The sequence below is a fragment of the Neorhizobium tomejilense genome (assembly GCF_964254135.1).
Lineage (GTDB): Bacteria > Pseudomonadota > Alphaproteobacteria > Rhizobiales > Rhizobiaceae > Neorhizobium > Neorhizobium tomejilense.
The window spans coordinates 2,553,986-2,608,090 of record NZ_CAXUSO020000001.1 but is presented as its reverse complement, the minus strand read 5'-3'; the positions used below and the strand labels follow the sequence as shown (position 1 = coordinate 2,608,090).

60 protein-coding genes (2 of these 60 only partly in view) are annotated in these 54,105 nt (G+C 62.3%); 28 read left to right on the top strand and 32 right to left on the bottom strand.

The annotated features are described in order from the left end of the window. The 13 genes in view from ACSQ3G_RS13320 to ureG are tightly spaced (at most 47 nt apart) and all read left to right on the top strand, a layout consistent with a single transcriptional unit that may run on beyond the window. Positions 1-736: the 3' portion of a CE1 family esterase gene (locus ACSQ3G_RS13320; protein ID WP_436110371.1), read on the top strand. 422 nt of this gene lie to the left of the window's left edge; only the last 736 of its 1,158 coding nucleotides appear in the window; its start codon lies beyond the left edge, outside the window; its stop codon occupies positions 734-736. Further along, positions 673-1,518: an urease accessory protein UreD gene (locus tag ACSQ3G_RS13315; protein WP_038544569.1), complete on the top strand. Its 846-nt coding sequence runs from the start codon at positions 673-675 to the stop codon at positions 1,516-1,518. Before ACSQ3G_RS13320 ends, ACSQ3G_RS13315 begins: the two co-directional genes overlap by 64 nt. 18 nt (positions 1,519-1,536) lie before the next feature. Then, entirely contained in the window at positions 1,537-1,839 is a 303-nt protein-coding gene (locus ACSQ3G_RS13310; protein ID WP_046635146.1) for an urease subunit gamma, read from the top strand. 12 nt (positions 1,840-1,851) lie between these two features. Further along, positions 1,852-2,103: a DUF1272 domain-containing protein gene (locus ACSQ3G_RS13305; RefSeq protein ID WP_436110370.1), complete on the top strand. Its 252-nt coding sequence runs from the start codon at positions 1,852-1,854 to the stop codon at positions 2,101-2,103. 11 nt (positions 2,104-2,114) lie between these two features. Further along, on the top strand, positions 2,115-2,420 hold the full coding sequence (locus ACSQ3G_RS13300; protein WP_436110369.1) for an urease subunit beta: 306 nt from the start codon (positions 2,115-2,117) through the stop codon (positions 2,418-2,420). 29 nt (positions 2,421-2,449) lie between these two features. Next, entirely contained in the window at positions 2,450-2,830 is a 381-nt protein-coding gene (locus tag ACSQ3G_RS13295; RefSeq protein ID WP_436111714.1) for a lysozyme inhibitor LprI family protein, read from the top strand. A 47-nt stretch (positions 2,831-2,877) separates the two neighbouring features. Beyond that, positions 2,878-3,138 carry an AbrB/MazE/SpoVT family DNA-binding domain-containing protein gene (locus ACSQ3G_RS13290; protein WP_007773816.1) on the top strand — a complete coding sequence of 87 codons (261 nt, stop codon included), beginning with the start codon at positions 2,878-2,880 and terminating at the stop codon, positions 3,136-3,138. Continuing rightward, complete coding sequence (locus ACSQ3G_RS13285) at positions 3,135-3,545, top strand: type II toxin-antitoxin system VapC family toxin (RefSeq protein WP_038544561.1); 411 nt, start codon at positions 3,135-3,137, stop codon at positions 3,543-3,545. The genes ACSQ3G_RS13290 and ACSQ3G_RS13285 overlap by 4 nt, the downstream gene beginning before the upstream one ends. A 7-nt stretch (positions 3,546-3,552) precedes the next feature. Further along, on the top strand, positions 3,553-5,262 hold the full coding sequence (ureC, locus tag ACSQ3G_RS13280; protein ID WP_436110368.1) for an urease subunit alpha: 1,710 nt from the start codon (positions 3,553-3,555) through the stop codon (positions 5,260-5,262). Between the two features lie 25 nt (positions 5,263-5,287). Further along, on the top strand, positions 5,288-5,959 hold the full coding sequence (locus ACSQ3G_RS13275) for a TIGR02117 family protein (protein ID WP_436110367.1): 672 nt from the start codon (positions 5,288-5,290) through the stop codon (positions 5,957-5,959). Positions 5,960-5,973: 14 nt separating this feature from the next. Then, the gene (gene ureE / locus ACSQ3G_RS13270; protein ID WP_105427042.1) at positions 5,974-6,438 is read left to right on the top strand and encodes an urease accessory protein UreE; all 465 of its coding nucleotides are present in this window, start codon (positions 5,974-5,976) and stop codon (positions 6,436-6,438) included. Between the two features lie 42 nt (positions 6,439-6,480). After that, on the top strand, positions 6,481-7,113 hold the full coding sequence (locus ACSQ3G_RS13265) for an urease accessory protein UreF (RefSeq protein ID WP_436111713.1): 633 nt from the start codon (positions 6,481-6,483) through the stop codon (positions 7,111-7,113). 43 nt (positions 7,114-7,156) lie between these two features. Beyond that, positions 7,157-7,768, top strand: coding sequence for an urease accessory protein UreG (ureG, locus tag ACSQ3G_RS13260; protein WP_436110366.1), 612 nt, complete (start codon positions 7,157-7,159; stop codon positions 7,766-7,768). A 126-nt stretch (positions 7,769-7,894) separates the two neighbouring features. Here ureG and ACSQ3G_RS13255 read toward each other — a convergent pair whose 3' ends face one another. From ACSQ3G_RS13255 to ACSQ3G_RS13220, 8 genes are all read right to left on the bottom strand, one after another. After that, positions 7,895-8,578, bottom strand: a complete 684-nt coding sequence (locus ACSQ3G_RS13255; protein ID WP_172723868.1) for a Crp/Fnr family transcriptional regulator — start codon at positions 8,576-8,578, stop codon at positions 7,895-7,897. A gap of 197 nt (positions 8,579-8,775) precedes the next feature. Beyond that, positions 8,776-12,111: an efflux RND transporter permease subunit gene (locus tag ACSQ3G_RS13250; RefSeq protein ID WP_436110365.1), complete on the bottom strand. Its 3,336-nt coding sequence runs from the start codon at positions 12,109-12,111 to the stop codon at positions 8,776-8,778. Positions 12,112-12,122: 11 nt separating this feature from the next. Next, positions 12,123-13,358, bottom strand: coding sequence for an efflux RND transporter periplasmic adaptor subunit (locus tag ACSQ3G_RS13245; protein ID WP_436110364.1), 1,236 nt, complete (start codon positions 13,356-13,358; stop codon positions 12,123-12,125). 292 nt (positions 13,359-13,650) lie between these two features. Then, positions 13,651-14,625 (bottom strand): ABC transporter substrate-binding protein, encoded by a 975-nt coding sequence (locus ACSQ3G_RS13240; protein WP_250810915.1) that lies wholly within the window; start codon positions 14,623-14,625, stop codon positions 13,651-13,653. Between the two features lie 61 nt (positions 14,626-14,686). Beyond that, on the bottom strand, positions 14,687-15,814 hold the full coding sequence (locus ACSQ3G_RS13235; protein ID WP_436110363.1) for an ABC transporter permease: 1,128 nt from the start codon (positions 15,812-15,814) through the stop codon (positions 14,687-14,689). Then, positions 15,811-16,695: an ABC transporter permease gene (locus ACSQ3G_RS13230; RefSeq protein ID WP_436110362.1), complete on the bottom strand. Its 885-nt coding sequence runs from the start codon at positions 16,693-16,695 to the stop codon at positions 15,811-15,813. Before ACSQ3G_RS13230 ends, ACSQ3G_RS13235 begins: the two co-directional genes overlap by 4 nt. A 231-nt stretch (positions 16,696-16,926) precedes the next feature. Continuing rightward, the gene (locus tag ACSQ3G_RS13225) at positions 16,927-17,718 is read right to left on the bottom strand and encodes an ABC transporter ATP-binding protein (protein ID WP_046635176.1); all 792 of its coding nucleotides are present in this window, start codon (positions 17,716-17,718) and stop codon (positions 16,927-16,929) included. Next, a complete protein-coding gene (locus tag ACSQ3G_RS13220) occupies positions 17,715-18,095 on the bottom strand; it encodes a hypothetical protein (RefSeq protein ID WP_436110361.1) in 381 nt (126 codons plus the stop codon). The genes ACSQ3G_RS13225 and ACSQ3G_RS13220 overlap by 4 nt, the downstream gene beginning before the upstream one ends. A 178-nt stretch (positions 18,096-18,273) precedes the next feature. Between ACSQ3G_RS13220 and ACSQ3G_RS13215 the strand changes: the two genes are divergently transcribed. Further along, a complete protein-coding gene (locus ACSQ3G_RS13215; protein ID WP_436110360.1) occupies positions 18,274-18,687 on the top strand; it encodes a cupin domain-containing protein in 414 nt (137 codons plus the stop codon). A gap of 28 nt (positions 18,688-18,715) precedes the next feature. On the opposite strand, the gene hydA is transcribed toward ACSQ3G_RS13215, so the two are convergent. Genes hydA through ACSQ3G_RS13190 form a run of 5 tightly spaced genes read right to left on the bottom strand, consistent with a single transcriptional unit; the run spans position 18,716 to position 22,297 of the window. Then, complete coding sequence (gene hydA, locus ACSQ3G_RS13210) at positions 18,716-20,170, bottom strand: dihydropyrimidinase (RefSeq protein ID WP_436110359.1); 1,455 nt, start codon at positions 20,168-20,170, stop codon at positions 18,716-18,718. After that, positions 20,167-20,523 (bottom strand): type II toxin-antitoxin system PemK/MazF family toxin, encoded by a 357-nt coding sequence (locus tag ACSQ3G_RS13205; RefSeq protein ID WP_250810910.1) that lies wholly within the window; start codon positions 20,521-20,523, stop codon positions 20,167-20,169. The genes hydA and ACSQ3G_RS13205 overlap by 4 nt, the downstream gene beginning before the upstream one ends. Positions 20,524-20,543: 20 nt before the next feature. Further along, complete coding sequence (locus tag ACSQ3G_RS13200) at positions 20,544-20,756, bottom strand: antitoxin MazE-like protein (protein ID WP_436110358.1); 213 nt, start codon at positions 20,754-20,756, stop codon at positions 20,544-20,546. Positions 20,757-20,791: 35 nt separating this feature from the next. Then, positions 20,792-22,045 (bottom strand): Zn-dependent hydrolase, encoded by a 1,254-nt coding sequence (locus ACSQ3G_RS13195; RefSeq protein WP_436110357.1) that lies wholly within the window; start codon positions 22,043-22,045, stop codon positions 20,792-20,794. A gap of 3 nt (positions 22,046-22,048) precedes the next feature. Further along, entirely contained in the window at positions 22,049-22,297 is a 249-nt protein-coding gene (locus ACSQ3G_RS13190) for a hypothetical protein (RefSeq protein WP_436110356.1), read from the bottom strand. Here ACSQ3G_RS13190 and ACSQ3G_RS13185 point away from each other — a divergent pair. After that, positions 22,296-22,940: a TetR family transcriptional regulator C-terminal domain-containing protein gene (locus tag ACSQ3G_RS13185; RefSeq protein WP_436110355.1), complete on the top strand. Its 645-nt coding sequence runs from the start codon at positions 22,296-22,298 to the stop codon at positions 22,938-22,940. The two genes, ACSQ3G_RS13190 and ACSQ3G_RS13185, sit on opposite strands and share 2 nt — an antisense overlap. Before the next feature lie 424 nt (positions 22,941-23,364). Here the strand turns inward: ACSQ3G_RS13185 and ACSQ3G_RS13180 are convergent, their stop codons facing one another. Beyond that, positions 23,365-24,402, bottom strand: coding sequence for a glutamine synthetase beta-grasp domain-containing protein (locus ACSQ3G_RS13180; RefSeq protein ID WP_046603692.1), 1,038 nt, complete (start codon positions 24,400-24,402; stop codon positions 23,365-23,367). A gap of 447 nt (positions 24,403-24,849) precedes the next feature. Between ACSQ3G_RS13180 and ACSQ3G_RS13175 the strand changes: the two genes are divergently transcribed. Next, positions 24,850-25,047: a DUF2735 domain-containing protein gene (locus ACSQ3G_RS13175; protein WP_436110354.1), complete on the top strand. Its 198-nt coding sequence runs from the start codon at positions 24,850-24,852 to the stop codon at positions 25,045-25,047. A gap of 66 nt (positions 25,048-25,113) precedes the next feature. Here the strand turns inward: ACSQ3G_RS13175 and ACSQ3G_RS13170 are convergent, their stop codons facing one another. Then, positions 25,114-26,154, bottom strand: coding sequence for a YeiH family protein (locus ACSQ3G_RS13170; RefSeq protein WP_436110353.1), 1,041 nt, complete (start codon positions 26,152-26,154; stop codon positions 25,114-25,116). Between the two features lie 113 nt (positions 26,155-26,267). On the opposite strand from ACSQ3G_RS13170, the gene ACSQ3G_RS13165 reads away from it, so the two are divergent. The 4 genes from ACSQ3G_RS13165 to ACSQ3G_RS13150 all read left to right on the top strand — a co-directional run bounded on the left by ACSQ3G_RS13165 (position 26,268) and on the right by ACSQ3G_RS13150 (position 28,549). Beyond that, a complete protein-coding gene (locus tag ACSQ3G_RS13165) occupies positions 26,268-27,167 on the top strand; it encodes a LysR substrate-binding domain-containing protein (protein ID WP_105400910.1) in 900 nt (299 codons plus the stop codon). Between the two features lie 228 nt (positions 27,168-27,395). Continuing rightward, complete coding sequence (locus ACSQ3G_RS13160) at positions 27,396-27,617, top strand: hypothetical protein (protein ID WP_436110352.1); 222 nt, start codon at positions 27,396-27,398, stop codon at positions 27,615-27,617. A gap of 86 nt (positions 27,618-27,703) precedes the next feature. Then, on the top strand, positions 27,704-27,928 hold the full coding sequence (locus tag ACSQ3G_RS13155; RefSeq protein ID WP_436110351.1) for a hypothetical protein: 225 nt from the start codon (positions 27,704-27,706) through the stop codon (positions 27,926-27,928). 138 nt (positions 27,929-28,066) lie between these two features. Continuing rightward, complete coding sequence (locus tag ACSQ3G_RS13150) at positions 28,067-28,549, top strand: hypothetical protein (RefSeq protein WP_436110350.1); 483 nt, start codon at positions 28,067-28,069, stop codon at positions 28,547-28,549. Between the two features lie 19 nt (positions 28,550-28,568). Here ACSQ3G_RS13150 and preA read toward each other — a convergent pair whose 3' ends face one another. Continuing rightward, positions 28,569-29,882, bottom strand: coding sequence for an NAD-dependent dihydropyrimidine dehydrogenase subunit PreA (preA, locus tag ACSQ3G_RS13145; RefSeq protein ID WP_038588821.1), 1,314 nt, complete (start codon positions 29,880-29,882; stop codon positions 28,569-28,571). Positions 29,883-29,894: 12 nt separating this feature from the next. Further along, complete coding sequence (locus ACSQ3G_RS13140; protein WP_436110349.1) at positions 29,895-31,280, bottom strand: NAD(P)-dependent oxidoreductase; 1,386 nt, start codon at positions 31,278-31,280, stop codon at positions 29,895-29,897. A gap of 224 nt (positions 31,281-31,504) precedes the next feature. Here ACSQ3G_RS13140 and ACSQ3G_RS13135 point away from each other — a divergent pair, with 224 nt between their 5' ends. Next, entirely contained in the window at positions 31,505-31,909 is a 405-nt protein-coding gene (locus ACSQ3G_RS13135; RefSeq protein ID WP_105438117.1) for a DUF2325 domain-containing protein, read from the top strand. Next, positions 31,890-32,111, top strand: coding sequence for a hypothetical protein (locus tag ACSQ3G_RS13130; protein ID WP_436110348.1), 222 nt, complete (start codon positions 31,890-31,892; stop codon positions 32,109-32,111). The genes ACSQ3G_RS13135 and ACSQ3G_RS13130 overlap by 20 nt, the downstream gene beginning before the upstream one ends. 209 nt (positions 32,112-32,320) lie before the next feature. Here ACSQ3G_RS13130 and ACSQ3G_RS13125 read toward each other — a convergent pair whose 3' ends face one another. The 6 genes from ACSQ3G_RS13125 to xylF all read right to left on the bottom strand — a co-directional run bounded on the left by ACSQ3G_RS13125 (position 32,321) and on the right by xylF (position 36,971). Next, complete coding sequence (locus tag ACSQ3G_RS13125) at positions 32,321-32,641, bottom strand: DUF423 domain-containing protein (RefSeq protein ID WP_436111712.1); 321 nt, start codon at positions 32,639-32,641, stop codon at positions 32,321-32,323. Between the two features lie 55 nt (positions 32,642-32,696). Further along, on the bottom strand, positions 32,697-33,086 hold the full coding sequence (locus tag ACSQ3G_RS13120; RefSeq protein ID WP_436110347.1) for a group II truncated hemoglobin: 390 nt from the start codon (positions 33,084-33,086) through the stop codon (positions 32,697-32,699). Between the two features lie 108 nt (positions 33,087-33,194). After that, a complete protein-coding gene (locus tag ACSQ3G_RS13115; protein WP_436110346.1) occupies positions 33,195-33,374 on the bottom strand; it encodes a hypothetical protein in 180 nt (59 codons plus the stop codon). A 235-nt stretch (positions 33,375-33,609) separates the two neighbouring features. After that, entirely contained in the window at positions 33,610-34,395 is a 786-nt protein-coding gene (locus tag ACSQ3G_RS13110; protein ID WP_046635213.1) for an ATP-binding cassette domain-containing protein, read from the bottom strand. Positions 34,396-34,409: 14 nt separating this feature from the next. Continuing rightward, positions 34,410-35,735, bottom strand: a complete 1,326-nt coding sequence (locus tag ACSQ3G_RS13105; RefSeq protein ID WP_436110345.1) for a sugar ABC transporter permease — start codon at positions 35,733-35,735, stop codon at positions 34,410-34,412. A gap of 195 nt (positions 35,736-35,930) precedes the next feature. Further along, a complete protein-coding gene (xylF, locus tag ACSQ3G_RS13100) occupies positions 35,931-36,971 on the bottom strand; it encodes a D-xylose ABC transporter substrate-binding protein (RefSeq protein WP_105437858.1) in 1,041 nt (346 codons plus the stop codon). 201 nt (positions 36,972-37,172) lie between these two features. Between xylF and ACSQ3G_RS13095 the strand changes: the two genes are divergently transcribed. Together ACSQ3G_RS13095 and ACSQ3G_RS13090 are read left to right on the top strand one after the other, a co-directional pair. After that, the gene (locus tag ACSQ3G_RS13095; protein ID WP_436110344.1) at positions 37,173-38,399 is read left to right on the top strand and encodes an ROK family transcriptional regulator; all 1,227 of its coding nucleotides are present in this window, start codon (positions 37,173-37,175) and stop codon (positions 38,397-38,399) included. A 47-nt stretch (positions 38,400-38,446) separates the two neighbouring features. Continuing rightward, positions 38,447-38,671 (top strand): hypothetical protein, encoded by a 225-nt coding sequence (locus ACSQ3G_RS13090; RefSeq protein ID WP_105437857.1) that lies wholly within the window; start codon positions 38,447-38,449, stop codon positions 38,669-38,671. Here the strand turns inward: ACSQ3G_RS13090 and ACSQ3G_RS13085 are convergent. The 5 genes from ACSQ3G_RS13085 to ACSQ3G_RS13065 all read right to left on the bottom strand — a co-directional run bounded on the left by ACSQ3G_RS13085 (position 38,668) and on the right by ACSQ3G_RS13065 (position 43,713). Beyond that, a complete protein-coding gene (locus ACSQ3G_RS13085) occupies positions 38,668-39,150 on the bottom strand; it encodes a hypothetical protein (RefSeq protein WP_436110343.1) in 483 nt (160 codons plus the stop codon). The genes ACSQ3G_RS13090 and ACSQ3G_RS13085 overlap by 4 nt on opposite strands. Positions 39,151-39,271: 121 nt before the next feature. After that, on the bottom strand, positions 39,272-40,237 hold the full coding sequence (locus ACSQ3G_RS13080; RefSeq protein WP_436110342.1) for a hypothetical protein: 966 nt from the start codon (positions 40,235-40,237) through the stop codon (positions 39,272-39,274). Between the two features lie 254 nt (positions 40,238-40,491). After that, positions 40,492-41,322 carry a transglutaminase family protein gene (locus tag ACSQ3G_RS13075; RefSeq protein ID WP_436110341.1) on the bottom strand — a complete coding sequence of 277 codons (831 nt, stop codon included), beginning with the start codon at positions 41,320-41,322 and terminating at the stop codon, positions 40,492-40,494. Positions 41,323-41,349: 27 nt separating this feature from the next. Next, positions 41,350-42,291: an alpha-E domain-containing protein gene (locus ACSQ3G_RS13070; protein WP_105414876.1), complete on the bottom strand. Its 942-nt coding sequence runs from the start codon at positions 42,289-42,291 to the stop codon at positions 41,350-41,352. A 12-nt stretch (positions 42,292-42,303) separates the two neighbouring features. After that, positions 42,304-43,713, bottom strand: a complete 1,410-nt coding sequence (locus ACSQ3G_RS13065; RefSeq protein ID WP_436110340.1) for a circularly permuted type 2 ATP-grasp protein — start codon at positions 43,711-43,713, stop codon at positions 42,304-42,306. Between the two features lie 345 nt (positions 43,714-44,058). Between ACSQ3G_RS13065 and ACSQ3G_RS13060 the strand changes: the two genes are divergently transcribed. Both ACSQ3G_RS13060 and ACSQ3G_RS13055 read left to right on the top strand, forming a co-directional pair. Beyond that, a complete protein-coding gene (locus tag ACSQ3G_RS13060; protein WP_046666650.1) occupies positions 44,059-44,934 on the top strand; it encodes a DMT family transporter in 876 nt (291 codons plus the stop codon). Between the two features lie 85 nt (positions 44,935-45,019). Beyond that, on the top strand, positions 45,020-45,763 hold the full coding sequence (locus ACSQ3G_RS13055; RefSeq protein WP_105414880.1) for an SDR family oxidoreductase: 744 nt from the start codon (positions 45,020-45,022) through the stop codon (positions 45,761-45,763). A gap of 58 nt (positions 45,764-45,821) precedes the next feature. Here ACSQ3G_RS13055 and ACSQ3G_RS13050 read toward each other — a convergent pair whose 3' ends face one another. Then, positions 45,822-47,531: a DEAD/DEAH box helicase gene (locus ACSQ3G_RS13050; protein ID WP_436110339.1), complete on the bottom strand. Its 1,710-nt coding sequence runs from the start codon at positions 47,529-47,531 to the stop codon at positions 45,822-45,824. 408 nt (positions 47,532-47,939) lie between these two features. Then, positions 47,940-48,293: a hypothetical protein gene (locus ACSQ3G_RS13045; RefSeq protein ID WP_105427396.1), complete on the bottom strand. Its 354-nt coding sequence runs from the start codon at positions 48,291-48,293 to the stop codon at positions 47,940-47,942. Positions 48,294-48,753: 460 nt separating this feature from the next. Between ACSQ3G_RS13045 and ACSQ3G_RS13040 the strand changes: the two genes are divergently transcribed. Further along, the gene (locus ACSQ3G_RS13040; RefSeq protein WP_436110338.1) at positions 48,754-52,473 is read left to right on the top strand and encodes a response regulator; all 3,720 of its coding nucleotides are present in this window, start codon (positions 48,754-48,756) and stop codon (positions 52,471-52,473) included. A 24-nt stretch (positions 52,474-52,497) separates the two neighbouring features. On the opposite strand, the gene ACSQ3G_RS13035 is transcribed toward ACSQ3G_RS13040, so the two are convergent. Next, the gene (locus ACSQ3G_RS13035; protein ID WP_105414884.1) at positions 52,498-53,010 is read right to left on the bottom strand and encodes a chemotaxis protein CheD; all 513 of its coding nucleotides are present in this window, start codon (positions 53,008-53,010) and stop codon (positions 52,498-52,500) included. A gap of 396 nt (positions 53,011-53,406) precedes the next feature. On the opposite strand from ACSQ3G_RS13035, the gene ACSQ3G_RS13030 reads away from it, so the two are divergent. After that, positions 53,407-53,769 (top strand): hypothetical protein, encoded by a 363-nt coding sequence (locus tag ACSQ3G_RS13030; RefSeq protein ID WP_436110337.1) that lies wholly within the window; start codon positions 53,407-53,409, stop codon positions 53,767-53,769. Between the two features lie 66 nt (positions 53,770-53,835). On the opposite strand, the gene mnmC2 is transcribed toward ACSQ3G_RS13030, so the two are convergent. Then, positions 53,836-54,105: the 3' end of a tRNA (5-methylaminomethyl-2-thiouridine)(34)-methyltransferase MnmC2 gene (mnmC2, locus tag ACSQ3G_RS13025; RefSeq protein WP_436110336.1), read on the bottom strand. Its footprint extends 471 nt past the window's final position; only the last 270 of its 741 coding nucleotides appear in the window; its start codon lies beyond the right edge, outside the window; it ends in the stop codon at positions 53,836-53,838.

Sequence of the window (54,105 nt, the reverse complement as noted above, 5' to 3'; positions counted from 1 at the left end):
CTACGCCTCGGGTTATTCGGGTGGCGGCCGCATGTTGTCGGCCTACCTCTGCTCCGGTCACGACGATTTCGCCGCCGCCGGCTTCGTGCATTCGCTGCGCGCCGGCCGTCCGGTCGAGACCGACGGCAAATGGGCTCCGGATGCGCAAGGCTGCAATCCGGCACGGCCAATCTCGATCATGGCTTTTGCCGGCGTCAAGGATGCAGCCAACCCTTACGCCGGCGGCGGCAATACCTATTGGCAGTACGGCTTCAAGACAGCAATCCAGCGCTGGACCGAACTCGACGGCTGCAAGGGTAATGGCGACGTGAAGACGGTTGACGGCGTAACCTTCAGTCTCTACGGCACCTGCAAGAACGGCGCACGCGTCGCATCCTACGTCTTCGCCAACGGTACGCATGACTGGCCGAAGCCGGTTGCCGCCACGGAAGCCGTGATCGCTGCCGCCAAGGACGGTGCCGCGAGCGTCACCAAGGTGGCCGCGGTCACCGTTGCCAAACCTGCGTTCGACGCCAATGTTGATCCGGCTTCACGGATGTGGGAGTTCTTCGGCAAGGCCGACAGCACCGACGTGATCGCCACCGCAGCACCCGCCAAGATCGGTTCGGCAGCCAAGTCTGGCACGGGCGTTGCATCGGGCTGCGGAACCGAAGCCGATCTTCAGGGGACGACGTGCAACAGCAACCAGCCGATCGATATGCGCCGCAGCGGGCAAGGGGTGCAGGACGCCTTGTAACCAAGGCTTTCGGCGGGCGGACACGGCTCGCCGAATTCTACCAGGAGGGCTGCGCAAAAATTCGCCTTCCGGAAACATTTTCGCCTGAAATGGAGGCGATCTTAATCAATACGTCGGGGGGACTGACGGGCGGCGACGTGATCGAATGGTCCGTCGCCGCTGCCGCTTCCACAAGACTGTCGGTCACCACCCAGGCGAACGAGAAGATCTACAAAGCCTCGTCCGGCACGGCCTCCGTCTCCACCCATGTCACCGTCGGCGAAGACGCATCGGTCCACTGGCTTCCCCAGGAAACCATCCTTTTCGACCAATCCTCGCTGACCCGCCGGCTCGACGTCGACCTTTCCGAGAGGTCCGAATTCCTGGCCGTCGAGGCGGTTCTGCTCGGCCGCAAGGCGATGGGCGAGGCGGTCGCGAACGGTTTCTTCCGCGATCGCTGGCGGGTGCGCCGCTCTGGCCAGTTGATCCATGCGGAAGAGATGAAGTTCGAGGGCGAGATCGAGCAGTTGTCCCAGGCAGCCGCGGTGCTCTCCGGCCAGGTCGCCTTCGCGACGTTGTTCTACACCGGCCCGCTCGCCGAAATGCTCTTCCCGAAACTCCGCCAGATTGTCGACGGCACGCCCGGCGGAGCCAGCCTGTGGAGCGGCGGAGCCAGCCACTGGAACGGCAAGCTGATCGCCCGGCTGGTGGCGCCAACCGGCTTCGACTTGAGAAAAATCCTGACACCGGCAATTTCCGTATTGCGTAACGGCGCGCCAGTGCCGAAAGTCTGGAACATCTGATCTTACAGCGGGATTCCCATGAACCTGAGCCCACGAGAAAAAGACAAACTGCTGATTTCCATGGCGGCGATCGTCGCCCGACGCCGGTTGGATCGCGGGGTCAAACTCAACTATCCGGAAGCGATCGCCCTGATTACCGATTACGTGGTGGAAGGTGCGCGCGACGGCCGCTCGGTCGCCGACCTGATGGAGGCCGGCGCCCACGTCGTCACCCGCGATCAGGTTATGGAAGGCATTGCCGAGATGATCCACGACGTGCAGGTGGAGGCGACTTTTCCGGACGGCACCAAGCTCGTCACCGTCCACGAACCGATCCGCTGAGGAGGCCCCAAGATGCTGGAACTGCGCCCCAATTGCGAATGCTGCGACAGGGATCTGGCCCCGGAAAGCCGCGAGGCGATGATCTGCACCTTCGAGTGCACGTTCTGCGCCGATTGCGCGGCCGAGGTGCTGAAGGGCACCTGCCCGAATTGCGCCGGGGAACTGGTTCGCCGGCCGGTGCGCACGGCAGCGGCGCTCGCCCGCCATCCAGCCTCCACCAAACCTGTTCTGAAGGCCGAGGGCTGCGCGCCCAAGGCGGCTTGAAGGAGAATACCATGATCCCCGGCGAAATCATTGCCGCAGAAGGCGAAATCGAGCTCAACGCAGGTCTTCCGACGGTGACCATAAAGGTCGCCAACACCGGCGACCGACCGGTGCAGGTGGGCAGCCACTACCATTTCTTCGAGACCAATAACGGGCTCTCCTTCGACCGGGACAAGGCGCGCGGCATGCGGCTCGATATCCCGGCCGGTACGGCCGTCCGTTTCGAACCCGGCCAGATGCGGGAAGTGACGCTGATCCCGCTTTCGGGCAAGCGCGAAGTCTATGGTTTCCAGCAGAAGATCATGGGTGTGCTGTGAAGCCCGCATTGGCGTTTTCCGCCGCGTTCATGCCGCTTCTTGCCCTGCCGGCGGCGGGGCAGGAGCCGAAGGCAAATTGCAAGAACCCGCAGACGCAGCTGGAGATGAACATCTGCTCGCAGCGAGACTACGAGGCCGCCGACAAGGCGCTTAATGCCCAGTACCAGACGACCCGCAAGGCGATGAAAAAATGGGATGCGGATAGTTCCGCGGATCTCAAAGGCGCCGAGGATGCGCTCGTCAAGGCGCAACGGGCCTGGGTCGCCTATCGCGACGCGCAATGCATCTCTTCCGGCTTCCAGGCCCATGGCGGCTCGATGGAGCCGATGCTGATTTCCGGATGCCAGGCGGACCTGACACGCAAGCGCATTACGGAACTCAAAGAGCTGACCGAGGCGATGGGGAACTGAACGTTGAGCGTGTTTGTGGTAGTTACGGGAGCGGGAAGGAGAGCGACATGACCGAAACAGTCAAGATCAGCCCTGAAAACCAGATAACCCTATCTGCCGAAGCGCTCGCTTTGCTTGGCGTCAAGGCCGGAGACCAAGTAGATATCGTACCGAGTCAGGACGGCCATCTGGAGATCCGGCCGAAACGTTGGACATTCGCGGACCTGAAAGGGATCGTAAAGCTGGATAGGCCGATTACCGCGGGCGAACTGGATGAATGGGTTGCCGAAGCACGTGGCCGGATTCCTGAAGGCGGCAACGACCTATGATCGGGATCGACACGAATGTCCTCCTTCGTTGGCTCGTGCGCGATCAGCTGATCGGGGAGCCGGCATTGGCGCAGAGTGAGGCGCTGTCTGCGCTCTTCGATAAGAGCGAGGAAGCATTCTTCATCAACGAGATTGTTGTCGTCGAAATTGCCTGGGTCCTGAAACAGCGCGCCCGCCTACCAAAGACCCAGATCGCCGAGATCATCTGGGGTCTGCTGAATTTGGAAAATGCGGTCGTGAAGGACCGAGACATATTGAGCGCTGCGCTTCAAGCCTATTCCGAGTTTCCCGGCGACTTCTCCGATCATTTGATTGGAGAAATCAACAGCCGCAACGGTTGCCGCACCACAATGACGTTCGACAAAGCCGCATCGAAATCCTCCCATTTTACCGAGCTTACAAGGTAGACCGTCCATGCCCCACAAGATGTCCCGCGCCTCCTATGCCAGCATGTTCGGTCCGACCACGGGCGACAGAGTGCGGCTTGCCGATACCGAATTGTTCATCGAGGTGGAGAAGGATTTCACCGTCTATGGCGAAGAGGTGAAGTTCGGCGGCGGCAAGGTCATTCGCGATGGCATGGGACAGAGCCAGGCGACGCGGGCGGAAGGCGCCGTCGATACGGTCATTACCAATGCGTTGATCGTCGATCATTCCGGCATCTACAAGGCTGACGTCGGTTTGAAGAACGGCCGCATCCACGCGATCGGCAAAGCCGGCAATCCGGATACCCAGCCGGGCGTGACGATCATCGTCGGCCCGTCCACGGAGGCGATCGCCGGCGAGGGCAAGATCCTGACGGCCGGCGGCATGGATGCGCATATCCATTTCATCTGCCCGCAGCAGATCGAGGAGGCGCTGATGAGCGGCGTCACGACCATGCTCGGCGGTGGCTCCGGCCCGGCGCATGGAACACTTGCCACCACCTGCACCGGCGCCTGGCATATCGAGCGGATGATCGAGAGTTTTGACGCCTTCCCGATGAACCTCGCGCTTGCCGGCAAGGGCAATGCTTCGCTTCCGGCACCGCTGGAGGAAATGATCCTCGCCGGCGCCTCGTCGCTGAAGCTTCACGAGGACTGGGGCACGACGCCGGCCGCGATCGACAACTGCCTGACGGTCGCCGACGCCTTCGACGTGCAGGTGATGATCCACACGGATACGCTGAACGAAAGTGGTTTCGTGGAGGATACGGTCGCCGCCATCAAGGGCCGCACCATCCACGCCTTCCACACGGAAGGGGCGGGCGGCGGCCACGCGCCCGATATCATCAAGATCTGCGGCAATCCGAACGTCATCCCGTCCTCGACCAACCCGACCCGGCCCTACACGATCAATACGCTTGCCGAACATCTCGACATGCTGATGGTCTGCCACCACCTGTCGCCGTCGATCCCGGAAGACATCGCCTTTGCGGAAAGCCGCATCCGCAAGGAAACCATCGCGGCCGAAGATATCCTCCACGATCTCGGCGCCTTCTCGATCATCTCCTCCGACAGCCAGGCCATGGGCCGCGTCGGGGAAGTGGCGATCCGCACCTGGCAGACGGCCGACAAGATGAAGCGCCAGCGCGGCAGCCTGAAGGAAGAAACCGGCAATAACGACAACTTCCGGGTCAAGCGCTACATCGCCAAATACACGATCAACCCGGCGATTGCGCACGGCGTTTCCCACGAGATCGGTTCGGTCGAGGTCGGCAAGCGGGCGGATCTCGTGCTCTGGAGCCCGGCCTTCTTCGGGGTGAAGCCGGAAATGGTGCTGCTCGGCGGCTCGATCGCGGCCGCACCGATGGGTGATCCGAATGCCTCGATCCCGACGCCGCAGCCAATGCACTACCGGCCGATGTTTGCCGCCTACGGCAAGCTGCGAACCAATTCCTCCGTCACCTTCGTCAGCCAGGCTTCGCTGGATGGCGGTCTTGTCCAGCGCCTCGGCGTCGCCAAGAAGCTGGTGGCGGTCAAAAACACCCGCGGCGGCATCTCCAAGGCCTCGATGATCCACAATTCGCTGACGCCGCATGTAGAGGTCAACCCGGAGACATACGAGGTGCGGGCCGATGGCGAACTCCTGACCTGCGAGCCCGCGACCGTGCTGCCGATGGCGCAGCGCTATTTCCTGTTCTGAGGCGCTGGCACCTCGGAGCCCATTCATGAAGACGTTTTTGCGCCGGCTCCTTGCTGCGGTTCTGTTCGTGGTTGTCGCGGTGGCCGTCGGGACGTTCATTCCCCGGCCGCTGTTTGCGCCGAGCCGGGCGGCGGAACCGGCGGCGCAAAGGCGCATCCTGGTTCTGTCCAACCCGATCCACACGGACATCGCCATTCCGCTGGCTGAGGATACCCGTGCCGCCTTTGCTTTTCTGGAGCGGTTCGGAATCCCCGTTGCCGATCCCGGTGCGGAATGGCTGGTGCTCGGCTGGGGCGGGCGGGCCTTCTATCTTGAAACGGCGACTTGGGCTGATTTGAAGCCGCTTCCGGTGTTGCGGGCACTGACGGTCGACAGTTCAGTCATGCATGTGGACGTTGCCGGCGGGATCGATGAAAGCCATCCGGCGGTGATGCCACTCGACCTGGAGGCGGCGGAATTCCAGCGGCTTTTGGCGTTCATCCAGGCGAGTTTCACCCGTCAGGCAGGCGAGGTGGCTGTGGTGCCGGAGGCGGGCTATGGCGATAATGACCGGTTCTTCGAGGCGAACGGCTATTTCAACGCGGTTGTCGGCTGCAACACGTGGGCCGCCGCGGCACTTCGCGCCGCCGGATTGCGCACCGGCCTCTGGAATCCGTTGCCGCAGACGCTTACCCTCTCACTCAAGCTCTTCAATTGACCCCGGAGTATTCCATGCAGCACGTCCACTCCTATCACCCCGCCGGCGTGGTCACCGACCCGCCGGTCGATATCGTCACGCTGCCGCATGATCTGCGGCATCTGCGCCGCAAGCTGCTGCATCTCTCCAATGGCGAAATGGTGATGCTCGATCTCAAGGAGGCCGTGCTCTTCCATCATGGCGACCGGCTGGTGCTTGAGAACGGCGATACGATCGAGGTACATGCGGCCCCGGAAAAACTCTTCGAGATCAAGGGGCGCGACACGCTGCACCTGATCGAGCTCGCCTGGCATCTCGGCAATCGCCATCTGCCGGCGCAGATCGAGGAGGGCCGTATCCTCATCCTGCGCGACCATGTGATCCGTGCCATGCTGGAAGGGCTTGGTGCCGCGGTTGCCGAGGTCGAGGAAGGTTTCCAGCCCGCCCGCGGCGCCTACCATTCGCATGGTTCCCACGGCCACGACCATCATGGACATTGAGGCTTCGTGACCAACCTCGATACCAAGGTGCTTCTGAGGCTGATGGCCTGGCTCTCGCCGGCCTTTCCGATCGGCGGTTTCGCCTATTCGGGTGGGCTCGAACGGGCGGTGCACGATGGCCTCGTCAAGGATGCGGCAGGTTTGATCGCCTGGCTGACGAGCCTGCTGCGGCACGGCGCCTTGTGGAACGACGCCGTGCTGTTCGGCGAAGCCTGGCGGCGGTATGAGGACGGGGCTGCGTTGAAGGAGATAGCCGAACTGGGGCTGGCGCTTGCCGGCTCTGCAGAGCGCCACGCGGAGACATTGTCACTCGGCAAGGCATTCGCCGCGGCGGCCTCCGCATGGCCTCATCCGGTTCTCGACCGCCTGCCGCCAGCCGTGCCGTTCCCCGTCGCAGTCGGTGCGATTGCGGCAGGGCATGGCGTGCCGGCAGCCCAGGCCCTTGCCGCCTATCTGCATGCCGCCGTCTCGCAGTCGGTGTCTGCCGGTATCAGGCTTGGGGTTTCCGGGCAGGTGGAAGGGGTGGCCGTGCTCGCGGACATCGAGAACCTGGTCAGCCAGATTGCGGAGAAGGCGAGCCTTGCCACTCTCGATGATCTGGGCGGCGCGACGGTACAGGCGGAAATTGCCTCTCTCCGGCATGAAACACAGCATTCGCGGCTTTTCCGCTCGTAGAAGCGGGCTTAAGCTGGGACCTGAAAGAATGAAAGGACGACATATGAGATCGGCGAATGGACCTCTTCGCGTCGGCATCGGCGGCCCTGTCGGTTCGGGCAAGACGGCACTGACCGAGAAGCTCTGCAAGGCGATGCGGGAGGATTATTCCGTCGCGGTCGTGACCAACGACATCTATACCAAGGAGGATGCCGAAGCGCTGGTGCGCTGCCAGGCGCTGTCTTCCGACCGCATCGTCGGCGTCGAGACCGGGGGCTGCCCTCATACCGCCATTCGCGAGGACGCGACGATCAATCTGCAGGCGATCGCGGGGCTTAACGAGCGTTTCCCGGATCTCGACGTGGTGTTCATCGAATCGGGCGGCGACAATCTCGCGGCGACCTTTTCGCCCGATCTCGCCGACATCACCATCTATGTGATTTCCACCTGCCAGGGTGAGGAAATCCCGCGCAAGGGCGGTCCCGGCATCACCCGCTCCGACCTGCTGATCATCAACAAGAAGGATCTCGCTCCCTATGTCGACGTCGATCTCGACGTTATGGACCGCGACGCGTATCGCATGCGCGAGGCCAAGCCGCATCTGTTTACCGATCTGAAACGCGGCGTCGGCGTGGACCATGTGGTCCGGTTCCTGAAGGAGCAGGGCGGGCTTTAAAAAATTGAGGCCGGTGGCCCCTCGAAGCCACCGGCCTTATCTGCATGTCGCGGTCCCGCCGCCAGTGTCACAACATGCATCCAAAGAAAGCCCGGACCCGCCCGTCCGGTCTCGCTTCGTTTGACTTCAAATCTCGCGCAGGGCCTGCACGTCGCCGACCTGGATCACGCGCCCGCGTACCGTCACTCCTGTGCGCCGGAGGGTGGAGAATGCGCGCGAGAGCGCCTCGGGAGCGAGGCCCAGCATGCCTGCGAGCAGGTTCTTCTGGAAAGGCAGGCGAATGGACGCCGGGCCGCCGTCCACCGGGCACCGCGTCAGGATATAATTTGCCACCCGCTGTGGCGCCGTATGCAACCTGTCGTTGGCTACGCAGTCCATCGTGGTTATCAGGTGTTTCGATAGCGAGGTGATCACCGCCTTGGCAATATCCCGTTCCTGGTCAGCCAGATCCCGCACCGCCTGCATGTCGAAGCGGGCAAGCGTCGTAGCTTCGGCCGTCTGGGCATGATGGCGATACTTGGTGCCGCCATAGAGAAGGCATTCGGCGAACGTGTCGCCCGGGCTGCAGATGCGGATATCCGCCTCGCGGCCGTCACGATTGAGCTGATAGAGTCGTACGTAGCCGCTGAGAACGCAGTAGAAAGCGTCGGCATTCTCGCCCTCGCGAAAGATCGACTTGCGGTTCGTCAGACTGATGACACTCATGGTCGACATCATCCGGACGAGAGAGTTGCCGGTCAGGCTGGTCAGGAAAGGCGTCTTCATCAGGACGGCCCTGTCCCTGTTGTTGAGCTTGAAATTGCTGTTCATCATGTCCGCCGTCTCTTCCATAACCTGAACCGCCGCGCATTCCCGATATCGCTAAAATAACAGGTTCACGAAATCTAAATTTGACATCGATCAAATCCGTGAAATTTTTCTGCAATCTCCGCGAGTTGGCTTGTTCCAACGAAAAACGCCGGGCCCAAGGGCCCGGCGTTGTCGAAAAAATGGTTCGGAGATGGGGGTTATTCGGCGGCCAGCGGCGGCAGGCGCAGCACCTTGCTGCTGGCTTGCGCACCGGGGGAACGATCGTCGTTGGCGCTCGTCTGCCGTTCCATCTGGTTGAGGCGTTCCTCCAGGGATGCGATCGACTGCGCGTTCTTGCGAGCCTCCTGGCTGAGTTCCTCGTTGGAAAGACCGAAGTCCTCCTGTTCCTTCTTGCCGACCATGCGGCCGAAGATCTTGCCGAGCAGGCGCGACAGGTCGTCCATGATCAGGAAGAAGGACGGCACGACGAGAAGCGAGAGCACCGTCGAAACGATAATGCCGCCTATCACCGCGATCGCCATCGGCGCACGGAAGGAACCGCCTTCGCCGACGCCGAGCGCCGAGGGCAACATGCCCGCGGACATGGCGATCGACGTCATGATGATCGGACGGGCGCGCTTGCGGCCGGCCTCGACCATGGCATGAACCCGTTCCAGGCCCTGCCGCTTCATTTCGATCGCGAAGTCCACCAGAAGGATGGCGTTCTTCGTGACGATGCCCATCAGCATCAGGATACCGATCAGGACCGGCATCGACAGCGCGTTCTGGGTAATGATCAGCGCCACCGCCACGCCGCCGATCGCAAGCGGCAGCGAGAACAGGATGGTGAAGGGCTGGATGACGTCCTTGAAGAGCAGGATCAGCACCACGAGCACGAGCATCAGGCCCATCAGCATCGCATTGCCGAAGCTCTGCTGCATTTCGGCCTGCACCTTGGCGTCGCCGCTTTCGGCCAGACGAACCGTCTTCGGCAATTCGGTCTCGCCGACGATCCGCTTGAACTCGGCCGAAGCGGTATCGAGTGCCGTGCCGAAGGGAACGTCGGAACCGATCGCCACGACGCGGTTGCGGTCGTTGCGCTTGATCGAGCTCGGGCCTTCCGAATAGTCGATGTCGGCAACGTTGTAGAGCGGCACGCTGGCACCGGCCGCGGTCTTGATCTTGAGCGCCCGGATCGAGGCCAGATCGCGCCGCACGTCGAGCGAGGCCTGGACGCGGATCGGGATCTGCCGGTCGTCGAGCGAGATCTTGGCAAGGTTGGCATCAACATCGCCGATGGTCGCGACGCGGACCGTCTCGGCGATCTGCTGCGGCGTGATGCCGAGGCGCGAAGCCTCCGCCATGCGCGGCCGAATCTGCAGTTCCGGACGGGGCAGGGCGCCTTCCGAGGAGACGTTGAACAGGACCGGCGAGGCTCGCAGCTTCGATTCCAGCGTGCTGACGGCGTCGTTCAGGTCCGCCTCGTTGGTGGAGAGGAAGTTGAACGAAAGGTCGCGCTCGGCACGGTCGTTGACCTTGGATATCCGCACGTCCGGAATGGAGCGGACGGCAGCAAAAATGTCCTTTTCGACATCCCATTGCGGACGCGTGCGGCCATTTTCCTTCATCCTCGGCACGACGTCGCGGATCAAGGGGATCGATCCCAGGCCCTTGTTGACCAGGGTCTTTACCAGCGAATGGTCGATATTCTGCAGGATGACGCGCACGGTTGCGCGGCGGAGTTCAAGATCGCCCTTGGGCGACGCTCCGCCGAGGATGAAGACGCTCTCGACACCGTCTATATGGCGAATCGCATCATAGATGACGTCGGTGCTGGTGCCCGTTTCGTCGAGCGTCGCATTCGGCGGCAGTTCCACCGACAGCACGACGCGCGAGCTGTCGTCCGGCGGTAGGAAGCTGCCGGGGACCTGCGATAGCAGCATCACGGAGCCGATCAGGAAGCCGATTGCGGCGAGCATTGTCGTATAACGCCAGTACCAGCGGCGGGTCGTGCCGGTGACAAGGCGCGTATAGGCCTTCATGATCCAGCCGTCGTTGTCGTGATGGTCTTCCATCCCGTCTTCGGGGCTCATCAGATAGGCGGCCATCAGCGGCGTGATCAGTCGCGCTACCGCGAGCGAGAAGAACACCGAGAAGGCGACCGTCAGACCGAACTGGATGAAATACTGGCCCGGAACGCCCGGCATGAACGACACTGGCACGAACACGGCGATGATCGTGAAGCTGGTGGCGATGACGGCGAGGCCGATTTCGTCGGCGGCCTCGAGCGCCGCCTTGTAGGGCGATTTGCCCATCTTGATATGCCGCGCAATGTTCTCGATCTCGACGATCGCGTCGTCGACGAGAATACCGGTCGCGAGCGTCAGCGCCAGGAAGCTTACGAGGTTCAGCGAGAACCCCATGAGGTCCATGATCCAGAAGGTCGGGATCGCCGACAGCGGCAGGGCAACCGCTGCGATCAGCGTCGCGCGCCAGTTCCTCAGGAACAGGAAGACCACGATGACGGCGAGGACCGAGCCTTCCACCAGCGTATGGAGGGCAGCTTCGTAGTTGCCGTAGGTGAAGTAGACCGAGTCGTCGACCATTTCGATCGCGACGTTGGGATTGGCCTTGCGCACTTCGTCGAGGCTGGTGGCGACGGTTTCGGCGACCGAGACCTCGCTTGCACCCTTGGCGCGGAATACGGCGAAGGTGACCGATGGCGTGCCGTTGAAGCGCGAGAAGGATTTCGGCTCCTCGTAGGTGTCGGTGATTGTGCCGAGCTCGGTCAGCTTGACGAACTGGCCGTTGGGCAGCGTGATCGTCGTGTCGGCAAGCTGAGCGACGCTGCGGGCATCGCCGAGCGTGCGGATCGTCTGTTCGTTGCCGGCCACCTGGCCGCGGCCGGAGCCGAGGTCGACGTTGGTGCCACGCATCTGGGTACTGACGTCGGCAGCGGTAATGCCATAGGCATCCAGCTTGGCGGGGTTCAGCGATACCCGGACTTCACGGTCGGAGCCGCCGTAACGGTCGATACGGCCGACGCCGGCCTGGCCCTGCAGGGCGCGCTTGACCGTGTCGTCGACGAACCAGGAGAGCTCCTCGAGGGTCATGTTCGGCGAGGAGACGGCGAATGTCTGGATAGCCTGACCTTCGACGTCGACCTTGGTGACGACGGGTTCCTCGATGCCGGCGGGCAGGTCGCTACGGATCTTGTCGATCGCGTCCTTGGTGTCCTGCACGGCCTCGGCGGTCGGCTTTTCGATGCGGAAAACGACAACCGTCTGCGACTGGCCGTCCGTCACCGTGGACTGGATTTCGTCAATGCCGCTGATCGAGGCGACAGCGTCCTCGATCTCCTTTGTCACCTGCATTTCCAGCTCGGCGGGGGCGGCCCCGCTCTGGGTGACGGTGATCGACACGACCGGAACGTCGATATTCGGGAAACGGGTAATCGGCAGCGCGTAAAACGACTGGATGCCGACAACAAGCAGCAGGGCAAAACCGAGCATCGGCGCTATCGGATTGCGGATCGACCAGGCGGAGAAGTTCATGCGGCTCAACCTCAGTTCGCAATAGCGGCGGGTTCGGCCGGGACCGGGGCGATCTTGTCGCCGTCCCGAACGAAGGCGCCGGCCTTCGCAACGACAATGTCACCGGCCGTAAGACCGCTGACGACCTGCACGAAACCGCCATCCTGGATGCCGGTTTCAATCTTCACCTGCTTGACCACATTGTCCTCTACCTTGCGGGCGGTGGAACCGTCCCGCCCGGTGGTGACGGCGGAGAGCGGCAGCGCCAGCGCATTTGTCTCGGCGATGACGATCTCGGCGCTGGCATACATGCCCGAGCGGGCGCCGCTCTTGTCGTCGATGATGATATGCACAGCCCCGAGGCGGGTCACCGGGTCGACCGTCGGGGAAACGAGCCGAACCTTGCCCGCGATCTTCACCTTGCCGCCGGCGACCGTGACGATCGCCTTCTGGCCGGGCTTGATCTTCTGGATGTCGGTCTCGGAAAGATCGGCGACCAACTCGATCGCGCTATCCTTGATGATCGTGAAGAGCGGATTGCCGGTGCCGCTGGCGATCGCGCCGACCTTGGCATTGCGGACGGAAATGATACCGCCGACCGGCGCCTTCACACCGGTGCGGGCGAGCTTCAGGTTGATGTCCTCGATCTGGGCGTCAACCACCTTGATGTCGGACTGGCCAACCGCGACCGCCTGCTTGGCGGCGTTCAGCTTGGCGTCGGATACCTCCACGAGCGCGTTTGCCTGCTCGAGCTGCGAAACCGTGCTGGTGCCGCTCTGGCTCAGGCGTTGCGTGCGGTCGCGCTGGCGCTTGGCGTCGGCAAGGTTGGCTTCCGCCTCGATCACCTGCGCCTTGTACTGCGCAAGACCGGCCTCAGCTTTCGCCTTGTTGGCCTGCAACTGGCTTTTCTCGAGGATCAGCGCGTCTTCGTTCAACGTCGCAAGCACGCTGTCGGCCTTCACTTCGTCACCGACATCGGCGTTCAGCGTCTTGATCGACAGGGCGTCGACGAGCGGCTGGACGTAGACTTCCTCGACGGGCCTGACGGTGCCGGTGGCGATGACGCGGTCGATGAGCGGCTTTTCGATCGCTTCCGTCACAATGATCGAGGGCAGCTTGATTTCCGTCTGCGCCGGGGCCGGCTTGGCCGCGTCCTGCGCAACGGCAGAATTGGGGATCAATGCGGAGCCTGCGGCAAGCGCGATGCTGGCGCCGAGTGCAAGGCGAAGAGCCGGGATACCGGTGGACTTGGTAAACTTGCGAAACATGCGATTACTTTCAAACTGAAGTAAGGGGCAAATATTCCGCTGGGAACCGCTCCGGTCACGTAACGCCCCCTCAGCGCACGATAACCCGGATCAAGGTGGTAACCGCGCAAAACGGTTACAAGACCGGCAGCGAAAGATTCATCAACGCCGCACTTTTACGTGTTTGCGTTGCACAAATCAATCCGTCGCCCTTATGAGACGAATGAGTTTTAGTTATGTTTTGAGTGAGAAAAATTTCAAAAACGCGCGGCATGTAGCCGCGCGTTCTCTTTTAGCGGGCCAGCGGCGATTATTATTTCAATGCCGCGTCGGTGATCTCGCTCGTATAGGCGCCTTCCGGCTTCTTGGTGATGATCTTCTGGTCGAGCAGCGCCTTGACCGTGCGGTCGTAGGTGGCGGTGTCGAGCTTGCCGGTGCCGGTGCCGATCAGCTTGGCCACTTCGCCCATCATCCGCTTCTGGTGGTTCTCGTCCTGGCCGCCATTGTCCATGACGATCCCGGCTGCTTCACCCGGATTGGCGATGGCGTATTTCCAGCCCTTCATTGACGCACGGACGAACTTCACCATGGTTTCCTTGAACTTCGGATCCTTGAGCTTGGTGTCCATCACGTAGAGACCATCCTCGAGCAGGTCGTTGCCCATGGCGGAGAAGTTGAAGACGACGAGCTGGTCCGGCTTGAAGCCAGCATCGATCGCCTGCCAGTATTCGTTATAGGTCATCACCGAGATGCAGTCGGCCTGCTTCTGGATGAGCGGCTGCACGTCGAAACTCTGCTTCAGAACGGTCACGCCGTCCTTGCCTCCGTCGGTCTTCAGGCCGAGCTTGTTCATCCAGGCGAAGAACGGGTATTCGTTGCCGAAGAACCAGACGCCGAGCGTGCGGCCCTTGAAGTCGGCTTCGGTCTTCACCGGGCCGTCCTTGGGGCAGATCATCTGCAGGCCGGACTTCTGGTAGGGCTGGGCGATGTTGGTGAGCGGCACGCCCTTTTCGCGGGCGACCAGCGCGCCGCCCATCCAGTCGACGATCACGTCAGCGCCGCCGCCGGCGATCACCTGCTCGGGGGCGATGTCCGGGCCGCCCGGCTTGATCGTGACGTCGAGGCCTTCGTCCTTGTAGAAGCCCTTGTCCTTGGCGACGTAATAACCGCCGAACTGGCCTTGAGCCACCCATTTCAGCTGTAGGGTCACCTTGTCGGCGGCCATCGCAGCTTGGGCTGCCGCGAGCGACATGGCGCCCGCCATCAATGCAACGAGAATTTTTCTCATGTTTTTTATCCTTCCCTCTGAGGTTTGCCGGTTCCGCCGAAGCGGGCCGGATTTTAAGCGCCTAACCACCGCGGTTAGACGGATGCCAGAACGTCGTCGCTCTTTCACCAAGCGCCACGACGCCATAAAAAACTGATCCGACCAGCGCTGCAACAGCGATTTCGGCCCAGACCATGTCGACATTCATGCGGCCGATCTCGGTCGAGATCCGGAACCCCATGCCGACGATCGGCGTGCCGAAGAATTCCGCGACGATCGCACCGATCAGCGCCAGCGTCGAGTTGATCTTCAGCGCGTTGAAGATGAAGGGCATGGCGGCCGGCAGGCGCAGCTTGATCAGCGTCTGCCAGTAGTCGGACGCGTAGGAGCGCATCAGGTCGCGTTCCATGGCGCCCGAGGCTCCGAGCCCGGCCACCGTGTTCACCAGCATCGGAAAGAAGGTCATGATGATGACGACGGCCGCCTTCGAATGCCAGTCGAAACCGAACCACATGACCATGATCGGAGCGACGCCGATGATCGGCAGCGCCGACATCAGATTGCCGATCGGCAGCAGCCCTCGGCGTAGGAAGGCGATGCGATCGGCAAGGATGGCGACGACGAAGCCGGAGGCGCAGCCGACGACGTAACCGAACAGGACCGCCTTGAAGATTGTCTGCTGCACGTCTGCCCAGAGGATCGGCACTGAGCTTACGAGCCTTGCGCCGATCGAGGATGGCGGCGGCAGGAGAATGAAGGGGATGCCGGCGCCTCGGGTCGCCGCTTCCCATAGGATCAGGATCCATGCCCCGAAGATCGCGGGGATCAGCAGCCGGAGAAACGTGTCGCCGGTTTTGGATTTGGCGCGGATGCCGGACAGGACCGTCACGCAGCGCCAGGCAAGCAGCCAGCAGGCCGCGATCATCAGGAAGAAAGCAAGCGTCGCCTTGCCCTCGTTGCCGGCGATGCCCGCAAGCAGCAGCCAGACGGCGAGATGGGCCGCGAGGAACAGGACCGCTGCGAGGAGGGACTGGGAGAGCCTGGTGAACGAGACCAGCGCTGCGCCGGCGACGAGGAGAAAGATCACAGCGAGGGAGCCGGTGCCGAACGGTGAGGGGGCATCCGCCGCCATCAGCGGCAGGGAGGCGAGGGCGGCGAGACAGAGGAGCAGCGCCATCGCGCCCTGCCAGGAACGAAGAGCCACTGTCATGCCGGCCTCCCGCCCATGGAGCGATCGACGATCTTCGCGATGACCCCGACGATGGCAACGAGAGCTGCCGCCAGCACCGAGCCGGCGATCAGCGCCGCCCAGATATCGATCGTCTGGCTGTAATAGGCCCCGGCCAGCAGTTTCGAGCCGATGCCGGCGACGGCACCGGTCGGCAGCTCGCCGACGATCGCGCCGACAAGGCTTGCGGCGATCGCCACCTTCATCGAGGTGAACAGGAACGGAATGGAGGCCGGTACCCGGAGTTTCCAGAAGGTCTGGGCACCGCTTGCATAATAGGTGCGCATCAGGTCGAGTTGGATGATCTCTGGTGAACGCAGGCCCTTCACCATGCCGACTGCCACGGGAAAAAAGGAGAGGTAGGTCGAGATCAGCGCCTTGGGAACGAGCCCGGTGACGTTGATTGCGCCGAGCACGACGATCACCATCGGCGCCACCGCGAGGATCGGCACGGTCTGCGAGGCGATGATCCACGGCATCAGGCTGCGGTCGAGCGCCTTCAAATGCACGATGCCGACCGCGATCAGGATGCCGGTCAGCGTGCCCATGGTGAAGCCGACCACGGTCGACGATAGCGTCACCCAGGCGTGGTAGACGAGGCTGCGGTTCGACGTGACGCTACGCAGAAACGTATTCTCGAAGACATTGCTCACCACCTGATGCGGCGCCGGCAGGATGGGCTTCGGCTGCGCCATCGTCTTGCCGATGAACTCCATCGCCGTCGAGGTGACGTTGGCGCGCCGGTCGAGATCCCGCTGGAACGGCGCGTTCATGAAATAGGCGGCGACGTACCAGACGGCGAGGATCACCACGAGGATGGTGAGGACGGGGATGATACGGTCCTTGAGGGAGTCGGGTTTCATGCCGCTGCCCTCTCACGTCTCAGCCGGGAGCCACCCCCCTCTGTCCTCCCGGACATCTCCCCCTCAAGGGGGGAGATCAGCCAGGCGTGTCGGCTTCGCAAAGCATTGAGCACCACCGATGCGGCAATCTCCGCGCCGAATTGAGGGCGAACCCAAGCTACTATTCGATCTCCCCCCTTGAGGGGGAGATGTCCGGGAGGACAGAGGGGGGTATTCCCGGAACGCAACGCCTCACTCCTCATAACTATGCCCCGCTCTCAACCCCTCGCGCACCCGATGCGCGATCTCCAGGAATTCCGGCGTCTCGCGGATTTCGAGCGGGCGTTCCCTGGGCAAGGTCGATTCGATCACGTCGGTTACCCGGCCCGGACGCGGCGACATGACGACGATGCGGGTCGAGAGGTAGACCGCCTCCGGGATAGAGTGGGTGACGAAACAGATGGTCTTTTCGGTGCGCGCCCACAGCTTCAGCAGCTGCTCGTTCAGGTGATCGCGGACGATCTCGTCGAGCGCGCCGAAAGGTTCGTCCATCAAAAGCAGGTCGGCGTCGAAGGCGAGCGCACGGGCGATGGAGGCGCGCTGCTGCATGCCGCCGGAAAGCTGCCATGGGTATTTCTTGCCGAAGCCGGAAAGGTTGACGAGATCGAGGGTGCGCTCGATGCGCGCTTTGCGATCCGCTGACGAATAGCCCATGATTTCCAGAGGCAGGGCGATATTCTTCTCGATCGTCCGCCACGGATAAAGCGCCGGCGCCTGGAAGACGTAACCGTAGGAGCGCGATTTGCGGGCCTCTTCCGGCGTCATGCCGTTGACGGTGATCTCGCCGGCCGTTGCCTTTTCGAGATCAGCGATGACGCGCAGGAAGGTTGTCTTGCCGCAGCCGGACGGGCCGATGAAGGAGACGAAATCGCCCTTGTTCACCGTGAGATCGACATTCGACAGGGCATGTACCGGCCCGTCACCGGTCTCGAAGGTGAGGCCGAGCTTTTTGGCCGAGACGACAGAGGATGGAGCATTGTTCATCGGCATTTGGGCATGGGTCCGAGTTTGGTACCGTCCGGGAAGCTGACGGTGTAGCCTTTGGCGGATCTGGTGAGCGTAGCGGTGTCTTCCGGCCCGACTTCCCCGTCGGCTTCGCATATTGCCTTGATGGTGAAACCGTTCGCCGTCGTTTTCGGCATGCCCTTGAATTCACAGGCGGAAACGGAAGTCGTCACGCCGTCGTCCTTGAGCAGCAGGAAATCGTCGGCACCGGACGATTCGCCGGTTCTGGCGTAAATGCAGCCTTCCTTGCTGCCATAGGCGCCGTCGAGGAAGGTCGCGGCCTTGGCGGGAACGGCAATCGAGATCGCGGCAAGGACCGTCGATGCGATGCCGAAGCGGATTGTATTTAATGACATTTCCCGAAAGGCCCCCATTCAAGTCCGTCTGCGAAGCCTACAGTATAGACATCGCCGTTGCGCGAGATATCGATCATTGCGGTGTCCAGGAGCTCTCTCTTTTCGTTTGTCTCGGCTGCCGCTCTCAAGCCGGCGTGATATGCTGGCGGCAGATCCCGTTCGACGGAGGAAACTGGCGATGGACAGTGCATCAAAACTCACCTGCCGTGTCGTCAAGCCCGGTGCGACCTACGACGGCAAGCAGGGCCTGAGCTATTTCGAGGGGATTGCGGCGGAAACGGTCGGTTCCAAGGGCATTTGCATGCATCTTATCACCATCCCGCCGGGCGCACGGGCGAAGGCCCATCTGCATGAAACCCACGAGACGGCCATCTATGTGCTCTCCGGCTCCGCGGTCACCTGGTATGGCGACCGGCTGGAGGAATGTGCCGAACTCTCGGCCGGCGAGATGATGTATATCCCCGCCGGCGTGCCGCACCTGCCGGCCAACATTTCCGACGCGCCCTGTTCGGCGGTCATCGCCCGCACCGACCCGAACGAACAGGAAAGCGTCGTGCTTCTGCCCGAGCTGGACGGGTTGGTGAAGGGGTGACCTCTGCGGAAAGGACATCGTTTCCCGTTCAAACCCCGCTGGCCGGAATGCCTGCGCGTTCCACCTTGCGCGGCGAGGTCAGTTCCTTCCAGGTCGACAGCGCCTTGTTGACCGCCGGATAAGGCTCGCGCTTGACGAACTGGCCATGGCCTTCCTGTGTCCTGATCGCCCCGTCCTCGATGGCGACCACGCCACGGGTCAACGTGTAGCGCGGCAGACCGGTCACTTCCTTGCCCTCGAAGACGTTGTAGTCGATCGCCGACTGCTGGGTCTTGGCCGAGATCGTCTTCGACTTGTTCGGATCGAGAACGACGATATCCGCGTCGGCTCCGACCAGGATCGCGCCCTTCCTCGGATAGATGTTGAGGATTTTCGCGATATTGGTGGAGGTGACCGCCACGAACTCGTTCATGGTGATGCGGCCGGTTGCGACGCCATGGGTCCAAAGCATCGGCAGGCGATCCTCGAGGCCGCCGGTGCCGTTCGGGATTTTTCTGAAATCGCCGAAACCGGTCCGCTTTTGGTCAGTCGTGAAGGCGCAGTGGTCGGTCGCCACCACCTGCAGCGAGCCGGAGGCAAGGCCGGCCCACAGGCTGTCCTGATGCTGCTTGCTGCGGAACGGGGGCGACATAACCCGGCGGGCCGAATGGTCCCAGTCCTTGTTGAAATATTCGCTTTCGTCGAGCGTCAGGTGCTGGATCAGCGGCTCGCCATAAACACGCATGCCGTTCTGGCGGGCGCGGCGGATCGCTTCATGGGCCTGTTCGCAGGACGTATGCACGACATAAAGCGGAACGCCTGCCATGTCGGCGATGATGATGGCACGGTTGGTGGCCTCGCCCTCGACGGAGGCGGGCCTGGAATAGGCGTGCGCCTCGGGCCCGTTATTGCCCTCGTCCATCAGCTTGGTCTGCATGGCGGCGACAACGTCGCCGTTTTCGGCATGGACGAGCGGCAGTGCGCCGAGCTCGGCACAGCGCGAAAAGGAGGCGAACATCTCGTCGTCGTTCACCATCAGCGCGCCCTTGTAGGCCATGAAGTGCTTGAAGGTGTTGATGCCGTGATGCGCGACCACCGCCTTCATCTCGTTGAAGACCTGCTCGCCCCACCAGGTGACCGACATGTGGAAGGAATAGTCGCAATTGGCGCGGGTCGCCTTGTTGTCCCAGCGCTTCAGCGCGTCGAGCAGCGACTGGCCGGGCTCGGGAAGGCAGAAATCGACGACCATCGTCGTGCCGCCGGCAAGTGCTGCCCGCGTGCCGCTCTCGAAATCGTCGGCGGAATAGGTGCCCATGAACGGCATTTCCAGATGCACATGCGGATCGATACCACCCGGCATGACATAACAGCCGGCGGCGTCGAGCGTGGTGTCGCCGAAAAGGTTCGGGCCGATCTCGATGATCCGGCCAGCGTCGATCTTCACGTCCGCCTTGTAGGTCAGGTCGGCCGTGACGATGGTTCCACCCTTGATGACTGTGGTCATTGTTGTTCCCCTTTTCTTGTCGGTTCCCTTACGGGCGCGATGGTGTGCGTCAAGCCGGTGACGTGGACGAGCGCAACTTCGATCTGACTCATATCGCTATCGACCAGTCGGCCTATCCGCTGGCCGATGACCTCTTTCCTGACCGGCGTGATCTTTTCGACCATGACCTGAGACAGATGTTGAAGCCCGTTCATGGAGCTCGGTTCGATGATCGGGCGCAGAAGCGGTGCTTCAACCAGATGCGTCGTCAAAGGACAGGCGAGAACCGTGGTGTAGGTCACGAGAAACTCGTCGGCCTGAAGAATGACGGCGGGCCGAGGTTTGCCAAGTTCACCGGGAAAGACCGCGATCACGACGTCTCCTCGGCTCAACCTCACGGCTTGTCCCAATCCGTTGGGCCAACGGCTTCGATCCAGTCCTCAATGTCTTCCTTTGCATCCGCTTCTGCGATCCGGCGCATTTCTTCCTCCGCCTGCCGGCGGAAAGCTTCGTTGGTCAGATCCGGCACCCAGATCTCGATCGGCCGGTATCCCTGGCGGATCAGTTCTGCCCGTTCTTCGGGTGATATTTCCCTCGGTCGTCCCATTGTCCGTTTCCTGTCTCAAGGTGGCGGTTGCAATGCTACTCCACAATCTCCGCCGTCTCCAGCACGGCATGGAACAGCACATCCGCGCCGGCTGCCGCCCATTCCCTGGAAATCTCCTCCGCCTCGTTGTGCGAAAGTCCGCCGACGCAAGGGCACATGATCATCGTCGCGGGCGCCACCTTGGCGGCCCAGCAGGCGTCGTGGCCGGCGCCGGAGATGATGTTCATATGGCTGTAGCCGAGCTTTTCGGCCGCTTCGCGGACCCGGCCGACCAGGACCGGATCGAAGGTCACCGGATCGAAATGGCCGACCGCCTCGACCGAACAGCCGACGCCGAGCGGCTCGCAGATCTCGGCCGCCTGTTTCTCGATCGTCGCCCGCATCCGGTCCAACTTTTCCTGGGAGGGCGTGCGGATGTCGACGGTGAATACCACCTTGCCCGGCAGCACGTTGCGGGAGTTGGGCGAGAAGAACACCTGGCCGACGCCGCCGACGGCGCCCGGCTGTTCGGACATCGCCACCGCCTGCACCATTTCGAGGATGCGGCCGAAGGCAAGGCCGGCATTGACGCGCAGGTTCATCGGCGTCGAGCCCGTATGTGCTTCGCGGCCGGTCAGCGTGAATTCCAGCCACCACAGTCCCTGGCAGTGGGTGACGACGCCGATCTGCTTGTTCTCCGCCTCGAGGATCGGCCCCTGTTCGATATGGTATTCGAAATAGGCATGCATCTTTCGGGCGCCGACCTCCTCGTCGCCGAGCCAGCCGATGCGCTTCAGTTCGTCGCCATAGGTCTTGCCGTCCGGATCCTTGCGGCCGTAGGCGTAGTCGATCGAGTGAATGCCGGCGAACACGCCCGATGCCAGCATGGCCGGAGCGAAACGCGCGCCTTCCTCGTTCGCCCAGTTGGTGACGACGATCGGATGTTTCGTCTTGATGCCGAGGTCGTTCATGGTGCGGACCACTTCCAGCGCGCCGAGGACGCCGAGAACGCCGTCATATTTGCCGCCGGTCGGCTGGGTGTCGAGATGGCTACCGACATAGACCGGCAGGGCGTCCGGATCGGTGCCGGCGCGGGTGGCGAACATCGTGCCCATCTTGTCGACGCCGACCGTCATTCCTTCGGCCTCGCACCACGTCTTGAAGAGGTGGCGGCCTTCGCCGTCCGCATCGGTCAGCGTCTGGCGATTGTTGCCGCCGGCGATGCCGGGGCCGATCTTCGCCATGTCCATGAGCATGTCCCACAGACGATCGCCGTTGATGCGCAAGTTCTCGCCGGGTGCTGCCACCATTTTTCAGTCCTCGCCTGTTTTCACGTCCACCCGTGCGGGCGGCATGCTTTTCGTTCCCATGGTCCTCCGCGCGCCCGCTTTGAAAAGAGGCATGCGAAGATCGGCATTGCGTTTATTCTGCTTGTCGCCGATAATTTGACCGCTTGGTAAAACATTACAATTTCCTAGGCTCCACTCAAGACGAAAATCACGAAAAATCCAGAGGAATTTCGAAAGCGCCGGGCGGACGCGGAAGAGGGCAAGGACAGGCATGGCCATCCCAAGGGCGGCGAAGACGCAGAGACGCACCCGCATTCAGGAGGAGAAGGAGGAGCGCATCCTCGAAGCCGCGCTCGACGTATTTTCCCAGAACGGTTTCCGCGGCGCCACGATCGACCAGATCGCCGAGGCGGCCGGCATGTCGAAACCCAATCTGCTCTATTATTTCCGTACCAAGGAGGCGATCCACCGTCACCTGATCGACCGGGTCCTGTTTACCTGGCTGGAGCCGTTGCGGGCGTTCGATGCGGAAGGTAATCCGGAATCGGAGATCCGCTCCTATATCCGCCGCAAGCTCGAAATGGCCCGCGATTTCCCGCGCGAAAGCCGGCTTTTCGCCAATGAGGTGCTGCAAGGCGCGCCGCATATCGAGGATGAGCTGAAAGGCCCGTTGAAGGAACTGGTCGACGAAAAGGCGGAGGTGATCCGCGCCTGGGCGCGGTCCGGCAAGATCGCCAAATGCGATCCCTATCACCTGATCTTCTCGATCTGGTCGACGACCCAGCATTATGCCGACTTCGACGTGCAGGTGCGCGCCGTGCTCGGCCAGGACTATGCGGGCGAGGGGCGTTTCGAGGATGCGGCGCGGTTTCTGGAACAGCTCTTCATTGACGGGCTGCGGGCGCGGCCAGGTTAGATCAAGCCGCTTTCCCTTCGATGTGGTTCGGCGGGACTCGACTCTTGGTTGTCGTCGTGGCTGAATAGCCTTGTAAATTGGTCTGTTGATAAGTGAAGGCGATGGAAGACACCCGATCCTCGTTTCGAAAGATCGTATCGATCACCGTTGGATTACTTATGCTAGCTGGCGGACTTGCTGGCATTCTCTACTTATTGTTATTTGCGGCCGTCATTAAGGGGTGGCTTTGGATAGGCGCAGGTTTCATTGCTGCAATCGGTGGGCTCATTCTCTGGGAAGATATTCGCCCGCTGCTTAGTCGGTCAGTTAGATCAAAACGTTAACTACAAGGGTGAGGAAAAGGCCCTCGCCGTCGTTCATCCCAAACGAAAAACGCCGGCGCTGAGGCCGGCGTCTTCTCATTTGCCGATTGCCGGGCCTGGTATCAGGCGGCGGCGGAAGCCCGGTTGGTCGGGACTTCAGCGATCGTCTTCAGAACCTGGGAAGCGATCTGGTAGGGGTCGCCCTGGGAGTTCGGACGGCGGTCTTCCAGATAGCCCTTGTAGTCGTTCTTGACGAACGAATGCGGCACGCGGATCGAAGCACCGCGGTCGGCAACGCCGTAGGAGAACTTGTTCCACGGAGCCGTTTCGTGCTTGCCGGTCAGGCGCTTGTCGTTGTCCGGGCCGTAGACGGCGATGTGGTCCATCAGGTTCTTGTCGAAAGCAGCCATGAGCGCTTCGAAATAGTCCTTGCCGCCAACTTCGCGCATGTACTTGGTGGAGAAGTTGCAGTGCATGCCCGAGCCGTTCCAGTCGGTGTCGCCGAGCGGCTTGCAGTGGTATTCGATGTCGATGCCGTACTTTTCAGTCAGGCGCTGCAGCAGGTAGCGTGCCATCCAGATCTGGTCGGCGGCCTTCTTGGAGCCCTTGCCGAAAACCTGGAATTCCCACTGGCCCTTGGCCACTTCGGCATTGATGCCTTCGTGGTTGATGCCGGCGGCGAGGCAGAGGTCGAGATGTTCTTCGACGATTTCGCGGGCGACGTCACCAACGTTCGAGTAACCGACGCCGGTGTAATAGGGGCCCTGCGGAGCCGGGTAACCCTGTTCCGGGAAGCCGAGCGGGCGGCCGTTCTGGTAGAAGAAGTATTCCTGCTCGAAACCGAACCAGGCGTCCTCGTCGTCGAGGATGGTCGCGCGGGCGTTGGTCGCATGCGGCGTGACGCCATCCGGCATCATGACTTCGCACATGACCAGCGCGCCGTTGGTGCGGGCCGGATCGGGATAAAGCGCAACCGGCTTCAGCACGCAATCGGACGAGCGGCCTTCGGCCTGCATGGTCGACGAACCGTCGAAGCCCCACAGCGGCAGCTGTTCGAGCGTCGGGAAGGTGTCGAATTCCTTGATCTGCGTCTTGCCACGCAGGTTCGGTACCGGGGTGTACCCGTCGAGCCAGATGTACTCGAGCTTATACTTGGTCATATTTTATCTCTCAGGCCGTGACGTTCATGGTTGAGCCATCCTGAGGAAGCGGCATCGCGACGATACCGCGCCTCCGGGGTAACCAGAAGAACGCATTTCCCGTGCCAGTTTGCACCGGACCGACGGTTTTGGATTAAAAAAGTGTGAACGATGGGCCGCAGGCGGAGCGCCGAGAGGGACTACAGGTCCGGTAGATCAGCACGGTCTCATGAAATCTCCGAGTTTTAAAGGTTCTATCCAGATTGCTCGGAACCGGGGTCGGTTGGCACACGTTTCTCCGATGGAGTGAACGGTGGGCAAAATAGATCCCCTGAACTTCGCTGCCGCTAAATTAGCGCCTAGCGCGAGTCGGAAAAATGATATAAAATCATGCAATAAGCACAAAAAATGTGCAGATTTGTGCTCTGTGCGTGTTTGGATGCACTTTTGAAGTTAGGAGACGATAGGATGGCAATTCACATCCATCGTGAGTCAGCAACGATCTACCAGTTTCCGGTCCGCCCAAGACGGCGGCTGGAGGATGGCCGGACCGTGCCGACCGGAATCCATGACGTTGCCTTGAGCGTTGTCGATACCAATTGCTGGTACCACGACGAGGCGTTACGGGATTCCGACCCGAAGAACGACCAGCCGAAACCCTGCTGACCATAGATGACGAAAAGGCCGCGCCATTAGATGACGCGGCCCCTCATTCCTTCGATCTGATTTTCCTCAGAACGCGAACAGCTTCAGCATCGCGTAACCGAAAACCGCGATGAACAGCCAGCCGAACGCGCCGAGCGCGAGCGGCCGCCAGCCTTCCGCCTTCAGCTTACGGATATCGGTCTGCAGCCCCATGGCCGCAAGCGCCATGGACAGGAGGAAGCTGGTCGTGGTCACGAGCGTCTGGCTCACGCCCGCCGGAATGGCGACTGCGCTGTTGACCAGCATCATCCCGATAAACCCGAGTACGAACCACGGCATCGGCGCCGAGGCCTTCGATGGGCCTTCCGCGCCGGAGCGCATGGCGAGGGCGAGCGTCATGATCAGCGGTGCCAGCATGACGACGCGGGCAAGCTTGGAGATGGTGCCGAACTGTCCGGCGACATCGCCGCCCTGGAAGGCGGCGGCCACCACCTGTGCAACTTCATGGATGGTGGAGCCGCTCCACAGTCCATAACCGCGTGCGTCGAGCCCGAGCGGGGCGGCGAGCAACGGATAGGCAAGCATCGACAGCGACCCGAACAGCGTCACGCAGGCGACCGCGTAGGCGACGTGCTCCTGCTTGCCGCGCACCACGGTATTGGCGGCGATGACCGCCGAGGCGCCGCAGACCGAGGTGCCGGCGGCGATCAGGTCGGTCAGCGACCTGTCGACTCCCATGGCCCGGCCGACCAAGCGGATCGCAACGAAGGTGGTCACCAGCGTCAGGGCCACCATCGCCAGACCGGCGCCGCCGAGCGAAAGGATCTGGCCGGCCGTCACCTGCAGGCCGAGCAGCACGATGCCGAAGCGCAGGATCCGCTTTAGCGAAAAGCCGATGCCGGGCTCGACGGCCCCCGGGACAGGGGCCAGATTGCGGATCAGCATGCCGAAAACGATCGATAGGATGAGCGGGCTCAGCGCCATCCATCCGGTCAGGTTGCGGACGGTGAGGGCGACCGTAGCAATCGCGGCGGTGAGCAGAAGTCCGGGAAGAAGCTGGGCGAAAGCCGGCCAATAGGGCGAGGAGAGGTGGGCGCGCTGTTCCGCAGTCGGCTGGATCGGCTTCATGATTTTTCCACGACAGTCTCTATTCGTCGAAAATCATTCTCGCTTTTGCAGAAACACAAATCCAATTGATAAGTTTTCTGATATCGTTCGATAAAAGCGAATGGTTTCGGACGATGACCCTCGATCAGCTTCGAATTTTTCTGGAAGTCGCCGCGCGCGAACATGTGACCCGTGCGGCGGAGGCGCTGAACCTCACCCAGTCGGCGGTGAGTGCGGCGATCTCGGCGCTGGAGGCGCGGCATGCCGTGATCCTGTTCAACCGGGTCGGGCGGCGGATCGAGCTCACCGAAGCGGGAAAACTGTTCGTGCCGGAGGCGCGCGCCGTTTTGGAACGGGCGCAGACGGCCGAGCACGTGCTTGCCGATCTCGGCGGGTCGGCCTCGGGCATCCTGCGGATCCATGCCAGCCAGACGGTGGCGAGCTACTGGCTGCCGGCTCGCCTCGTCAGTTATCACGAGCGGTTTCCGCGCGTCGACCTGCGGCTCACCGTCGGCAATACCCAGAGCGCGGCCGAAGCGGTGCTGACCGGGGCGGCGGAACTCGCGGTCGTCGAAGGCGAGGTGTTTCTGGCGGGACTCAAACGACGCAAGGTGGCGGAGGACCGGCTGGTGCTGGTCGTGGGCAGCCGCCACCCCTGGGCGGACGGCCGCAAGATCCGCTCCAGCGATCTTCTCGAAACCAACTGGATCATGCGCGAACAGGGATCCGGCACACGCTCGGCCTTCGAGGCGCAGCTCTTCAATCTCGGCATCGAGCCGCAATCATTGTCCGTTGTCCTTGAAATGCCGTCGAACGAAGCGGCGATGGCGGCGGTGGAGGCGGGGCTGAGCGCGACGGTGCTTTCAAGCCGGGCAGCATCGTCCCACTCCTTCTCCGGCCGGCTTCACATTGCCGATTTCCCGATGCCGCTCCGCCAGTTCTCGGCAATCTTCCATGGCGAGCGGCACGTCACCCGGGCGCTGCGCGCCATGCTCGACCTATTGAACGAGCCGGCTGAAGACAGCTCCCGCTGATCTCCCGACCATATCCCCCCCACGTAAGTGCGCGCCTTGTGTGAACGATAAAATTTAAGTCGTTCAGTATTTGCGAACAATACGTCTGCAACTTGCTGTCTATTCCCGGCGGCCGTCTTGCACCATCTTGAGCATCAGAAGCGCGGCAACGAGCTTCGAAAGACAAGATCAAACACACAGAGAGGGGCTTCGAGGAAACTCGGCTCCACCACATCAAGGAAGAAGACAATGACCAGAATTTCCTCCGCCATCGCCGCAGCCCTGATCGCTTCGGCTTCGTTCGCTTCCGTCGCCCTCGCTGAAGGCGACTATTACCAGGGCGTCCAGAACGCTCCTGCCGCTTCGGCCACCGTTGACCGCATCAGCACCGGCAGCATCGGCCAAAACGAGACGCTCCAGGCCGACGTCAATACCGGCGACTATTTCGACGGCGCCAACCGCCCGAACTAACTGCAGCTCATTCAAGATACCGAAACAATCTCCGCAGGCCAGGTCGCAAACTGAAAGCCGCGGGTAACTCTGAAGGGACTACCACCATGACCAAGATCACTTCCGCTATCGCCGCAGCCTTCATCGCTTCGGCCTCGTTCGCTTCCGTCGCTCTTGCTGAAGGCGACTACTACGAAGGCGCCTCCAAGGCTTCCGCTACCATCGACCAAGTCCAGACCGGCAGCATCGCCAAGGACCAGCAGAACGCCAACCAGATCCTGGCTCCGATCGGCCGTGGCGACTATTTTGAAGGCGCAAACCGTCCGAGCTAACCTGCATTACACACAGACGAAGAAGGCCCGGCAACCGTCGGGCCTCTTTGCGTTCGCACCCGGTCTCCAGGCAATTCGCATATGCCCCGGGTCGTGATATAATCACCGCATCGAAAGAAGTCTTGGGAGGCAAAAGCCATGGAGAGACTGCTTTTTAGGAACCTGCGGCCGCTATATGGCTGGCTTTTCATCGTCGCCTGGTTCGCCATTCTCGGATTGATGACCTGGGTGTTTTTCCGCAACAGCGGCGTAGCGCAGGAGCCGTTCAGGGCGCTCATCCTCACCTTCTTCTGGGGACTGGGCGGTTGGCTCGCGTCCGGATCCCTTTCCCGGCCGATCGTCTCGGTCCGGCAGGAAAGCGATGGCAGCTGGATCATCACCCGCCGTTGGCTCTGGACCCATGACGAGGAGCGTATCGATCCCGACCGCCTGCCGTCGCCAACGGTCGAGGCGGAAAGCGACGGGGAGGGCGGCATGCACTACCGCTGTCTCCTGAAGACGCCTGAACACGGCTCCGTGGAATTCAGCGAACACCTCAAGCTCGACAGGGCCGCGCTCGCCCGTGACCGGATGGCATCACTGATCAGGAGCGCCAGAACGAAAATGCCCCGGCCGAGCTGACCGGGGCATAGGATATGGTTTACTCTGCGGCCTGCCTTGCCATCGGGTTGTTGGGATGCTGCGTCCAGTTGGCGTAAGTTGGGTCGACAACCTTGCCGGTGCGCTTGTCGAGTTCGCCGGCGGGTAGGGCTTCCATGGTGATGCAGTTCTCGACGGGACAGACGTTGACGCAAAGATTGCAGCCGACGCATTCCTCTTCCATCACCTCGAAATGGCGCACGCCGTCGACCATGCTGGTGATCGCCTGGTGGGAGGTGTCCTCGCAGGCGATGTGGCAGCGGCCGCACTTGATGCAGGCGTCCTGGTCGATATGCGCCTTGGCGATGTAGTTGAGGTTGAGATACTGCCAGTCGGTGACGTTGGGGACCGCGCGACAGATGATGTCGTCAAGCGACTGGTGGCCCTTCTCGTCCATCCAGTCGGAAAGGCCGGTGATCATTTCCTCGACGATCTTGAAGCCGTAGGTCATCGCCGCGGTGCAGACCTGCACATTGCCGGCCCCGAGCGCCAGAAACTCCGCCGCGTCCCGCCAGGTGGTAATGCCGCCGATGCCGGAGATCGGCAGGCCGTAGGTCTCCGGATCGCGGGCGATTTCGGCGACCATGTTGAGCGCGATCGGCTTGACCGCCGGGCCGCAATAACCGCCATGGCTGCCCTTGCCGCCGACCGACGGGTTGGGCGAGAAGGTGTCGAGATCGACGGAGATGATCGACGAGATCGTGTTGATCAGCGACACCGCGTCCGTGCCGCCGCGCTTGGCGGCGCGGGCAGGGTGGCGGATATCGCTGATATTGGGCGTCAACTTGGTGATGACTGGCATGCGGGTATACTGCTTGCACCAGCGCACTACCATTTCGATATATTCCGGCACCTGGCCGACCGCGGAGCCCATGCCGCGCTCGGACATGCCGTGCGGACAGCCGAAATTGAGCTCGATGCCGTCCACTTCAGTCTCTTCCACCAGCGGCAGGATCGCCTTCCAGGCCTGTTCCTCGCAAGGAACCATGATCGAGGCGACAATCGCCCGGTCCGGCCAGTTCTTCTTCACTTCCTTCATTTCACGAAGGTTGGTGTAGAGGTCGCGGTCGGTGATCAGTTCGATATTGTTCAGGCCGAGCAGGCGGCGATCGGCGCCCCAGATGGCACCATAGCGCGGGCCGTTGACGTTGACGACCGGCGGACCTTCCTCGCCGAGCGTCTTCCACACCACGCCGCCCCAACCTGCCTTGAAGGCGCGCTCGACATTGTAGGCCTTGTCGGTCGGCGGCGCCGACGCCAGCCAGAACGGGTTGGGGGATTTGATGCCGACGAAATTGTTGCGGATATCAGCCATATTAGTTCTCCCTCAAGCCACTGCGGTTGCCGGCTGCGCTGCGGCAGCCAGGGCTTTTGCGATGCTTTCCGCGGCGTCACGCCCCTGCGCGACGGCGGAGACGGTCAGGTCCTCGCCTGACCCGATGCAGTCGCCGCCGGCCCAGACGCCCTCGAGCGAGGTGCGGCCCTCGGGATCGACGACGATCTTGCCCTTCTCGAACTGCAGAGCGCCGAGGCCCGAGGCGGAGAAGGTCTGGCCGATCGCCTTGAAGATCTGGTCGGCGGCGATGACGCCGGTCTCACCGGTGCCGATCAGCTTGCCATCACGCATCGCGGTATATTCCACCTCGATGCCGGCGACATGAGCGCCATTGGGGCCGTCCTTGCCGATGATCGATTTCGGCGCCAGCCAATGGCGGATGATGACGCCGTTGGCGGTCGCCAGATCCTGCTCGTAGGGCGAGGCGTTCATGTTGTCCTTGCCGCGGCGATAGCAGATCGTCACCTCTTCGGCGCCGAGCAGCTTTGACTGGATGGCGGCGTCGATGGCGGTCATGCCGCCGCCGAGGACGACGACGCGCCGGCCGATCGGCAGCACGCTCTTGTCCTTTGCCTGGCGAAGGGCGGCGATGAAATCGACCGCATCCTCGACGCCCGTGAGCGCCTCGCCCTCGATGCCGAGGCCATTGACGCCGGCAAGGCCCATACCGAGGAAAACGGCGTCATATTGCGCCGTCAGGTCGGAAAGCGAAAAATCCCGGCCGAGCGCCTGGGCGTTTTTGATCTCGATGCCGCCGATCGCGGTGACGTAATCCACTTCGCGGGCGGCGAAATCGTCGACGGCCTTGTAGGTGGCGATGCCGTATTCGTTGAGGCCGCCGGCCTTTTCGCGGGCTTCGAGGATCACCACCGAATGGCCGTGCATGGCGAGCCGGTGTGCGGCGGCAAGGCCGGCGGGACCGGCGCCGACCACGGCGACCGTCTTCCCGGTCGAAGCCTTGCGACTATAGAACTGCCGGCCCTGTTCCATGGCGATGTCGGTGGAATAACGCTGCAGTTTGCCGATCTCGACCGGCTTGTCCTCGGCCGTGTTGCGCACGCAGGCCTGTTCGCAGAGCGTCTCGGTGGGACAGACGCGGGCGCACATGCCGCCCAGAATATTCTGGTCGAAGATGGTTTTTGCCGAACCGATCGGATTACCCGTCGATATCTGCCGAATGAACAGCGGGATATCGATGGAGGTGGGACAGGCCGTCATGCACGGCGCGTCGTAGCAGAAATAACAGCGATCGGATTCGACCAGCGCCTCGTGCCTGTCGAGACGCGGGTGGAGATCGGCGAAATTCGTCTCATAGTCGGCAGCGACGAGGCGTCCAGCCTCGATTCCGGCCTTCGGACCGTTTCCCAGTCGTTCCATCCTAAGTTCCCTCTTTTATGGATTCATGGACAACTATTGGGCAAAAGGTACCACAGCATAAAAATTTATCAAACGGTAAATTTTTGGAAATGGCGGGCCATCTCAGGGTGCCCGATATATCATGATAGAAAGAGTCCACTTTAATCTTTACTCTGAAAATCAACTTTAATATGGTGCCGGCTATCGAGGAACTGCGGTTCAGCAGAATCGGCGGCGAGGGGCATATGGCCAAGAAGCAGAAGCACAAGAACAGCAATTCCGGCGCGGCACCGAAAGGCGCCGAAACGCGGGGGCCGGCTGTCACCGACGTCCGCAGCTTTCTCTATGTCGGCGGCCGTGACTGTCAGGTGGCGCACCTGAGGGAGATCGCCAGCAATTTCGGCGCGGAACTGATCCACCACGACGGCGGTTTGCGCGAGGCGGTTTCCCGCATCGATACCGTGCTGCCCTCGGTCGACTGCGTCTTCTGCCCCATCGACTGTATCAGCCACGATGCGTGTCTGAGGGTGAAGACCGGCTGCAAGAAGTTCGGTGTCGCCTTCGTGCCGCTTCGCAACGGCTCCAAATCCAGTCTGGAGCGGGCGCTTCAGACCATGAAGGAACGCAATGATGAACGAAGAACGTCGTGACACCAGCCTTTTCATCGGCCTCCACAAGCTCGCCGAACAGAACGGCGACGGGCTGGTTCCGGAACTTTACGCGCTGCTGACAAGGCGGACCGAAGCGGCTGCGGACATGACCAATGTGGTGGTGCTGCCGAAGGCTGAACGGACGCGCTCGGTGGATGTTGCCGAAGTCGAAAGCGCAAAGGTCCTGGCGTTTAAGCGGTAGGACCAATCAGGAACTCCCTCTTCTCCCCAGCGGGGAGAAGGTGGCCCGAAGGGTCGGATGAGGGGGTGCGCAGCTATATGGTACGCCGAACGCGTGGCCCCCTCATCGCCTCGCATACGCTCGGCACTTCTCCCCGCTGGGGAGAAGAGGGAGTGCGCGGTGGCGCTCCACTTCTTTTCCTGCCTCTGTGGAGAAGAGACCGACACGCCTTAAACTTCCCTTACCCTGAAAAACGCCCCGGCCGCCACGATCAGCCAGCCCAGCATCATCCCTGTTCCGCCCACCGGCGCGGCCATCGGAAACAGCCGATCGCCGAGATAGTACCGGGAGACGAGATCACCCGCGAAGATGACCGTGCCGAGACCAAGCACCAGTGCGCCAGGCGTTGCCGTGCGAAAATGCCGGTGGCCGAGATAGAGCGCTAGCAGGACCGGCGCATGCGCCAGGCACATGGTCGAAGCGGAACCGAGGAAAACCGTATCGCCGCCGTGGCTTGCCGCCGCCGCCAAAGCGACGCCGGCCGCGCCCATCAGGCCGCTCACAAACAGAATCAACGGCCTGACATTGTCGAGTCTTTGCAACGGCCTATTCCTTGTTCTGCATGTGGAAAGCCAGCCGCTCGATGGGCGGCCAGATGATCTCGCGCAGTTTCGGATTTTCGATCGTCTCGTCCATGGCGCGGCGGAGGCAGAGCATCCATTCATCGCGTTCGAGAGGTCCGATCGCCGCGCCGAAATGGCGCGAGCGCAGCCGCGGGTGGCCGTGTTTTTCCACATAGACCGGAGGCCCGCCGAGATAGCCGGTCAGATAATCGTAGAGTTTCGCCTCGCTGCCTTCGAGGCTCGGGGGGTGAACGGCGCGGCAATGGGCCGCTTCCGGCAGCGTGTCCATCAGCTCGTAGAATCGCTTGACCAGCGCCCGGACCGTCGCATCCCCGCCGATCGCTTCGTAAAGTGTGATGGTTTCGTCCGCCATGCCCGTTTGGCTCGCTCGCTCTGATCGTCTCAAGCGGTGTTAGCGATCCGGACGCGCACGGGCAAGCGCTACGGCGTCGCAGATAAGAGCCGGAGGATGATGCGTCGGTCAATCCGATCCCGCATCCACCTCTTTCGCATTGGGCTCGGGCAGCGAACCGGCACCGGGCGTCTTGTCCCTGTCGATCAGATGCTCCTTGGCATGCGGCCCTGCCGGCGGTTGCTGGGCCGTTTTCATCCGCTTTTCCGTGTGTTCGACGGTTTCCCGTGCAGTCCGATCTTCAGCCATGTCCGGTCCTCCGAGATTTCGGTTTCTGAAAAGCCAACGTCGAGGGAGGAGAGGAGTTCCGAGATCCGGGCGATCTCCGGAAGATGCCGCAGCCGGCAATGGCCAGCCGATGTCGCAGCACGGCGCGATCCGCTTTCAAGCGATAAGGCGGAACCGGGAGAGTGCCCGGTTCCGCCTCTGCGCTACCCTTGATCAGCGGCGGGCTTCAAAGGGTCGGCGCAATTCTGTCTGGCAGTCACACCACCTTCATGGCGCCGGGGCCGGGCGTTGCGCCGGGTGGCACCTTGCCGAGGATGATCATGCCGAGCACCTCGTCCTTGGTGACGTCCTCGGTGCGGGCATGGCCGACCACCTTGCCGTTCTTCATCACGAAGACCCGGTCGGCGAGGTCGAAGACATCGTGGATGTCGTGGCTGATCAGGAAGATGCCGATGCCTTCCCGCTTCAGCTGCTTGATGAGGTCGCCCACCTGCGCCGTTTCCTGGGGGCCGAGCGCTGCGGTCGGCTCGTCCATGATCAGGATGCGGGCGTCGAACAGGATCGCGCGGGCGATCGCCACCGACTGCCGCTGGCCGCCGGACAGCGCCTTCACCGGTTCCTTGAAGCGCTTGAAGTTGGGGTTCAGGCGCCCCATCACCTCGCGGGCGCTGGCCTCCATGGCTACGTCGTCGAGCGTGCCCCATTTTGTCTGCAGTTCGCGGCCGAGATAGAGGTTGGCGGCGGCATCGACATTGTCGGCAACGGCAAGCGTCTGGTAGATCGTCTCGATGCCGTATTTCTTGGCGTCGCGCGGGTTGCGGATGTCGGCGGTCTCGCCGTTGATCATGATGTCGCCGTTGTCGCGCTTGTAGGCGCCCGACAGGATCTTGATCAGCGTCGATTTTCCGGCACCGTTATGGCCGAGCAGCGCCACGACCTCGCCGGGAAAAAGATCGACCGAGGCATTCTCGACTGCGTGAATCCCGCCGAAGGAGATGGAAATGTTCTTCATTTCCACGAGCGGAGTGGTTTGTTCCGTCACGATGAAAACTCCTGTTATTTGGCGCGAGAGCGATAGACGGTGTCGAGCCAGACGGCGGTGACGAGCACCATGCCGACGACGATGCGCTGGAACGGCGAGTCGATGCCGAGCAGCACCATGCCGGACTGAAGCGACTGCATGACGAGCGCGCCGAGCATGGCGCCGGCGATCGACCCCATGCCGCCGGCAAGCGACGTGCCGCCGATCACGGCTGCGGCGATCGTATAGAGTTCGTCGAGCTCCCCTTGCGCATTGGTTGCGGCGTTGAGGCGGGCGGTGGAGATCGCGGCGGCGATGGCGCAGAGCATGCCCATCAGCGCGAAGATCTTGACCGTCACCCAGCGGGTCTTGATGCCGGCGAGTTCGGCCGCTTCCGGGTTACCGCCGATCGCGAAGACATAGCGGCCGAAGCGCAGGCGGGTGGCGATGAAGGTCATGACGATGCCGACCGCGATTGCGATCAGTACCGGGATGGCAATCCCCTGCGAGATCAGCAGCCCGCCTTCCGGCCAGGCGATGTTGTTTGCCTCGGCATAACGGCGGGCAATGGCGATCGGCCAATAATAGTTGTTAGCGATATAAACCGCGCCAAGCACGACGATGCAGCCGAGCGCGACCAGCACGTATTCCGCCCAGACAGGCCGGCGCGGGAAGGAGAATCGCTTGCGCTGTCGGCGGGCGTTGATGATCGCCGCGATGATGGCGAGACAGGCTAGGATGCCGACGATCCAGCTCCAGGTGGCGCCGATCGAGCCTTCGGTGCCGCCGCCCATCAGACGGAAGTTGACGTCCATCGGCGCAACGGTCTGGCCGCTCGTCACGAACCAGGTGGCGCCGCGCCAGATGAGCAGGCCGCCGAGCGTCACGATGAACGAGGGCACGCCGAGAAAGGCGATGATGGAGCCCTGCAGCGTACCGATCAACGCTCCGATGGCGATGCCGCCGGCCAGCGTGATGATCCAGATGGCCGGGTGGTTGAAGCCGAACAGTTCCGGCAGGAGCCGGGCCTGCAGCACGCCCATGATCATGCCGGTGAAACCGAGGATCGAGCCCACCGAAAGGTCAATGTTGCGGGTGACGATGACCAGCACCATGCCGGTCGCCATGACGGCGACCGAGGCGGTCTGCACCGAGAGGTTCCAGAGGTTGCGCGGTGTCAGGAAGAGGCCGCCCGTCAGGATGTGGAACCCCACCCAGATGATCAGCAGCGCGCCGATCATGCCGAGCATGCGCGTGTCGATCTCGGTCGCGCGGAAGAAGCGGGCAACGATATTGCCTTCCGCCTGTCCTGCCGCTCCCGATGTCTTGGAATTCGTTGTGGACTGTATTGTCTCGGCCATGATTCGCCGTTCCCCACTTTAGCGAGGCGCTGCGGCTCGAAGATGTCGAGCCGGATCACGCCTGCGCGACGTTCAGCCGCCGGGTAGCCCGCCGGGGGTACCTTTTGTGCGGCCGCGCCATCTTACGCCGAAAACCGACGCCGCGGCAGAAGTGCTGCGGCGTCGGTGAGTTTATCGTCTGCGCAAAGCCATGCGTTACTTGCAGGCAGCCACTGCGCCGGCCTTGACGCCCTGGCAGGCTTCAGCCTTGCTGATCCAGCCCGCCTCGATGACGACGTTCAGGTTGTCCTTGGTGATTGCCTGCGGCTTCAGGAAGACCGACTGCATCTTAACCTTCTTCGGGCCGCCTTCGAAGGTCTGGACGCCCTTGATCTCGGTCAGCTTCTTGCCACCGGCAAGCGCCAGAGCGATTTCAGCGGCGTTCTTGCCGAGTTCTCGGCTGTCCTTCCAGACGGAAACCGTCTGGGTGCCGAGCGCCACGCGGTTCAGGGCTGCCTTGTCGGCGTCCTGGCCGGAGACCGGAACCGAACCTGCCAACCCCTGAGCGTCGAGGGCTGCGATCGCACCGCCGGCAGTGCCGTCGTTGGATGCGACGACCGCGTCGACCTTGTTGTTGTTCTTGGTCAGGAACTGTTCCATGTTCTTCTGGGCGTTTTCGGGCTTCCAGCCGTCGGTATAGGCTTCGCCGACATTCTTGATCTTGCCACCGTCGACGGCAGCCTTCAGCACTTCCATCTGGCCGGCGAACAGGAAGTCCGCGTTCGGATCGGAAGAAGAGCCCTTGATGAAGACGTAGTTGCCTTCAGGCTTTGCCTTGAAGACGCCCTGCGCCTGCAGGCGGCCGACTTCCTTGTTGTCGAAGGTGATGTAGAACGCGGCCGGGTTCTCGATCAGGCGGTCGTAACCGACGACCGGGATGCCTTCGGCTGCTGCCTTTTCGACGGCCGGGCCGATGGCGCTCGAATCCTGCGCCAGAACGATCAGGGCGTTGGCGCCCTGGGAGATCAGCGACTCGACGTCGGTGAGCTGCTTTGCGGCGGACGACTGGGCATCAGCGGAAATATACTTGGCACCGGCAGCTGCAAGTGCCTTCTTGATGGCGGCTTCGTCGGTCTTCCAACGCTCTTCCTGGAAGTTCGACCAGGAAACGCCGACGACGAGATTGGCCGCCATTGTGGCGGAATGCATGGAAACAAGGATGGCCGCGCCGGCCATCAGCTTTACGAATGATCTCATAATGTCCTCCCGAGTGACGGCGGATGGGCGCTAGCCTCCGTGCTCTCCCTCCGCCAGATAATCTGCCGGAGAAAGCATTCAGCTTTTTTCTCGACAGTCGAGAAATTAGATGTCAGAGATTCCGAGGGCTGTCAATCGGCACTTGTGAAGGGGAAGGCACTGCCGTATCGACAGTTGGAGTGAGGGAGGCTGCAGGCGGAAATGCTGGCGAAATCGAGCACGGAACTGGTCCGGCAGCAGAACAGCGCGCTCGTGCTGTCTGCGCTGCGTCGCCACGGCCGGCTCGCGCATACGGAAATCTCAGATGCAACCGGGCTGGCGTCGGCCACGATCTCCTCGATCACCGCCGATCTGGAGCGCGCCCGCATCATCGAAAAGAGCGAGCAGCAGGCGACCGTCGGCCGGGGACGGCCCCGTGTGCTGTTCAGCCAGCGCCGCAATTGCGGTTATCTCATCACCGTCATCATCTCGTCGGACCTGATCCAGTATTCGCTGGTCGATTATGCCGGCACGCTGCTCGACCGGTTCAGCGAACCCCGCGGCGAGGGCGGCACGGCAGCCTTCCTGGCAGCCGTGTCGGCGGGCCTGGAGCGGGCGGTCGAACGCTCCCGCATAGACGGCGGCAGCGTGCTGCTCGTATCGGTCAGCAGCAAGGGGCTGGCGCATCCGAGCGAACCGGTGCTCGTCTGGTCGCCGGTCTTCGGTTCCCAGCCGGTGGATTTTGCCGCGGCCTTGAAAGACGGCTGGCACGCCAAGGTCATCCTCAACAACGAGACGCTGCTGGTGGCGGGCGCGCTGCTCGAACGCCAAGTGAAGACGCAGGGCGGCGGTGAGCCTGTTCTCGCGGCGCTTTCGCTCGGCCACAGCATCGGGCTCGGGATCGCGCGTCGGGTCGCCGGCGGGGTTCCTGAAATCTCCGCGCCCAATTTCGGGCACATGCTGCATATGCCGAACGGCGGGCTTTGTCGCTGCGGCGCGCGCGGCTGCGTCGAGGCCTATGCCGGTTTCTACGCCATCCTGCGCGCCGCCTTCGAGGTGCCGGTGGATACGATCCCGGCGAAATTCGTGCCTGTCGCCGAAATCGACAAGATCGCCACCCGCGCCCGGCAGGGCAACCGCATGGCGCAGCTCGCGTTCCGCAATGCGGGCGCCGCGTTGGGCTATGGCCTCTCTCGGTTGCTCAGCCTGCATGGCCATATGCCGGTCTTCATCACCGGCCCCGGCACCCGCTACCAGGACCTGCTGCAGGCGGGCATAGAGGAGGGGCTGGCGCAGACGCATGTCGTGCGGCTCGGCGGCATGCCGGGCCTGACCGTTGTGCCGGACGAGCCTTCCCTGGTGTTCGAGGGACATCTCAACCTTGCATTTTCGATCGTCGACCAGGATATCATCGGTTCACGCCAGAGCATGCAGGCCGCCGGGGAATGACCCATGGCGAGTGACTGGTGGCGAACGACTGGCCGGGAGTTAAGACTATGATCGATCCGAACCATCCCTTCTACGAGCCGCTCTGGCGCCGGGTGCTGATCCCGGCGGTCTGCGCCGCCTGGGCGATATTCGAATTGATTGCCGGAGAACCCTTCTGGGCGATCATCGTCGGCGCCATGGGTGCCTATGCCGCCTACAAGCTGTTCATCGAAAGGAAAAAGCCGCCGGCGGAGAAACCTGCCGACGAGCCGCAGGACCAGGATTTGAGCTAACGCCAGAACAGGCCTTTGATCGCGGTGTCGATCAGCAGATTGGCGGTCTTCATGCGGGTATTGGCGTTGTCCCGGAATTCCGGTGCGACCCCGTCGGGATGGTTGGCCTTGGCGAAATGCCGGCGCTTTTCGCCGAGCGTCGCCTCCGTGTCGGCAGCCGTGATGTCAAGCTCCGCGGCGACCTCCTCGGTCGTCAGCCGCAACAGGTGGGCGGGGATGACCGGTGCCGGCGGTGGCTCTTGCGGCGCCTCTTGCGCCAGCACCGATTCGATTGCGATCTCGGTAACGTCGGGAAGGAAAGCGAAATAGGCCTCAGTCCCGGTGGCGGTCACCACCGGGCCGTCGTCCTGCGGCGCGACGAAACCCATGCCGAGCCCCTTGATACGGAAACCCGAACCAGCCTCTTCGGCCTCGTCTTCGCTATGCTCATGCCTCAGTCGCGTCAGGACCGACTGGAAGACCGATTGCCCAAACAGCATGCGCCACCTCTTTTATGGGGCGGGACCAGAACATGCGAAGGTGGCGTCTAGCTTGTGCGGGCATATCGGCGACTGACCGGATGAGCCCTTGGGAGGGATCATCGAGCCGTCAGGTTCATTTTCAGCGTACGACGGGTTCGCCGTGATATCTGCGCTTTGAGGGTTTCGAGACGCCGAAGCCGACTTCCATCATCAGCCTGGGGTGATGTTTGGCGACCGTCCCCATATGGAAGCCGAAGGGATCTTCGACGAACCCGTAGCCCGCCTTGCCAGTCAGGGTGAGGGCGCTTTCCTCTCCGTAGAATTCGAGCACTTCTTCTGCCGGATGACCCACGAGCAGGGTCAACTGGTGCTTGAGCCGCCGCTTCTTGTGGCTGCCGCGCATATAAACATGCGGTCCCGCGTCCTCATCGACATTCGACAGGTAGAAGAAGAACTTCAGCATCCGCCAGTCGTCGAGATCGAAATGAAACTTGAAAGAGGCACGGCTGAGATCGGCCTCCGAAGCGGATTGCGTGGGAAAGCTCCACCACGTCCGGGTGGTGATCAGCTTGGCTTCGCCACCGAGATAGTGCCTTGCGATATCCAGAAGGAGAGGATCCTGCTGCACCGCGACCGCCGCCTCGCAATCGGCGATCCTTTCGAAATGGTGACCGCTCAAGATCGCCCGCCCGAATCGGCGCTCGGCTTCCGCGTGTTCGCCGGCATGGAATTCGAGTTTCCGCTCGAAATTGCCGAAACAAGGGGTTTCGGATGCAAAACGGGCGATCTCCTGCCGAATCGCATCGGGCAGGACGAGGCCGGTGAATATCCCGTTTCGTCTGAGTTCGTCGGCGACCATACCGGCTTCGATATCGCCGAACATCGATGTTTGCCTCGGCGCGGACTTCGAGACGGGCTTGGCGGTCAGCCAATGCGCCCGCCTGAACGGAATTGTCCGGGCCAGAAGAAACATCGGAAGCCAAGCCGGGTTTTCCCGCAGGTCGGTGAAATAGGTGGGCAGGCGTGCGGCCATTCGCCGGAAAGTTCCGCCATGACGCGCGATCGATTCGAGATCCTGCGGCTTGGTTGTGGACGTCTCAAGCATCTGGTATCCTCATTCAGGCATGGCATTTGCCATGCGTTTCGGTAACCCGCAGCCCCGCGCATCGTAGGCAGCAATAGTCCATGCCGCAATGCAGCATAGATTGCCGTCTCCGGAATCTTCAACCCTCGAACTGCTTGTGAAATCGGGAACGCCGTGCGTGGTTAACAAACCATAGCGCGGCACAACGGTGTGGGCCGGTGATTTACGGTCGGCCGAGAACGCCTGCTATGGCGTCCCCGGTTGTTGCGCGTCCGTCACCCCTGGGATTGCGTCTGGCCCTGCTGGCTTTGGGTTTGCGCCACCGTCAGCGAAACCTTGAGGTTTTCGCCGGCCGGGCCGAGGCGCATGCCGGAGACGGGGGCGCAGTCGCGGTAGCAGAGGCCGGAGGCGACCCGCACGTAACTGTCGTTCGGGCAGATCTTGTTCGACGTGTCGAAGCCGACCCAGCCGAGGCCCGGCAGATGCACTTCCGCCCAGGCATGGGTAGCGGCCTGTTCGGTCTCGCCTTCCATCAGCAGGTAGCCGGAAATGTAGCGCGCCGGGATATCCAGCAGGCGGGCGGCAGCGATGAAGATATGGGTATGGTCCTGGCAGACGCCGGTCTTTGCCTCGAGCGCCTGTTCGGCGGTGGTCTCGGTGCCGGTCGCGCCCGGCACATAGGCAACGGTCTCGTGGATCGTTTCCATCAGCGCGTGCATCTTGGCAAGTTCGCTGTCGCCCTCGAGGCGTTTGGCGAGTTCGCGGATGAGCTTGCCCGGCTTGGTCAGCGCCGTCTCGCGCAGGAACAGCCAGAGCGGGCAGAAACCCTGATGCGGGCCGAACACGCCGGCGCGGTCGAGGGTCTCCACCTCGCCGGAGGCGACGATGCGGATCATGTGTTCGGTGCCCTCGGTGGAGACCAGCTCGACGCGGTTGCCGAACTGGTCGGCATAACCCGCCTCGATCTTGGCGCCATCGACGGTGATCGACCAGTTGATGACCTTCTGGCCGGGACCGTCGGTCGGCGTCAGCCTGAGCCGCTGCAGCGAATAGGGCACCGGCTCGTCGTAGAGATATTCGGTCGTATGGGAGATCTTCAGCCGCATGTGCGGTAAATCCTGTGCCTGTTGGGCCTACTGATAAAAGCGGTAGCCTTCGGAGATTTCGGCGCTGAGCTGGTTGTTGCGGCTGACGAAATCCTCCAGGAATTCGTGCAGGCCCTGGTCCATGATATCGGAAATGGAGCCACGCTTCAGCGTCGAGCGGATCGCCGCCGCCGTCTCGTGCGCCTTCAGCCGTTCATCGTAGGTCTGTGCCAGATAATCGAGATTGCTGGTGATCTTCTCGTAACAGTAAGCCAGCGAGCGCGGCATCTGGACTTTCAGGATGAGGAAGTCGGCGATGTTAGCGGATTGATATTCGCCGTCATAGACCCAGCCGTAGGAACGGTGGGCCGAGACCGAGCGCAGAATCGATTCCCATTGGTAGTTGTCGAGCTTCGATCCGACCTGGCTGATCGCCGGCAGAAGCACGTAATATTTCACGTCGAGAATGCGGCTGGTGTTGTCGGCGCGCTCGATGAAAGTGCCGATGCGCGAGAAGTTGTAGAGGTCGTTTCTCAGCATCGAGCCGTGGAAGGCGCCGCGGATCAGGCCGCAGCGGTGCTTGATGACGTCGATCAGTTCCGGCAGGTCGGTCTGCTTCACCTTGCGGGAAAGCCGGGCCTTCAGGTCGATCCAGCATTCGTTGGTCGCCTCCCAGGTTTCGCGGGTCAGCGCGGTGCGCACCATGCGGGCGTTGTTGCGCCCGAATTCGATGCAGGACATGACGCTCGACGGGTTCGACGTGTCGCGCAGCAGGTAGTCGATGGCGTCCGCCGCCGTCAGTTCGGCGTGCACTTCCGAATAGGCTTCGCGCACGCCGGCGCTTTCGAGCACGCCGTGCCAGTCCTCGTCGGAGGAGCCGGCGCGGGTCAGCGATACGCGCAGGCCGGCATCGACGAGGCGGGCGATATTCTCCGCCCGCTCGATGTAGCGGAACATCCAGTAGAGGCCGTTTGCAGTTCTTCCGAGCATGTATCTACGACCTCAATCTTCCAGTACCCAGGTGTCCTTGGTGCCGCCGCCCTGGCTGGAATTGACCACCAGCGAACCCTGTTTCAGGGCCACGCGGGTCAAGCCGCCGGGGATGATCTTCACCTTGTCGGAAACGAGCACATAGGGGCGCAGGTCGACGTGGCGGGGGGCAATCCCCTTGTTGACGAAGATCGGCACGGTGGACAGCGCCAGCGTCGGCTGGGCGATGTAGTTGTCGGGCCTTGCCGCCAGCTTCTCGGCGAAGTCGGTGCGCTCCTTCTTGCTGGCCGTCGGGCCTACCAGCATGCCGTAGCCGCCCGAACCGTGCACTTCCTTGATGACGAGTTCCTCGATGTGCTCCAGCACGTATTTGAGGCTGTCGGGTTCGGAACAGCGCCAGGTCGGCACGTTTTCGAGCAGCGCCTTGCGGCCCGTGTAGAACTCGACGATCTCCGGCATGTAGGAATAGATCGCCTTGTCGTCGCAGATGCCGGTGCCGGGCGCGTTGGCGATGGTGATGTTGCCGGCCCGGTAGACGTCCATGATGCCTGGAATGCCGAGCGCCGAATCCGCGCGAAAGGTCATCGGATCGAGGTAGTCGTCGTCGACGCGGCGGTAGAGTACGTCGATCGCCTCGTAACCCCTTGTCGTGCGCATCTTGACGCGGCCGTCGATGACGCGCAGATCGCCGCCCTCGACGAGCTCGATGCCCATCTGATCGGCGAGGAACGAGTGTTCGTAATAGGCAGAGTTGAAGATGCCGGGCGTCAGCACCGCGACGCGTGGCCGGCCCTTGCAGCCGGGAGGGGCAAGCGAGGCGAGCGACTGGCGCAGCAGCCGCGGATAGTCCTCGACCCGCTGCACCTTGTTCAGCGCAAACAGTTCAGGGAACATCTGCATCATCGTTTCCCGGTTTTCCAGCATGTAGGAAACTCCGGACGGCGTGCGGGCATTGTCTTCCAGCACGTAGAACTGGTCCTCGCCGGTGCGCACGATGTCGGTGCCGACGATATGGGTATAGACGCCGCCGGGCGGCTTGAAGCCGATCATTTCGGGAAGGAAGGTGACGTTCCTCTCGATCAGCGCGCGGGGAATGCGGCCGGCCTTGATGATCTCCTGCTTGTGGTAGATGTCGTCGAGGAAGGCGTTGAGCGCCAGAACCCGCTGCTCGATGCCCTGCGCAAGCTTGCGCCATTCACGAGCCGAGATGATGCGGGGAATGATGTCGAAGGGGATGAGCTTTTCGGAACTGTCTGCGTGTCCATAGACCGCGAATGTGATGCCTGTCTTTCTGAATATGTTTTCCGCGTCTTGGGTTTTGCGGATCAGGTGCGCAGCGTCCTGACTGGCATACCATTCGTGGTAGGTCTTGTATGGCGGTCGCGGAAGGTTTTCCGCAGTCAACATTTCATCAAATGCCAAAGGCGCATTCCCCTTTTTTGGCCATAAGAGTACAACGGTGCAGGCAATGCAAGAACTGTGCGCAATTCGCGGAAAAGAATTCTGCGCGTCAAAAAATACAGGCTCCAGGCCCCGCCCGTCAGTAAATGCGCTGATTCTAGCGCTCGGCAAGCATCCTATTTTAGGAGGAGGTGAATAAGCCTCCTGCCTTGAAAAACATCATCTGCCCCAAGTGGTGTCCAAGCATTGTTCAAGCGCTGCTCATCGCAATCATCAGTTTTTCTGCTTTGACGATGAAACGGGGTGGGAATAAGCAGGCGGCTTCCATGAAAACGGCCGCTGCCGAAATCTCCGCCGGACATCCCCATCATGCTCGACCGCCTGGCTCCGGCCCTCTTCGTCCTCCTCTGGTCCACGGGCTGGATCGTCGCGAAATATGCGGCGGTGCATGCCGACCCCCTGACGTTCCTGGCCGGACGGCACGCGCTTGCCGCCATGGCGTTTTTCGCGGTCTGCCTGATCACGCGGGCAAAATGGCCCAAGAGCCGGGCCCAGCTCGGCCATGCGATGTTCTCGGGCGTTTTCCTGCACGGGCTCTATCTCGCCGGCGTCTGGTATGCGATCGGGCAGGGCGTGCCGGCAGGCCTTTCCGGCATCATCGCCGGGCTGCAGCCGCTGCTGACCGCCATGGTCGCGCCGCTTTTCCTCGGAGAGCGCCTCAAGCCCTTGCAGAAGGTCGGGCTGGCGCTCGGGTTTGCCGGCATCCTGATCGCGATCTCGCCGCAGCTTCTCGACCTCTTCGAGCGCGGACTGGCCGGACTTGCAGTTCCGGTGCTGATCAATCTCGTCGCCATGACGTCGGTCACCTACGGCACGCTCTATCAGAAGCGGCACCTGCAGGAGGGCGACCTGTTCTCGATCGCCACGCTGCAATTCGTCGGCGCGCTGATCGTCACCATCCCGCTGGCGCTCAGCCTCGAAAACCTGCGCTTCGACTGGACGCATGAGGCGATCTTCGCCATGGCCTGGTCGGTCCTTGGTCTGTCGATGGGCGCCGTCGGTCTGCTGCTCTACCTCATCCGCCGCGGCCAGGTGTCCCGCGCCGCCTCGCTCATCTACCTGATGCCGCCGGTGGTGGCGATCGAGGCGGCCATCCTGTTCGGGGAACCGCTGACCCTGCCGATGATCGTCGGCACGGTGATCGTGGTGGCGGGCGTCTACATGGTGAACCGAAAGGCCTGAGCGAGTTTTTCATTTGGTCAGGAAACGGGTGTCGATGCGAAACGGGCGGCCTTAGACAGCGGATGTAACCAACAGGAGGTACATCATGCTAACCGACAAAGTGGCCATCGTTACCGGCGCATCAAGCGGCATCGGCCGGGCCGCCGCCCTTCTCTTCGCCCGGGAAGGGGCTGCCGTCGTTGCCAACGCGCGGGGCGAGGCGGAATTGCAGAAGCTTGTTTCCGAGATCGAGGCGGCCGGCGGCCGTGCGGTCGCCGTGGCAGGCGATGTCGCGGACGAGGAAACCCACCGGACATTGCTCGAAGCGGCGCTTGGCCGGTTCGGCGGTCTCGACATCGCTCTGAACAATGCCGGCACGGTCGGACCCTACAAGCCGTTAGGCGAGGTGGCACTGGAGGAGTGGCAGCATACCCTGGCCATGAACCTCACGAGTGCCTTCCTCGGCGCCCGCTTGCAGATCCCGGCGATGCTTGAGCGCGGCGGCGGGTCGATCATCTTCACCTCCACCTTCGTCGGCACCAGCGTCGGCATCCCCGGCATGGGGACCTATGGCGCATCGAAGGCCGGGATCATGGGTCTGGTGAAAGGGATTACCGCCGACTACGGAGCGCGCGGCATACGCGCCAATGCGCTGCTGCCGGGCGGTACGGACACCCCGATGGCGGGCGACGCGGCGCAAAAGGAATGGGCGGCGGGCCTGCATGCCCTCAAGCGCATCGCCCAGCCTGAGGAAATCGCCCGGGCCGCACTTTTCCTGGCAAGCCCGATGGCGAGCTTCGTGGCAGGGTCCGCGCTCTATGCGGACGGAGGAAACGCGGCGGTCAAATGACAAAAAAAGAGGCCGCGCGAGCGGCCTCTTTGCTTTGTTTCCCTATACAGGGTTGCCGTTACGCCGGGCGGCGTGTGCGGCCCTGCTGGCCGGAGCGGTTGTCGTTGCCGAACTTTACCGGGCCTCCGTTGCCGCCAGCGGCGGGCCGGGCGGCTTCGACGCGCGGGCCGCGGTTGTTGCGCTGGGCAGCGGGCTCATGGGCGCCGTGTGCGGCATGGGGGTTCTGAGCCCCATTGCCGCCCTTGCGATGTTCCTTGCGGGGCTCGGTGCGTGCCGGACGGCCTTCGCCGTTCTGGGGACCGAACTGCTTCTTGGCCGGGCGGAAATCCGACGTGGTCGTCAGGTCGTTGTCGACTTCCGGGCGCGGAGCGTCCTCACCGCGGCGCTGGCCGCGGAAATCGTCGTTGCGACGGTTGTCGCGCTGCGGGCGATCACCATGGGGACGAGCCGGACGCTGGGGACGGTCGCCGCCCTCGGCACCTTCTGCTGCGAAGAACGGCTTGCGGGCCGGACGTTCGCGGCGCTCGGGACGGCCTTCGCCGTTGCCGCGTGCCTGGCCGTTGCCGCCACGGCCGCTTTTGGCCGCGCCGCCACGGTTGTTGTTACCGGCTCCGCCGCGTGGCTGGCGGCCGCCTTCGGGGCGTTCGCCGGATGCGGTGGTGATCTCGATGTTCATCAGGCGTTCGATGTCGCGCAGCAGACGCGCTTCGTCGGGAGCGCAGAAGGCGATCGCGATGCCGTCACGACCGGCACGTGCGGTACGGCCGATGCGGTGAACGTAGGCGTCCGGTACTTCCGGGAGATCGTAGTTGAAGACGTGGGTAACGCCGGGAATGTCGATGCCGCGGGCAGCAACGTCGGTGGCGACCAGAACGCGGATCTCATTGTCGCGGAAGGCCTTGAGGGCGCGTTCGCGCTGGCCCTGGCTCTTGTTGCCGTGGATCGAGGCGACCTTGAAGCCGATATGCTCGAGATGCTTGGAGAGCTTCTCGGCGCCGTGCTTGGTGCGCAGGAAGACCATGGCGCGGCCGGTCGGGTTTTCTTCGAGCGACTTCTTCAGAAGGTCCGTCTTGTCGTTCTTGCCGACCACGAAGTGGACGAACTGTTCGACCTTGTCGGCAGCCTTGCCCGGAGGCGTGACCGAGACCTGGACCGGATCCTTGAGGAAGTCGGAGGCAAGATCTGCGATCGCCTTCGGCATGGTGGCCGAGAAGAGCAGGGTCTGGCGCTTGTTCGGCACCATCTTGGAAATCTTGCGCAGATCGTGGATGAAGCCGAGATCGAGCATCTGGTCGGCTTCGTCGAGAACGAGGTAACGAACCGCGGTCAGGCCGATGGCACGGCGGGCGATCAGGTCGAGCAGGCGGCCCGGGGTGGCGACGAGAATGTCGGTGCCCTTTTCGAGCTGCAGCTGCTGCTTGTTGATCGAGGCGCCGCCAACGACGGCGTTGATCTTCATCGGCGTGCCGCGCACGTAGCTCTTCAGGCTGGCGGCGATCTGGTTGACCAGTTCGCGGGTCGGAGCGAGGATGAGCGTACGGGTGGTGCGGTTGTCAGGACGCTTCGGGTCCTTGGCAAGCATTTCGATGATCGGGAGACCGAATGCGGCGGTCTTGCCGGTGCCGGTCTGAGCAAGGCCGATCATGTCGCGGCCTTCGAGAAGCTGGGGGATGGCCTGGGCCTGGATCGGGGTCGGCGTTTCGTAACCGAGCGCAAACAGAGTGGCTACGGTCTGCTTGGACAGACCAAGCTCGTGGAAATTCGTCAAGTCGAATACCTTTTCGGGGCGCCAAAAGCGTATCGCCGGACTGGCACCATGCCGTCCGGTCTGCCTTTGGCGTCAAGAACCCCGCGTGAAGTGGGAACTTGCAAGTTGGAAATTGCTCTCCAGCGCTTAAACCCTCCGGGATCGAGGGCGATCTATCTGTGCGCCTTGTTCCTTCTTCGCGGTGTCTTTAATGACGCGGGGCCAACTCACGCGGCGGCCGGAAGGTGAAAGCTGAAGCGCATTTGGTGGTTTTCCGGGCAAAAGTCAAGCAGATGTTTCGCAATCGCGAAATGGCGTGGCTTCCCCGCCGAGGCAGACGCGGCGCTCCGAATGTCTCCACCACAGCAAAAAGCCTGCCTCCGCCGGCGGCGGAAACAGGCCCTTAGGATATGCGATCAGCCTTGCGGATCAGCGCGAGCAGACTTCGACGCGATAGGCTTCGCCATAGCGGTTGCGGCGCCATTCGAGCTCGCAGACCGGCGGGTAGTCGCGGTAATAGGCGCGGCGGTAATAAACGGGCGGCGGGGGCGGGGGAGCATAGTCGTATTCCGGCTCCACATATTCAGGCTCGGCATAGGCCGGCCGCTGCGATCCGGCGACGATCGCGCCGCCGATGATGCCGCCGGCAAGGCCAGCCGCCACGCCAGGCCAGACGTCGCGATGGCGGTCGCGGGCTTCAGCCGCAGGAGCGGTCACCGTCAGGGCGCCCGCTACGGACAGTGCGACGAGGCCGAGTGATATCGTCTTCTTCAGTGCCGACATGTTTTTTCCTTTCCCTTTTTGTCCTCAAGGGGTGCAGAAATCGTGGCGCGCAAAGGCGGCGGATTGATGAAGACGATTTCCCGATAGTCTGAACGGACGTTCAGCTTCATGCGGCTTTCGGTTGATTTTCGTCGAGCCTGAGCAATCGCCAATGGAGATCATGGCGAGATCGTGGCATTCTCATGGCAAAGATTTGGCGGTGCAAAATCGGCCAAGCCTTCGATTCTCCTTCCCGATCGATCCGCGACAGCTTTCATCCGAACCGCGGGCGTCCAATGTCGGCACTCGACCTAGGGCTGTATTTTCAGCAGAAGGCCCGAGCTTCCGATTGACAAATGCCAAAGATGATAAGTCGTACCGTTTCAACAACACGATATTAACACTCGCTATGGTGTTATCAGTCGATTGGGAGACAAACGAATCGAGCCGGATATCGGCCGGCACGAAGGAGCGGGGGAAGGTGGACACGGAAAGCGAACTCTTGAAAACGGCGTGCGAGCGGATCAACGATCTCGCCGAGCCCGCCTTCATCAAGGACAGCGCCCTCATCTACGTGGCGGTGAACGCCGCCTATGCGCGCCTTTTCGGCATGCATCCGAGCGATTTTGCCGGCAATACCAGCCGCGGCCTTGCAGGCGCGCCGGAAGATGCCGACCGCAAGGAAAAGGAATGCCGGGCGATCGTCTTCGGCACCGACGAGACGGCGCTCTGCTTCGACCGCTCGGGCGTTGTCCGCCATGAGATCCATATCGAGCGTTTCCTCACGGAAGACGACCACACCTATCTGTTCGGCACGTTCGCGGCGGTTCCGGGCATTGATGCCGGGTTCGAACCGAAGCTGGTCACCCCGGTTGCCGGCACCTCGATCACCGGTGCAAGGCCCATCGCGCCGTTCTCGCCGTTCAACAATGCGCTTCTCGACGATGCCCTCGACATGCTCGAAATGGGTATCGGCATCTACGACAAGCATAACGTCCTGCTCTACTGCAATTCCCAGCTCATCAACCATTTTGCGTCGATCTCGATCGATATCCAGCCGGGGATCACCCTGAAGGATATCCTCGGATTTGCCTATGATCGCCGCCAGCGCGTGTCGCCGGCGAGTTTCGGTCCCGATGCGCCGAGCAAGGACGCATGGATCGCCGAGCGGATGAAGCCGTTCGAGCTTCCCTATTCCGAAAGCACCGACCAGCTTTCCGACGGGCGCTGGCTGCGGAGCATCAACAAGCGCCTCGAAAACGGCCTGCTGATCGCCATCCGCCACGACGTGACCGAATTCAAGGAGCAGGAAATGCTCCTGCGCACCCATGTCTCGGAGACGGACCTGTTCCGCGCGGTCCTCGAAGACCTGCCGGTGCCCGTGTTCGTGCGCAACAGCGGCCGCCAGCTCACCTATGCCAATGCCGCCTACGAGGCGATGCTCGGCAAGCCCAGAAGCCATTTTCTCGGCAAGACCGAAATGGAAATGTTCCCCGACGCGGCCGATCGTTTCCGTGTCGAGAACGACCGGGTGATGACAGGCGAGGACATCGAGAAATCGGAGGACATCACCTTTCCCGACGGAACGGTCGTCCCGGTCATCACGCATCTGCGCCGGGTGACCACCAATGACGGCGCCCACAACCTCGTCGGCTCGCGCATGGACGTCTCCCGCATCAAGGAGGCGCAGAACAAGGCGGAGAAGATGGGCAAGGATCTGCAGACGATCCTGCACACCATGCCCGTCGGCGTGGCGATCCTCGACGATCAGTTCCTGTTCGAATACGCCAACCCGGCCTTTTATTCCTTCTGGGATGCCGGAGAGCAGTTCGATCTGCCCGGGCGTTCCTACCGGGACTTCCTCAAGGTCAATTTCGACCACGGCATCTATAACGGCTCGACGAGCAGCTTCGAGGAAATCTACCAGGAGCGCATCGCCGCCTTGACCGATGGCCAGGAGCGGCCGCCTATCGAGGTGAAAAGCCGAACCGGTCTGGTGATCGTCATCTCCGGCACCCAGCTTTCCGGCGGAAAGATCCTGCTGAGCTACATGGACATCACGGCTGTCCGCAAGCGGGAGCAGGAGATTCAGGAAGCCCGTGCCGCGCTTGAAACTCACGGCGCGCTGATGCGCGACGCGACGAGCGCGATGTCTCAAGGGTTGCTCATCCTGCATGACGGCGAGATCATCTTCTCCAACGACGCGCTGCCGGCCATGCTCGACATGTCGGCCGAGATGGTGCGCGCCGGTGGCCTGTGGCGCGATCTCTTCCGCCATTGCGTCGAGCGCGGCGATCTCGGCACGCCCGAGGAGGCGGCCGCGACCCTCAAGGCCTGGGAAGACAATGTCGCAGCCGGCAAGCCGGTGTTTGCCGCTTTCCGCGTCGACGGCCGCAAGTGGATCCATGTCGAGGCCAAGCTTACCGGCAGCGACCATTGGCTGGCGGTGTTCACCGACGTCACCGAAATGAAGAGCCGCGAGGAGGAACTGACCCGCCTCCTGCACCGCGCCGAGGCCGCCGACCGCGCGAAGTCGGAATTCCTCGCCAACATGAGCCACGAGATCCGCACGCCGATGAACGGCGTGCTCGGCATGGCGGAGCTGCTTGCCAAGTCCAATCTCGACACCCGCCAGAAAACTTTCATCGACATCATCGTCAAGTCGGGCAACGCGCTCCTGACGATCATCAACGACATTCTCGACTTCTCCAAGATCGACGCCGGGCAGATGACGTTGCGCAAGGCGCCGTTCGACCCGGTCGAGGCGATCGAGGACGTGGCGACGCTTCTGTCGTCATCGGCCGCCGAGAAGGATATCGAACTCATCGTGCGCGGCGACGTCTCGATCCGCGAGACGGTGATGGGCGACGCGGGACGTTTCCGCCAGATCATCACCAACCTCGTCGGCAACGCGGTCAAGTTCACCGAAAAAGGGCATGTCTTCATCGACCTGAGGTCGGAGGCGAAAGGCCCCGGCGAGATGATGCTGTCGATCCGCATCGAGGATACCGGGCTCGGCATTCCCGAAGAAAAACTGAAGTCGGTCTTCGAGAAATTCTCGCAGGTCGATACGTCCTCGACGCGCCGCCACGAAGGCACCGGTCTCGGCCTGGCGATCACCGCAGGTCTCACCGAGCTCTTCGGCGGCTATATCGACGTGACCAGCGAAGTCGGACGCGGTTCGGTCTTCACCGTGCATCTGCCGTTCGAGGTGGTCAGCGAACGCAATGTGCTCACCAGCCTACCGATCAATACGAGCGGCGCCCGCATCCTCGTCGTCGACGACAATGCCGTCAACCGCCGTATCCTCAACGAGCAGCTCACCATGTGGGGCTTCGATACGGTCGCAGCCGAGAGCGGCGCCGAGGGTCTGGCGATCCTCAACGAAGCCGCCCGTATTGGCGTCACCGTCGACGCGATCGTGCTCGACTACCACATGCCCGAGATGAACGGGCTCGATTTCGCAAAGCACCTCAGGCGCGACGTGCGCTTCGACGGCACCGGCGTGGTTTTCCTGACGTCCATGGACATGGCCGGCGACGACAGCATGTTTGCCGCCCTCAACGTCCAGGCCCATCTGATGAAGCCGGCGCGCGCCAATCTGCTGCGCAGCACGATCATAGACGTCGTCCGCTCGATCCGCACCAAGCGGCGGGCGGTCGAAGCGGGGCAGGCCGCTGCTCGCCCTCAGGCCACAGTGCGGACCCTCGCGCCGGTTGCCGCACCCACGCTGGTTTCTTCGACACCGCTGATTGCCGAACAGCCGGCGGTGCCAGTCTCCACGCCGCCCATGCAGGCGGCGCCGACGCTCGACGTGCTGGTCGCCGAGGACAACGAGGTCAACCAGATCGTCTTCACCCAGATCCTGCAGACTACCGGCTGGCTGTTCCAGATCGTCAAGAACGGTGCGGAAGCCGTCGAGGCGTGGAAAAAGCACGATCCGGCTGTTATCATCATGGACGTCTCAATGCCGATCATGAATGGGCATCAGGCGACCCAGAAGATCCGCGAGCTCGAACAGGAGACGGGAACTCATACACCGATCATCGGCGTCACGGCGCATGCGCTGGAAAGCGACCGAGAACTCTGCTTCCAAGTGGGCATGGACGATTATCTTTCCAAGCCGATCAGCCCGGAGGCACTGGAGGCCAAGGTCCGCAACTGGCTCGGCGGCGCGATCGTGAGTTCCGTTTCAAGCTGAGCGGGCAGGACGTATCCAACCCTTTCAATATCGCCTTTCCCGCGCCGCCCCGGCAACCGAGGGAGCGGGCATGGTGTCGGTAATCCTCATCTGCACCTTGCCTGTCGTCGGTTGAAACGTGATCCAGCGCGCCAGATCGTCGCCGAGGCTGGTGTCGACAAGCTTGATGCCCTCTTCCAGAAGGAACCGTCTGGCGAATGCGGAATTGAGAGACCCCGGATCGTAGCCGCTCGACTTTCGCGTGCGGCCGCCAAACAACTTGGCCCTGAGATTTCGGCGTTCGGCACCGAAACCGTAGAGATCGTCGACGAGTGTGCGCATGGCCAGATCACCATAACGTTCCGGGCGTTCGGCGATATCCAGTCCGCCGCACGTCGGCAGGATGAAATGGTTCATCCCTCCGATATTGGTGACCGTATCATAGATGCAGGCCGAGACGCAGGAGCCGAGAACGGTCATCAGTATCATATCGGGATCCGCGGACACCGCATATTGACCGCCGAGGACATGAATATGGTGGGAGTCCATGAAGTTCATCTAATGCTCCAATCCCGTGCATGCGGCGACAACTTTCACGTAAAAGTATGAAGGCGCTACGCGGACGGGAAGGCCCAACAATGAATGACGAGAAGTACTGGCTGATACGTATTTTGTAATTCCAGGGACGTGGGGCGGGGTGGTCCGCGCTCGATCGGGAGCGGCATGCGCGCGTTTCACCGCTATGGAGCGACAACCAGGTCCGTCGCTGGTTGGGGCGAAGCGAGAGCTCGCGCGGCGGCCCCGCTTCCGCAGAGCCGGTCGATCCTGTCACAGGCTTTCTGCCGCGGGCGGTTTTCCGTTCAGGGAGCGTTAAGCAGGGCATGTGCATTGTCCGGGAATATCGGGCCTTTTCCTGCCGCTCGCAGGCGCTCGGTGGAAACGGAGACGCTTGTGATGAAGAAGATAATTGTCTCGGCGCTGATCCTGGCGGCCACCTGCACCAGCATCGTGGTACCCGCCGGTGAAGCAGCGGCCCAGCAATGGGACAGACACTACGACCGATACGATCGATATGATCGCCGTGATCCTCCGCCTCCGCCGCGCAGGCGTCATAACAACGACGGCGACGTGATTGCCGGGGGCCTGGCCGCCGGCGTCATCGGCGGTCTGATCGGCGGCGCGCTCGCCAATGGCGGCGGGCCGCGCTACATCGATCCGCCACCGCCGCCTCGGCCGCGCTGCTGGTTCGAGGACCGCCGCGTCCGCAACGCCTATGACGGCGGCTGGCACATGGAAAGCCTGCGCGTCTGCCAATAGGTGGCGCGCGACATGATGGATGGCAGCCGGTCTCAGGGCCGGCTGTTTTGCGTTGGGCTGAGCCGATCAGGGCGCTGGTTTTATGCCGCACAACATCTCGCGCTTGCCAGCAAAGCCCGGCCGCCGCTCGACCGTGAAGCCGGCGGCCTGCAGGTTCCGCCGCACGAAGCCGGCGGCCGCATAGGTGCCGAACGTGCCGCCGGACAAGGTCTTGTCGTAGATCGCCTGCATGATTTCCGGCGACCACATGTCCGGATTGCGCGACGGCGCAAAACCGTCGAGGAACCAGGCGTCGAAATCCGCCTCGGCCGCGGAGACGCCTTCGAGCGCGGGGCC

What these genes read in the sequence shown, in the direction of transcription:
- ACSQ3G_RS13155 (WP_436110351.1), top strand. Translation starts at nt 27,704, where the DNA reads ATGACCAAGATCACTTCCGCTATCGCCGCAGCCTTCATCGCTTCGGCC.
- ACSQ3G_RS13295 (WP_436111714.1), top strand. Translation starts at nt 2,450, where the DNA reads ATGCCGCTTCTTGCCCTGCCGGCGGCGGGGCAGGAGCCGAAGGCAAAT.
- ACSQ3G_RS13105 (WP_436110345.1), bottom strand. Translation starts at nt 35,735, where the DNA reads ATGGCCGAGACAATACAGTCCACAACGAATTCCAAGACATCGGGAGCG.
- ACSQ3G_RS13180 (WP_046603692.1), bottom strand. Translation starts at nt 24,402, where the DNA reads ATGACCAAGTATAAGCTCGAGTACATCTGGCTCGACGGGTACACCCCG.
- ACSQ3G_RS13130 (WP_436110348.1), top strand. Translation starts at nt 31,890, where the DNA reads ATGAACGAAGAACGTCGTGACACCAGCCTTTTCATCGGCCTCCACAAG.
- ACSQ3G_RS13160 (WP_436110352.1), top strand. Translation starts at nt 27,396, where the DNA reads ATGACCAGAATTTCCTCCGCCATCGCCGCAGCCCTGATCGCTTCGGCT.
- ACSQ3G_RS13245 (WP_436110364.1), bottom strand. Translation starts at nt 13,358, where the DNA reads ATGTTTCGCAAGTTTACCAAGTCCACCGGTATCCCGGCTCTTCGCCTT.
- ACSQ3G_RS13070 (WP_105414876.1), bottom strand. Translation starts at nt 42,291, where the DNA reads ATGCTCGGAAGAACTGCAAACGGCCTCTACTGGATGTTCCGCTACATC.
- ACSQ3G_RS13300 (WP_436110369.1), top strand. Translation starts at nt 2,115, where the DNA reads ATGATCCCCGGCGAAATCATTGCCGCAGAAGGCGAAATCGAGCTCAAC.
- xylF (WP_105437858.1), bottom strand. Translation starts at nt 36,971, where the DNA reads ATGAGATCATTCGTAAAGCTGATGGCCGGCGCGGCCATCCTTGTTTCC.
- ACSQ3G_RS13080 (WP_436110342.1), bottom strand. Translation starts at nt 40,237, where the DNA reads ATGCTTGAGACGTCCACAACCAAGCCGCAGGATCTCGAATCGATCGCG.
- ACSQ3G_RS13175 (WP_436110354.1), top strand. Translation starts at nt 24,850, where the DNA reads ATGGCAATTCACATCCATCGTGAGTCAGCAACGATCTACCAGTTTCCG.
- hydA (WP_436110359.1), bottom strand. Translation starts at nt 20,170, where the DNA reads ATGACCACAGTCATCAAGGGTGGAACCATCGTCACGGCCGACCTGACC.
- ureC (WP_436110368.1), top strand. Translation starts at nt 3,553, where the DNA reads ATGCCCCACAAGATGTCCCGCGCCTCCTATGCCAGCATGTTCGGTCCG.
- ACSQ3G_RS13255 (WP_172723868.1), bottom strand. Translation starts at nt 8,578, where the DNA reads ATGAACAGCAATTTCAAGCTCAACAACAGGGACAGGGCCGTCCTGATG.
- preA (WP_038588821.1), bottom strand. Translation starts at nt 29,882, where the DNA reads ATGGCTGATATCCGCAACAATTTCGTCGGCATCAAATCCCCCAACCCG.
- ACSQ3G_RS13190 (WP_436110356.1), bottom strand. Translation starts at nt 22,297, where the DNA reads ATGCCTGTCCTTGCCCTCTTCCGCGTCCGCCCGGCGCTTTCGAAATTC.
- ACSQ3G_RS13240 (WP_250810915.1), bottom strand. Translation starts at nt 14,625, where the DNA reads ATGAGAAAAATTCTCGTTGCATTGATGGCGGGCGCCATGTCGCTCGCG.
- ACSQ3G_RS13165 (WP_105400910.1), top strand. Translation starts at nt 26,268, where the DNA reads ATGACCCTCGATCAGCTTCGAATTTTTCTGGAAGTCGCCGCGCGCGAA.
- ACSQ3G_RS13285 (WP_038544561.1), top strand. Translation starts at nt 3,135, where the DNA reads ATGATCGGGATCGACACGAATGTCCTCCTTCGTTGGCTCGTGCGCGAT.
- ACSQ3G_RS13135 (WP_105438117.1), top strand. Translation starts at nt 31,505, where the DNA reads ATGGCCAAGAAGCAGAAGCACAAGAACAGCAATTCCGGCGCGGCACCG.
- ACSQ3G_RS13220 (WP_436110361.1), bottom strand. Translation starts at nt 18,095, where the DNA reads ATGTCATTAAATACAATCCGCTTCGGCATCGCATCGACGGTCCTTGCC.
- ACSQ3G_RS13075 (WP_436110341.1), bottom strand. Translation starts at nt 41,322, where the DNA reads ATGCGGCTGAAGATCTCCCATACGACCGAATATCTCTACGACGAGCCG.
- ACSQ3G_RS13250 (WP_436110365.1), bottom strand. Translation starts at nt 12,111, where the DNA reads ATGAACTTCTCCGCCTGGTCGATCCGCAATCCGATAGCGCCGATGCTC.
- ACSQ3G_RS13120 (WP_436110347.1), bottom strand. Translation starts at nt 33,086, where the DNA reads ATGGCGGACGAAACCATCACACTTTACGAAGCGATCGGCGGGGATGCG.
- ACSQ3G_RS13170 (WP_436110353.1), bottom strand. Translation starts at nt 26,154, where the DNA reads ATGAAGCCGATCCAGCCGACTGCGGAACAGCGCGCCCACCTCTCCTCG.
- ACSQ3G_RS13310 (WP_046635146.1), top strand. Translation starts at nt 1,537, where the DNA reads ATGAACCTGAGCCCACGAGAAAAAGACAAACTGCTGATTTCCATGGCG.
- ureG (WP_436110366.1), top strand. Translation starts at nt 7,157, where the DNA reads ATGAGATCGGCGAATGGACCTCTTCGCGTCGGCATCGGCGGCCCTGTC.
- ACSQ3G_RS13045 (WP_105427396.1), bottom strand. Translation starts at nt 48,293, where the DNA reads ATGTCGGCACTGAAGAAGACGATATCACTCGGCCTCGTCGCACTGTCC.
- ACSQ3G_RS13265 (WP_436111713.1), top strand. Translation starts at nt 6,481, where the DNA reads ATGGCCTGGCTCTCGCCGGCCTTTCCGATCGGCGGTTTCGCCTATTCG.
- ACSQ3G_RS13185 (WP_436110355.1), top strand. Translation starts at nt 22,296, where the DNA reads ATGGCCATCCCAAGGGCGGCGAAGACGCAGAGACGCACCCGCATTCAG.
- ACSQ3G_RS13290 (WP_007773816.1), top strand. Translation starts at nt 2,878, where the DNA reads ATGACCGAAACAGTCAAGATCAGCCCTGAAAACCAGATAACCCTATCT.
- ACSQ3G_RS13115 (WP_436110346.1), bottom strand. Translation starts at nt 33,374, where the DNA reads ATGGCTGAAGATCGGACTGCACGGGAAACCGTCGAACACACGGAAAAG.
- ACSQ3G_RS13230 (WP_436110362.1), bottom strand. Translation starts at nt 16,695, where the DNA reads ATGAAACCCGACTCCCTCAAGGACCGTATCATCCCCGTCCTCACCATC.
- ACSQ3G_RS13305 (WP_436110370.1), top strand. Translation starts at nt 1,852, where the DNA reads ATGCTGGAACTGCGCCCCAATTGCGAATGCTGCGACAGGGATCTGGCC.
- ACSQ3G_RS13140 (WP_436110349.1), bottom strand. Translation starts at nt 31,280, where the DNA reads ATGGAACGACTGGGAAACGGTCCGAAGGCCGGAATCGAGGCTGGACGC.
- ACSQ3G_RS13275 (WP_436110367.1), top strand. Translation starts at nt 5,288, where the DNA reads ATGAAGACGTTTTTGCGCCGGCTCCTTGCTGCGGTTCTGTTCGTGGTT.
- ACSQ3G_RS13085 (WP_436110343.1), bottom strand. Translation starts at nt 39,150, where the DNA reads ATGCTGTTTGGGCAATCGGTCTTCCAGTCGGTCCTGACGCGACTGAGG.
- ACSQ3G_RS13095 (WP_436110344.1), top strand. Translation starts at nt 37,173, where the DNA reads ATGCTGGCGAAATCGAGCACGGAACTGGTCCGGCAGCAGAACAGCGCG.
- ACSQ3G_RS13055 (WP_105414880.1), top strand. Translation starts at nt 45,020, where the DNA reads ATGCTAACCGACAAAGTGGCCATCGTTACCGGCGCATCAAGCGGCATC.
- ACSQ3G_RS13090 (WP_105437857.1), top strand. Translation starts at nt 38,447, where the DNA reads ATGATCGATCCGAACCATCCCTTCTACGAGCCGCTCTGGCGCCGGGTG.
- ACSQ3G_RS13030 (WP_436110337.1), top strand. Translation starts at nt 53,407, where the DNA reads ATGAAGAAGATAATTGTCTCGGCGCTGATCCTGGCGGCCACCTGCACC.
- ACSQ3G_RS13200 (WP_436110358.1), bottom strand. Translation starts at nt 20,756, where the DNA reads ATGGGACGACCGAGGGAAATATCACCCGAAGAACGGGCAGAACTGATC.
- ACSQ3G_RS13195 (WP_436110357.1), bottom strand. Translation starts at nt 22,045, where the DNA reads ATGGTGGCAGCACCCGGCGAGAACTTGCGCATCAACGGCGATCGTCTG.
- ACSQ3G_RS13150 (WP_436110350.1), top strand. Translation starts at nt 28,067, where the DNA reads ATGGAGAGACTGCTTTTTAGGAACCTGCGGCCGCTATATGGCTGGCTT.
- ACSQ3G_RS13225 (WP_046635176.1), bottom strand. Translation starts at nt 17,718, where the DNA reads ATGAACAATGCTCCATCCTCTGTCGTCTCGGCCAAAAAGCTCGGCCTC.
- ACSQ3G_RS13035 (WP_105414884.1), bottom strand. Translation starts at nt 53,010, where the DNA reads ATGAACTTCATGGACTCCCACCATATTCATGTCCTCGGCGGTCAATAT.
- ACSQ3G_RS13125 (WP_436111712.1), bottom strand. Translation starts at nt 32,641, where the DNA reads ATGGGCGCGGCCGGCGTCGCTTTGGCGGCGGCGGCAAGCCACGGCGGC.
- ACSQ3G_RS13235 (WP_436110363.1), bottom strand. Translation starts at nt 15,814, where the DNA reads ATGACAGTGGCTCTTCGTTCCTGGCAGGGCGCGATGGCGCTGCTCCTC.
- ACSQ3G_RS13215 (WP_436110360.1), top strand. Translation starts at nt 18,274, where the DNA reads ATGGACAGTGCATCAAAACTCACCTGCCGTGTCGTCAAGCCCGGTGCG.
- ureE (WP_105427042.1), top strand. Translation starts at nt 5,974, where the DNA reads ATGCAGCACGTCCACTCCTATCACCCCGCCGGCGTGGTCACCGACCCG.